Consider the following 54,392-nt stretch of genomic DNA (forward strand, 5'->3'; position numbering starts at 1 on the left):
GCATTCCGGCCCGGCCGCTGCATCTCGTGGGCTATGAGGATGAGGGGGATTGATGGTGAGCCGTCTGCATCGAAACACCCCCCTCTGGCCTGCCGGCCATCTCCCCCACAAGGGGGGAGATCAGCTGGGCGCCCCGGCTTGCCTCGATAAAGCTCAGCAAAGGGAGAAGTGGCGGTTAAAGAAACTCGGTCATGTGCGACAAGTTTGTGCAAGGAGCCAGCCACTTGTGATCTCCCTCCTTGTGGGGGAGATGGCCGGCAGGCCAGAGGGGGGCTGGCACGGCAAAGCGCCCGCTATCTGCGGAGCCATTCCATGAAACCCTTCGCAACCCTGCTCGACCGCCTCGTCCTCACCCCATCTCGCAACGGCAAGCTCACCCTGCTCGTCGATTATTTCCGCACGACCCCCGATCCCGATCGCGGTTATGGCCTTGCAGCCCTTGCCGGTGCTCTGGATTTGAAAAGCGTCAAGCCTGCCATGCTGCGTGAACTGGTCATGGAACGCATGGACGAGGTCCTGTTTCGTTATTCCTACGACTATGTCGGCGATCTTGCCGAAACCATCTCGCTCGTCTGGGATGGCGGCGCCAAGGACGTTGCCGATCATGCCCCGCAACCCCGCCTGTCGGAGATCGTCAAGCGGATGAATTCGCTCGGTCGCACCGAAGTCCGCGGTGCCGTGCGCGAGCTTCTCGACCAGCTCGACACATCCGGCCGCTTCGCCTTCCTCAAGCTTGCCACAGGGTCGCTGCGCATCGGTGTCTCCGCGCGTCTCGCCAAACAGGCGCTGGCCGATATGAGTGGTAAAGACATCATCGAGATCGAAACTCTCTGGCATGGCCTCACACCACCTTACGAAAGCCTGTTCGCCTGGCTGGAGGGCAGGGCGGACAAGCCGGCTCTTGCCACCCCGGCGATCTTCCATTCCGTCATGCTCGCCAATCCGGTGGACGACGGCGACCTCGAAAAGCTCGATCCGGCCGATTATGCCGCCGAATGGAAATGGGACGGCATTCGTGTCCAGATGTCGAGCCATGGCGGCACGAAGAAACTCTATTCCCGCTCAGGCGATGATATTACCGGCGCTTTCCCCGATGTCGTCGAGGCAATTAATTTCGACGGTGTCATCGATGGCGAGCTGCTCGTCGGCGGCACGAAGCGGACCAACGCTCCGACCCGCACTTTCTCCGATCTGCAGCAGCGGCTCAATCGCAAGACGGTGACGGGAAAGATGATGGATGAATATCCCGCCTTCGTCCGGGCCTATGATCTTCTGTTTCAGGGCGAGGCGGACATTCGTGATCAGGGTTTTCTTGCCCGCCGCAATCGCCTGGCTGACGTGATCGACAAGGCCCCTCACGACCGTTTCGACCTCTCCGATCTTGTTCCCTTCACTGACTGGAGTGAGCTTAACCGGTTGAGAGTCGACCCGCCTGATCCGGTCATTGAAGGCGTGATGATCAAGCGCAAGGACAGTCCCTATCAGGCAGGCCGCCTCAAGGGGCCGTGGTTCAAGTGGAAGCGCGATCCCTATAATATCGATGCCGTCATGCTTTACGCCCAGCGCGGCCACGGCAAGCGCTCGAGCTATTATTCCGACTTCACCTTCGGCGTCTGGACCACGACCGATGAGGGGGAACAGCTCGTGCCCGTCGGCAAGGCCTATTTCGGCTTCACCGATGCGGAACTGGAAGTGCTAGACAAGTTCGTCCGCGACAACACGATCGATCGTTTCGGCCCGGTGAGGGCGGTCAAGGCGACGCCCGATTTCGGTTTCGTGCTGGAAGTTGCCTTCGAGGGCATCGCCCGCTCCACTCGCCACAAATCCGGCGTCGCCATGCGTTTTCCCCGTATCGCAAGGCTCAGACAGGACAAGCTGCCGCGTGATGCCGACCGGCTGGAAACGCTTGTCGCAATGATCGAGACACGCGAGGCGAAAACCTGAAATGTTCGATCATGCTTAAATTGTGAATGACGTCAGTTAGCGGATGCCTCTCACGCCAAGGTGATTATTTTGGACGCAGCGGTTGCGCCTTCTGCGACGCACCAATCCGCTTGTCCCGCCCGGCGGCCTTCCCGTGTCGCCTTGCATTTTCAAAGCCCCGTGGGCGAGATCGCCAACGCGCATATTTGAGAAATACGATGTCCATTCCTGAAATTGCATTGCCTCGCCGCCCGCTATCTCTCAAGTCCAGCGCGGTTTCCCTGCCGCGCGGCTTCTTCTGGTTCGTGCCGGTCATCATGGTGCTTGCCGGTTTCATCATCTGGTGGCAGGGGCCGGGCCTTTGGCGTGACTATCAGATCAGCCGCAACCCGGTCGTGCTGCAGGACGGAGACATCCGCAACGGCAAGTGCACCACGCGAAAGGGCGTGATGACCGAATGCGAGGCAAAGCTTGCCTATACCTATCAGGGCCGAGCTTACGAGACGGAGACGCATTTCTTCTTCGTCGATATCCATTCCGGCGACTACATGACCGAACTCGTCATCGCCGCCGATCGTCCCGAACTCGCCACGCTGACACTCGGCCTGGAAAAGCTCTGGAACCGGGCCATCTCCTTCGCCGTCCTTGGAGGCTTGATGGTGCTTCTCAGCGGCGCAATGGTGTTTCTGGCGATCCGTGTCTGGCGCGTGCGCGGCCAGATATGCAGGCCGGCGGAACTGACGCTGATCCCGGTCGCGGTCACGGCCGCGAAGAAGAGCGGCAAGCGTCTGTTCGTCACCTATGTGGACAAGCTCGCACCCGGGATGACCAAGCGCACGGCCTACACGCTGTTCGGGCGCGATGAGGAACCTCTGTTTCTAACCGATCCGCGGGGTAACCTAGTCGGTGCCGCCGTCCGCCATGGAAAGACGGCCCTGCCGGTGATGATCGATGCCGGACTTCAGCGCATTGACCTGACGGCAGAAGAGCGCGAGGCGGCACTCGCTTCGATCCGTGCCGCCGAGGCGGATGCCGATGAAATCGAGCCGCAAGCCGCACCGAAGAGGAAGCTTCAATGGATACAGGGCTTCAAGACGCTTCTCGTCGGAATCGTTCTCGCCGTGGTCGCTGCGCTCGGTTACTGGGCCTGGTACGTCACCACGTCGCCGACGCAATTCGACCAGATCGGCATGGAGATCAATAACGTCATGCCCGGGCCGCTCAACGAGTGGGGCTGCGGCCAGTTGCAGAAGCGTTTTGGCGATGACCGCGCACCGCGCGGCTGCTCGGCTGCCGATCATCTGAGCTGGAAGTAGGGTGGCAGTCCGGTTTTCGTTCTCTTGAACGCCTCCGGCCCCATTGACGAACATGTGACACGCAGCATTTTATCGTCTGCTAAGAGTGCCATGTGTTCGTTCCGCTTCCGGATGTTTCGCCCATGATCGTGACCCGCCGCCTCGTGCTTGCCGGCATCGCTGCCGGTGCCCTTTCCAGAAATGCTCTCGCTGCTACTCCCTTCCCGACGCCGGATATCCCGCCGCTTGAAAACCGGGACTATGCGCAGGCGCGCAAACATTTTCGCACCTCTCTCCTGCGCAAGGGGCCGTCGCCGGAAGTCTCGCCGCCGCTCGGCACACCGCCGGGTGCAACACGCGTTACCTATCCGGGCGGCCCGGATGGTTCGATCCAGCTGATCGCCTGGCTTTCCCATTACGAGCCGTCGAAGACACTGAAACCCGCAGTGCTTTTCCTTCACGGCGGAAATGCCACCGGCGACGGCCATTGGGAACTGATGAAGCCCTATTGGGAAGCAGGCTTTGTTGTTCTTCTGCCGTCCTTCCGTGGGGAGAACGGACAGGCCGGTTATTACTCCGGCTTCTACGATGAAACCGCCGATGCGCTGGCGGCTGCGACCTATCTGGAAAATCTGCCCGGAATAGACCGCAATCGCTTCTTCATCGCCGGTCATTCGAATGGCGGCACGCTGGCGCTGCTGGCCTCGATGACGCGCAAATTCCGCGCCGCCGCGCCGATCTCGGCCGGTGTCAGCGCCTGGCGCTATTTTGGTCGATATTCGAACGAAATGCCGTTTGATCCTGAGGATCCGACGGAATTCGTCATGCGCTCCTCCGCCTGTTTCGGCGCCAGCCTCAAATGCCCGACATATCTGCTGCGCGGCTCCGAGGAACGTCCGTTTGACAAGGACCATGAGTTGCTGATGGAGCGGGCCAGATCGGCAAGCGTCTCGATCGAAAAGAAACTGCTACCGGGCACGCATAACGGTGTCGTCCCCGGTGCCGTTGTCGAAAGCATCCATTTTTTCAACCAGTTTGCCTGATCGCGGGTGCTGCCGGGGCCGTTTGTCGAGCCAATAAAAAAGGCGGGATCTTGATCCCGCCTCTTCTTTTCATGTCGCTGATCTGATGATCAGAACTCTTCCCAGTTGTCCGCTGCCGGTGCCGCCGCAGCGCCGCTGCGACCGCCGCCGAAGGCCTGGGCAAGCTTGCCGACCATGCCGCGTGCTGGCGAGGCGACCGGTGCCGTGCCGCGCGAGGCGGCTTTCACCGGCGCTGCCATCATCGAGGCCGTCTGGCGCAGTGCACCTGTCTGTTGCGAGAAGCCTGCGCTCGAGCCCTGGCCGAGCTGGAACTGCGATACAAGTTCGCGCAGGCGACCCGATTCCGTGGCCAGCGTGGCGCCTGCGGCATTGGCTTCCTCAACCATCGCTGCATTCTGCTGGGTCACCTGGTCCATCTGGTTGACCGCGGTGTTGACTTCCGCGAGGCCGACCGACTGTTCGCGCGAGGAGGTGGCGATCGAATCCATGTGCTGGTTGATCGTGACGATATAGGTCTCGATCGTCTTCAGCGCCGTGCCGGTTTCGCTGACCAGCTTGACGCCGGTCTCGACCTCGACCGACGACTTGCCGATGAGATCCTTGATCTCCTTGGCTGCCTGGGCGGAACGCTGTGCCAGTTCGCGCACTTCCTGTGCGACAACAGCAAAGCCCTTGCCCGCTTCACCCGCACGCGCGGCCTCGACGCCGGCGTTGAGTGCCAGAAGATTGGTCTGGAAGGCAATGTCATCGATCACGCCGATGATGTTGGAAATCTGGCCGGACGATTCCTCGATCCGTTCCATGGCGTTGACCGCGTTGGCAACGACGACGCCGGACTGGCGGGCGCTTTCATTTGCCTGGATAGCAACGGTGCGGGCTTCTTCCGCACGCTTCGACGAGTTCGACACGTTGGTCGTGATCTGGTCGAGGGCGGCGGCGGTTTCTTCCAGTGAAGCGGCCTGCTGTTCGGTCCGCTTGGAAAGATCGTCGGCGCTCTGGCTGACCTCGCGCGAGCCCGAATCGATCGAGCTTGTCGCCTGGGCGACCGAACCGAGCGTTCCGCGCAGCTGTGAAACTGTGGCGTTGAAATCTGCGCGCAGGCTTTCGAATTCCTGGGCGAAGGCCCGGTTGAGCTGGAATGTCAGATCGCCGGAGGAGAGGTGCTTGAGACCTGTGGCAAGGCCATTCGTGGCTTCAGCCATCGCTTCGGCACGGATGCGGGCATCCTCGGCATTGCGTTGGCGCTGCTCTTCTGTGAGGCTGCGCTGTGCTTCCGCTTCGCTTTCAAGCGCCTGCGTCTTCAAGGCGTTGTCCTTGAACACCTGAACCGCCTGGGCCATCGTGCCGATCTCGTCGCGGCGGTCGAGACCAGGGATCTCGCGATTGGTTTCTCCCGAAGCAAGTTCCGCCATGCGGTCGCTCAGTCGAGCGATCGGGCCGGTAATCCCGCGCGAGGCGACGTAGAGGCCAAGCAGGATAAGCACGGCAAGCGAAATGCCCAATGCAATCACGCCGGTGATGATCGTGTCGTTGGTATCGGCCTGAAGTTCGGCGGTGCCGGCATCGACCGTCTTCATCAACTCGTCATTACCGGAGGCGAAAAGCGGCAGGACCTGCATGACTTTGGCGCCGGCATCGCGCATGGCAGCGCGTGCCTGGATCGCCTGGCCGTTCTTGGCGAGCGTGATGACCTGCTGACCCAGCTGGTCGAATTCATCGACTGCCTTCAATATGGCGTCGGCGGCAGCGCGGCGTGTGGGTACGAGATCCACGGTCATGCCGACGCGCTGCTTCATCAGGTCGCGGTCGCCCTCGTATTTTTTCACGGCAGCTGCAAATTCCGGCGAGGCCGGATCATTGACCTGCATCAGGCCGAGCTGCAGGCCCATCTGCAGCAATCCGGCCGTTGCGCGCGCATTCAGCGTTGCAGCCGTGCTCTCGTGCGAAATGAAATAGGAGTATCGTTCGTCGGCATTCTTGAACTGCATGCTGACATAGAAAAGCCCGATGAGTGCGATCGCACCCATCAGTGCGATGACCGCGACGATCTTCGTGCGGATTTTTGCATTTTCGAGGAACTGCATTTCGCTTCCTATTGGGAAAGGGCGATCCCGTGCGAAAATGCTGTCATACGCAGGGATGCTGTCTGAACCGATTACATGACGATCACCACCGCTCCCATCGCGGCTGAACCTCCTGCACCGTCGTGTGAGATCTAGCCTGGGCGCATTTAAATTTGATTAAACATGTTTCGAACCGTTCCTGATCGCGGGAATGCGCGCTGCGCCAGACACACCAGCTTCGCGCCAGCGCCACCTGCCAGAGTGTACATAGACGTCATCTGCTCGAGCGGGTCTTTATGCCGAACACATTTTCATCGTTTCGCCGCGCCACCGGTCTTGCGGCCGCACTGATTGCAACGACGGCGCTCGCCGGTTGCCAGGTTCCGTTCGTCACCGATACCAGCCGCGTGAACCCGAATGTTTTCGTTCAGGAAACGGCTCCGGTTTTCCACGTCCCGCCCTATCAGGATCCTCCGTCTAACCAGCCGCCGCCAATGCCGGGCGCCATCCCGCAGAAGCGTCAGCTCTACCCGTCGGATTTCCACCAGAAATACGATCTCGGCGCGACCTACGGCCTGCCTGTTTCCAACCCCGTCTATCGAACCATGTACGACGTCACGCGCGACGCCGACCACACGCTTCCGGCGATCCCCTATTCGCGCGTCGATCAGCGTTTCCTGAGGTCGCAAGTCGACTATCGCACCAACGAGGCGCCGGGCACGATCATCGTAGATACCCGTGCACATTACCTCTATCTGGTTCAGCCGGGCGGCAAGGCGATGCGATATGGCGTCGGGCTCGGCAAGGCCGGCTTCGCATGGTCCGGTCGCGGCGTGATCCAGCGCAAGGCGAAATGGCCACGCTGGACGCCGCCCGATGAGATGGTGACCCGTGATCCAGGCCTGCGCCAGTTTGCTGCCGCCGAGGGCGGCGCGACCCCAGGGCTCAACAATCCACTCGGTGCCCGCGCGCTCTATATCTTCAAGGATGGCAAGGACACGCTCTATCGCGTCCATGGAACGCCGGACTGGCAGTCTGTCGGCAAGGCCACGTCTTCGGGCTGTGTGCGCATGTTCAATCAGGATGTCATCGATCTTTTTGATCGTGTTCCGAACGGCACTCCGATCGTCGTTACCTGACCGATTATCCGTTGATTATAAGCCTGGAGCCGCCCGCAAGGCGGCTTCTTGCGTTCCTTCGGTCAATGTAAACGTTGCCGATTTGCCGCAGACCCGTCTCTTAGAGGTGGAGCATATGCTGCTGGAACCTTTCGCCTTCGAGATCGTTCGATTAAGCTTTGCGTTATCGCGTTCCTCTGGATGGTTCTCCCTGACATGACATTCGACACTTCTTTCTCTCGCCGGAGCTTCCTTACTCTTCTCGGCGCGGGCGCAGCCTCGACGCTTGCCGGCTGTGCCTCGACCACGCCATATGGCGGGCAGGTCATCACCTATCGAGACGGCATCAGCACCCAGCCGCCGGAGCCGGCCGGATACGATGCCGATGCGGCCCAGATGTATGGCAGCGTGCAAGATGGCGGTTTCGTCATCCCGGCCATCCCCTATCAGAAGATCAATCCGCGTTATTATCGCCAGCGCGTCGTCGATCCGACCGGCGAGCGCCCCGGCACGATCGTCGTCGATACGCCCTCGCGCTTCCTCTATCTGGTCGAGCCGGGTGGCTCTGCCATGCGTTACGGCGTCGGCATCGGCCGCGAAGGCTTTTCCTGGTCAGGCGAGGGCGTCATCCAGTGGAAGCAGAAATGGCCGAAATGGACCCCGCCGGATGAGATGGTCGCCCGCCAGCCGGAACTGGTCAAATATTCCGCCAAAAACGGCGGCATGGCTCCCGGCCTCAACAATCCGCTCGGCGCCCGCGCGCTCTACATCTTCCAGAACGGCCAGGACACGCTCTACCGCCTGCACGGCTCGCCCGAATGGAACTCCATCGGCAAGGCCGTCTCCTCCGGCTGCGTGCGCCTGATGAACCAGGACATCGTAGACCTTTATGAACGCGTTCCCGCCAAGACACGCATCGTGGTCTGGCAATAACGGAACTCTTCTCAGGATATTATCCTCGGCCTCGTGCCGGGGATTTTCTTTCCGGCACGTCAGTCGACGCGAACATTTCTAGGATCGCACCGAAACATGTGTTAAGCGCCAGCCGAATAAAAGCAGGAGCGCAACATGACCGAACTGACCGTAGAAGACGCAACCGACCGCATCTATGAATCGCTCCACGCGGACAATGCCGATATCGACACCCATATCGCATCTCTGAAAGCTGCTCTGGCAAAGGCCGGCCAGAAGGAAGCCGTCTTCGATCCGGCCAAGATCTCGCAGAACAACCGTTCCGGCCGCAAACTCATGCAGGCCTATTTTCGCCAGCGCGGCGTGATGGTAAAATTTTCGGCGTGATGACTTGGTCGAGCCGTGATGCAGGCTTTGCATCACGGCTGGCTTGCGGGTGAAGCGGATTGCCGGAGGGTGATCGAGCCGCGCGGGCAGCCAACCGGGCCAACCGCAAATGCTCCTCTTATATGAGGCCGTGCATGTGCTTCATGGGCTGCAGCACGATATCCGCAATGGCCGAAATTCCGACCTTGAATGCCTCCTGATATTCAGGATCGGCGACCATATTCTTGAATGCCGACCGATTTGGATATTGAACCAGCACGGCAGCATCCCACCCTGCTGCCGGCCCTGCGGTGAGCACAGGCAGGCCGTCACCGCCAAACAGGATTTGTGCGCCAAAGCGGGCCAAAATCGGCTTGGCCATCTTATGGTATTGGCGATACCTTTCCCGTCCGCCATCGGGTTTGAAGTTGATCAGGTTCAGCATCACGATGGGCGTGTCGTCGGCTTCACTCAGGAAGACCTCGACTGCAGCTGGGGACAATTCAGCCATTCGCTTATCTTTCTTAAACACTTTGCTCGGAGGGCGTGCACCCGGCAAACGAATAGCGTGTTCATTTGTCAGAAACTGTCAGGAGTGAACGCCAGTCGCGATCCTGTTCGTGCCACTGTTTCACGATTGATTGTCGTCGGCCGGGATAACGCTCCTGCAAAACGGTTGTCAGTTGCAACCGATCTATGCGGAAGTGACGGAAGGCCGATCTCTGTTCGCACCATGCGGCGAGTACCCGCACACCGTCGAAATAGACGATGGCTATCGGCCAGATGGTGCGATCCGACAATGAACCATGAGCGTCTTCATAGCTGATCTCGACTTTGCGCTGCCGACGAATGGCCTCTCGCAATGATGCGGCGTGTGGTGGGTCGACAAGCTCCGACGATGGCGCCGCCGTTATAAGGCCAGACGCTTCATCGCTCGTCGCGGAAGCTGCCTTTCCAACGGAAAGGATCTTTGCCAATGCGCTTTCACTGCCATGTGCCAGCGCCGGATCGGCGCGTTGCTGCACCCAACTCAAGCCGAGCTTGATCGCGTCCAGTTCGTCCGGTGAAAAGGCGAATTCTGGAAGGAAGTAGCCATCTCTCAGACAAAAGCCAATGCCCGCTTGTGCATCGATCGGCGCTCCCAAAGCGCGCAACGTATCAATATCCCGGTATATGCTCCGCTCCGACACGCCCAGCCGATCCGCGAGATCGAGGGCCGTGACGGGTATCCTGCGTGCTCGCAGTATGCTGAGTAGTTCAAATAATCGACCCGTTCGCGACATATGCAGATATCCCTCGGCAAGTTCGGTGCCCGCTTCCTACTTCTCCTCGGCCCCCTCAAGCCGATCCTTCAGCCCCACCAGCGCGGCCCTCAGCGTTCCCACCTCTTCGAGGCTGCATCCTGTCGCCTTGCCGATGGCTTGCATCACGCCGGCTGACCGATCCTTCAGCTCCAGCCCCTGCGGCGTCAGCGTGATCTTCACCTGCCGTTCGTCTTCCGCATCGCGCTTGCGCTTGACGAGGCCGGATTGCTCCAGTCGCTTGAGGAGCGGCGAGAGCGTGCCGGAGTCGAGCCCCAACCTGTCGCCGAGCGCCTTCACCTTCTGACCATCTTCCGCCCAGAGTGCCATCATCACAAGATATTGCGGATAGGTCAGTCCGAGCGGTTCGAGCAGGGGCTTGTATGCGCGCGTAAACGCATGCGCCGCGCCATAGATGGCGAAACACAGCATCGCATCCAGCCCGCCGGCTGCTGCCTCGCGGCTTTCGACCTCATCGTTTTTATTCGGCTCTGCCCCTGTCATCACGAAACCGTGCTCTATCTCTTTCATAATCTATTCTCGCAGGCTTGACGTCAGAATGCAATGCGCATAAATCTATTGCACGCAATTGAATTGCGAACGATTTAACCGAAGGGAGTACGAACATGCCCATTCTCTACACCACCAAGGGTTCTGCCACCGGCGGCCGTGCAGGCCACGGCGCCTCTGAAAACGGCGTTCTCGATGTCACGCTGACAGTCCCGAAGGAACTCGGCGGCGACGGCGCAACCGGCACCAACCCCGAACAGCTTTTCGCAGTCGGTTATTCCGCCTGCTTCCTCGGCGCGCTGAAGGCCGTTGCCGGCAAGGAAAAGGTGAAGATCCCGGAAGACGCCAAGGTGACGGCAACGGTCGGCATCGGCCCGCGTGAAGACGGCACCGGCTTCGGTATCGAAGTCTCGCTCTCCGTTTCGATCCCCGGAATGGACAAGGCACAGGCCGAAGATCTGGTCGCCAAGGCGCATATCGTTTGCCCCTACAGCCATGCCATGCGCACCGCCACGGAAGTTCCGGTCACGGTCGCCTGAACATCGTAGGCATATGAGGTGCCGTCTTCGGGCGGCATCCGGACCATGTTTTTAAAACGGCTGGAAGCCTCGGGGCTTCCGGCCGTTTTGCCATATCAGTTCCGTTGCAGGGCGAGATGAGCGCCAAGCCCGATCAGAACCGCCCCGCCGGTCCGCTGCATCATCCTTTGTGCCGCAGCCGATTTCTTCAGGCCCTTGACGACGACACATGCGAGAAACACGCAGACGAGATCGGCCGAAGAAAACGTCATGTTCACCACTGCGCCGAGGATCAGGAACTGCAGCCAGACGGGAAAGGCGGCCGACGCATCGACGAATTGCGGCAGGAAGGCCATGAAGAAGATTGCCGTCTTCGGGTTCAGAACCTCGACCGTGATGCTTTCCACAAAGGCACGGCGGGCAGATTTCTGGCCGATCGCGGGCAGTGAAGGATCACCACTCGTCTTCGCTCGGAAAAGCGAGATGCCGAGCCAGATCAGATAACCCGCTCCGATCATCTTCACCGCAAGATAAAGCGTCGGCACCGCGTGAAACAGAACGGAAAGCCCGGCCGCGGCAGCCACCACATGCACATAACAGCCGAGATGAATGCCGAGCGTTGCCATCAGCCCACCTTTACGCCCGCGCGCCATCGTCTGGGCCGCGGCATAGAGCATTGCCGGCCCCGGAATATAGGCAAACACCGCGGTCGTGATGAAGAACGTGATCAGCAATTCGACGGATGGCATCGGTTGATCCTTGGCTAGAATAATAGGCGAAACACTATTCTCTGCTCCGGCCAAAAGCCATCGGGTCATCTCATGCGAAAATCTGCAAATCCATTGTCTTTGGAAAGATATCGTTTATATTATTTCTTGAGAAAGGAACAAGGCCATGGCTTACGCATCTAAAACGCCGGATCTCGTCATCTCTGAAGCGCAGGTGGTGACTAAGGCCACTGTTGCGGCTGCCGACCGGCTTGGCCTCAGCGCCCGCACGCTCGCCGGCATTGTCGGGGTGTCGGAAGCATCCGTGTCGCGCATGAAGCGACTGGACCATCTCTTGGAAAAGGGGACGAAACCCTTCGAGCTGGCATTGTTGCTGATCCGCCTTTTCCGCTCGCTCGATGCCATCACCGGCGGTGACGAGCAGGTGGCGCGCGCCTGGCTGAAGAACCACAATACGGCTCTCTCCGGTATTCCCGCCGACAAGATCCTCTCCATTTCCGGTCTGACTGATGTCCTTGCCTATCTGGATGCCCGCCGCGCTCTCGTCTGAGTTCAGACGGCTGAGCACGACTGTCTGGCGGCTCGTCGAGGCGCAGCATCGTGTCTCGACGATGAAGCTGGTCGATCATGTCGATGAGCAAGCGCTGCTTGAAAACCTTCTGGAAGAAACCAAGCCCGCCTATCCGCCGGAATGCGAAGGGCTGGATTATCTTTTGAAGACGCCTTTCCGTTACGGCGCGGCCTATCCGCATGGCTCTCGCTTTCGCCGCGCCGGCAAAACACCGGGCGTTTTCTACGCGGCCTTCGAGATTTCCACCGCGATTGCCGAAATGGCGTTTTACCGTTTGTTGTTCTTCGCAGAATCTCCGGCCACGCCGCTGCCGTCCAATCCCGCCGAATACACGGCCTTTGCCGTCTCGATCGACAGCGCAAAGATCCTGGACCTCACCACAGCCCCATTCGATCGGGATCGTGCGGCCTGGGAAGATCGACAGGACTACGCTGCCTGCCAGGCTTTTGCTGAAACCGCCCGCAGCGCCGATGCCGAAGCGATCGTCTACCGTTCTGTTCGCGATCCTGAGGGCGGGTTGAATATCGCGCTGCTGATGGCCTCCGCCTTTGCTGCGCCTGAACCATCAGAACGGCAGACATGGCGAATTCGCCTGTCACGGGCAGGCGTACAGGCGATCCGCAATCATCCGCTACTGAGAATGGGATTTTCAATTGCCGATTTTGCTGAAGATCCACGCATAGCGGCGGTGATCAAGCCTTGATCGGCCTCAGAACGTCGGGTGTAAAAACGAAAAAAGGCCGGGGCAATATTGCTCCGACCTCTCTCATCGCCGCTTTATCCACCAGTGCCAGTACATCCGTGGTCAAAAGCTGAAAGCAGCGGCGGCAATTGCGAGCAGCACATGGGTTAAGCGCTCATCAGCAATGCCGATGAAGCTTATGTAATCCATGATTGTGTTTAAATCAAGAATAACTGCTATCTGCGGCAATTATGCGCGTTTGCCGCGTATCATGCAGATTGCGCGTTTCTGTCCGCCCTGACGAAATCGACGAAGGCGCGCAAGGCCGCCGGCATCTGCCGCCGGCTCGGGTAATAGAGATAGAAGCCGGAATAATAGGGGCACCAGTCTTCGAGCACGCGCGTGAGCCGGCCATCCGCCACCAGGTTCTTCACCTGATCCTCGAAGGTGAAGGCAATGCCAGCACCTGCAAGTGCTGCATCCACCATCATGTCCTGATCGTCGAGCACAAGCGCGCCATCCACCTCCACCGACAATTCCACGCCGCCGCGTTCGAATTCCCAGGCGTAAAGCCGACCGGTGCCGAACCGAAAGCCGATGCAGGGCAGGGATTTCAACTGTTCCGGCGTAACCGGCTTCGGATGTTTTTCGAAAAAGTCGGGCGTCGCCACGATCGCCGTCCGCTGCCTTGGGCCGATCGGCACGGCGATCATGTCCTGCGCGATGAGCTCGCCGAAACGAACACCGGCATCGAACCCTTCCGACACCATGTCGACCAGCTCGTTATTGATGACGATCTCGATCCCGACCCTCGGATGCGCCTCCAGAAACCGCGCGACGAGCGGCAGAAGCACCATCCGCGCCGAAGGCCGCGAGGCATTGATCCGTAACCGCCCGACCGGCGTGCCGCGAAAATTGTTGAGATCGTCCAGCGCATCCTCGATATCGCGGAAGGCGGGGGCAACGCGCGATAGCAGCCGCTCGCCGGCCTCCGTCAAAGCCACGCTGCGCGTCGTGCGGTTGAACAGCCGCACATCCAGCCGCTCCTCCAGCGCCTTCAACGAATGGCTGAGCGCGGATGGCGTGCAGCCCAGTTCGTCGGCCGCGCGCCGAAAGCTCTTGTGTCGCGCCAACGCCAGAAACGGCGACAGATCGGTGGGGGAGAGGATTGCCATTACTGAATTCTACTCATCAACTCGAAGAGAATCCAGTCGATTATCTCACCAGCCATGCTGGCGTAAAAATCTCCTCAGCCGCCGATCAACGGAAGGGCATCAACCAACAGGAGATTTCAAAATGCGTACATGGTTCATCACTGGTGCATCCCGCGGTTTTGGCGCCCTGATCACCGAAAAGGCTTTGGCAAAGGGCGATAACGTCGTCGCCACCGCCCGCAATCCGAAATCGGTGACGGAACGTTTCGGCGATCATCCGAACCTTCTAGCCGTCGCACTCGATGTCAACGACGAGAGCCAGGCCCATGATGCCGCCAAGGCCGCGATTGCCCGCTTCGGCCGCATCGATGTTCTGGTCAACAATGCCGGTTTCGGCCTGCTTGGCGCCATCGAGGAAGCGAGTGCTGAGGAGGTCGAGGCGATCTACCGCACCAATGTCTTCGGGCTTCTGTCCGTTACCCGCGCCGTGCTGCCGCATATGCGCCGCCAGCGCTCCGGCCATATCCTCAATTTCTCGTCGATCGGCGGGTATCGCAGTGCAGCCGGCTTCGGCGTCTACTGCTCGGCCAAATTCGCCGTCGAAGGCCTGACGGAAGCCCTGGCCGACGAACTTGCTCCCCTCGGCATCTTCGCCACCGCCATCGAACCCGGCTATTTCCGCACGGATTTCCTCGAAGGCAATTCGCTGAGCGTAAGCCCAATCGAAATCGCCGATTATGCGCAAACTGCCGGCGTGGTGCGCGAAAAGGCAAAACACATCAGCCGCAACCAGCCCGGCAATCCGCAGAAACTCGCCGACGTGCTGATCGATTTCGTCGATATGGAAAACCCGCCGGTCCGCCTACCGCTCGGCAGCGACACGGTCGCGGCCATCGAAGCCAAGATCGCCTCCGATACTGCGCTGCTGGAGCGGGTAAGGGCGATCTCTGTGTCGACGGATTTCGACAAGACTGAAGCCGCCTGAGCGGCCGCGCTACCAATATCAAAAGCGCCCGGTGATGAGCCGGGCGTTTGGTTGCTCTGTATTTGCCAGATCCATCAGCCTATCGTCATGCGCCGCAGCACATTGGTTTTCCAATAGAAATGATGCGCCAGTGCGCCACCGACATGCATTGCCAGTATCAGCCAGAGAATGACTTTGAGAATATCCGCGTGGAGGTCTCCGGCACTGCCCCAGCCCAGATAATAGGCGCCGATACCCGTCAAGGGCATCATAAGCAGCAATACGTAAAGCAGAACATGCGCGATTTTTGCCCCAAGCCTGAATATCGCAGGCTCACTCACGGGCGCAGCCGGAACGCCCTGAATATTGCGCAATAAAAGCCGAAGCAACACCATGAGCAATACCGCAAGGCCGGCATAGGCATGGATATTGGCCGAGGCAATCTGATCCACGGTGGCGGCTCCGGTCCGCCGCATGGCGTGTTGCCACGCATTCATGCCGTCCGGCAAAAGCAGGTTGAACAACACGAGTATAGCAGTCAGCCAGTGGAGAATACGCTGCGGCAGAGAATAGGTAATCGGCGATGTCATCTGAATTCGCTCTCGATTTGGAAGAACTGGTCGTTCGGCGACTGATTTATTTGGTGACGGTCAGGGTCCCATGCATGCCCGCTTCATAGTGGCCCATGATGTTGCAGAAGAGCATGTAATGACCGGGTGAAAGTCTGGCTTTCAACGAACCGTTCGCGCCTGGTTTGAGATCCGCGACCTCGCCAAGACTTTTAAGCTGCTTTTCATCAATGCGATGCTTGCCCTTGATGACGGTGATCTTCTGGTCGGCAGACTTCAGCTTCACCAGCACCATTTCGTGTTCCTCGGTCATCGCCGCATTGTGCACCGAAAAGACGACTTCACCGGCCTTGATGATGGACTGGTCCATCTTGAGGCTCATGGGGCCACCGCCTTCGCCGTCTTCGATGACATTGATAGCCGTGGCCGCGAAGGCCTGTGGTGCCAGCGACATAAATGCGATTGTGCCTAGTGCCAGGAAATGTCTGCGCATCATGGATCTCCTCAGGTTTATCCCGCCGGAGACTTAGAACCGTTTTCTGACGGCACTCTGAACGCGAAACGTGTCTAGGAGGCTTGTTTCAATCCTGCCAGCAATTGCCGCACCCCATCCGATCCGCCAGCACCCAGTTCAGCATCGATTTCCGCGTGAACCCGTGTCCAGATCGGCAAGGCTGCAGAAAGCATCGCCATCCCCGCTTCGGTCAGCGTCAAAAGTCGCCCGCGGCGATCTTTCGGGTCGGTCTCGGTTCTGACCAGCCCGCGCCGTTCCAGAACCTTGAGCGCCGCCGTCAAAGTCGTGCGGTCCATGGCGAGTAGATCGCAGACGGATTTCATCGTCGCCGGCACCGGTCGGTTGAGTGACATCATCAGCGAAAACTGCCCGTTATTCAGCCCGATAGGTTTCATCGCCACATCGAAACGCCGGGCAAGCGCCCGTGCCGCCCGCTGCACATGCAGGCACAGGCAGGTGTCCCGTACATGCAGGGTCGTGGAGAATGGAATTGATTCAGAATTTGACAGCATGGAATAATCATGTTGATATCAACGTAATCTGTCAAGGAAGAGGAGGTTCCGGGCATGGATATCACCGCATCCGCAAAGAATAACCCCGACAATCCGGTCGTCGACAAGGATGAATGGCGCAATGCGCGCCTTAAACTTCTGGTGCTTGAGAAGGAAGAAACCCACCTGCGCGACAGAGTGCGGGCGGTGCGCCAGGCGCTCCCGTGGGTTAAGGTCGACAAGGACTATGCCTTCGAGACGCTTGCCGGCCGAAAGACATTTGCCGAGCTTTTCGATGGCCGCAGCCAGTTGCTTGTCTATCATTTCATGCTCGGCCCGGATTGGGACGAGGGCTGTATCGGCTGCTCCTTCTTCTGCGATCATGTCGAAGGCGCATTGCCGCATCTCAACAATCACGACGTCACTTGGGTGGCGGTCTCTCGCGCACCGCTCGCAAAGATCGAGGCCTATCGCAAGCGCATGGGCTGGAATTTCCCCTGGGTCTCGTCCTTTGGTGATGATTTCAACTACGATTACAACGTCTCCTTCTCGGATGAGGAGCGGGCATCCGGTGCCGTCGAATACAATTATCGCAAGGTGCCGACGAGCGAGATCGCCGACGAGGAACACGGTATGTCCTCCTTCTACCGCAACGAGGCGGGCGAGATTTTTCACACTTATTCGACCTACGCCCGCGGCGGCGAAGAGGTCTGCGGCACGCTGATGTTGCTCGACCGTGCGCCGCTCGGTCGTAACGAAACCTCGACCATGAGTTTCCTGAAGCGCCACGATGAATATGAAACGGCGCCGAAGGAGAAGGATTCATCCTGCTGCCATTGAGGCGGTGCAGATTTCATATTCAGGGAGGAAAAGACAATGACGATGGTCATGGCAAAACCGCGCCCCGAGCACGGGTTTCTGGAGAAGATGGTCGGCACCTGGGATGTCACCTCGGATATGAGCGGCGAAATGCCATGGGTCGAAAACGTCCGTTCGCTTCAGGGAATCTGGATTATCGCCGAAGGCACCGGCATGATGCCGAAAGGAGACGGCGGCGAAGGAGGAGAACCCGCAACCACCATGCTCACGCTCGGACATGACGCCGCCAAGGGCAAATATGTAGGCACCTGGTTTGGTTCGATGATGGATTATCTCTGGGTCTACGAAGGCGAGGTCGAGCCGGATGGCAAGACGCTCAGTCTCTATACGACAGGGCCAACGATGAGCGGTGAGGGCATGGCCGATTACCGCGAGCAGGTCACCTTCCTGTCCGATGACCACCGCACTTTCACCTCCAGCGCCAGGCAACCGGATGGCAGCTGGAAACAGTTCATGGAAGCGCATTATCGCCGCAAAGGCTGAGAGCCTTCCTTTCCCTAACCGATCACGAGGATAGTGCCATGCTGCAGACTTCTTCCAACACGCGTTCCGCCACTCATGGAAAATTCATCTGGTGCGAGCTGATGACCTCCGACACTAGGGCCGCCGGCGATTTCTATTCCGCCGTTGTCGGCTGGAAGGTTAATTCCATACAGATGCCGGATTTGCCGTCCTATTATCTGTTCGAAATGGGCGAGGGAGAAAACTGCCCCGGCATCGGCGGCATGATGAATTTCCCGCCCGAACTGGAAGGCAAGCTGCCGCCGAACTGGACGGGTTACGTCGCGGTCGATGACGTGGATGAGACGGCGAAGGAATATGTTTCACTCGGTGGCCGGGTTCAGCGCGAGCCGGACGATATTCCAGGCATCGGCCGGTTTGCCGTTGTCGCCGATCCGCATGGCGCAGTGCTTTGCATCATGACGCCGATCCCACCGGAAAATCCGCCACGCGAACTGGGACCGGAAGACCCGGGCAATGTCGGCTGGCGCGAGCTTTACGCCGGTGAGGTAAACGAGGCTTTCGACTTCTACGCCAAGGTTTTCGGCTGGACCAAGGACCATGATTTCGACATGGGCGCGATGGGGCCGTACCGCATCTTCGCCCATGGAGGCAAAGCTATCGGTGGCATGATGACGAGGCCCGAAACCGTGCCGATGGCCTGCTGGAGTTATTATTTCAATGTCGAGGCGATCGACGCAGCGATCGACCGGATCAAGGCAAATGGCGGCGCGGTGGTGTTTGGCCCGCAGGACGTGCCCGGCGGCAGCTGGATCGTCCAGGCGACGGACCCGCAGGGTGCGTTCTTCTGCCTGGTGGCACCGGGAAGTTAGATAATTAAAGACCTCTCCCAACCCTCCCCACAAGGGGGAGGGCCTAACCCGGCCGAGACGTTGAAGCCAAATCAGGGCAGAAGTTTGCCGCGGATTTTCTCCCCCCTTGTGGGGGAAATTGTCGGCAGGCCAGAGGGGGAATTGTCCCGCGCCATAACGTCTGACGTTGTAATGAGCGCCTCCATTCCTACCGCTTCAAGCTCCCCAAAATCCCGCGCACGATAGCCCGGCCGAGTTGCGTGGCAACCGTGCGCGTCACGCTCTTCATCGCCGCTTCCACGATCGTCTCGCGCTGGTAGCCCGAGCGGCCGACGGTCTTGCGCCCACGCTGCTGGTCCTGATCGTCGTCACCGCCGCCGAAGCCCGGCAAAGTCCAGCCGGTCGTCTCGCCGGAACCGGCAGGCGGCGCGGGGTCGAGTTCGTCCTGTGCGTTTCTGGCGGCAGCCGCATCGGCGGCTTGCTTGGCGCGAGAGGCAAGGATTTCGAAGGCGCTTTCGCGATCGATATCCTCGTCATAAAGCCCAAGAACCGGGCTGCGGTCCATGATCCCCTGACGCTCGGCATCGGTGAGCGGCCCGATACGGCCCGACGGCGGGCGGATCAGCGTGCGTTCCACCATCGAAGGTGCGCCCTTTGCTTCCAGCGTCGAGACCAGCGCCTCGCCGGTGCCAAGCTGGGTGATTGCGGTTGCGCAGTCGAAATTCGGGTTGGGGCGGAACGTATCGGCCGCCGTCTTCACCGCTTTCTGCTCGCGCGGCGTATAGGCGCGCAGCGCGTGCTGCACCCGGTTGCCGAGCTGTGCCAGCACCGTTTCCGGTACATCGAGCGGGTTCTGCGTGACGAAATAGACGCCGACGCCCTTGGAGCGGATAAGGCGTACCACCTGCTCCACCCGGTCGATCAGGATCTTTGGCGCCTCATCGAACAGAAGATGCGCCTCGTCGAAGAAGAAGACGAGCTTCGGCTTGTCCGGATCGCCCACTTCCGGCAGTTCCTCGAACAGTTCGGAAAGCAGCCACAGAAGGAAGGTCGCGTAAAGCCGCGGGTTCATCATCAGCTTGTCGGCGGCCAGAATGGAGATCTGGCCGTAACCGCTATTCGGGTTCACCCGCATGATGTCGGTGATCTTCAGGGCTGGTTCACCGAAGAAATGTTCCGCACCCTGCTGTTCCAGCACCAGAAGCGCCCGCTGGATGGAGCCGACCGAAGCCTTGGAGATCAGGCCGAATTCCTTGGAAAGCTCGGTCGCATTCTCCGCCATGTAGTTGAGAAGCGAGGTGAGGTCTTTGAGGTCCAGAAGCGGCAGGCCGGCCTTGTCGGCCAGCTTGAAGGCGATGTTGAGCACACCTTCCTGCGGCTCGGACGCGTTCATCAGCCGGGCGAGCAAGAGCGGTCCCATTTCGGCGATCGTGGTGCGCACCCGATGGCCTTTTTCGCCATAGATGTCCCAGAAGATCACCGGAAACTGTTCGAAGTCATAATCCTGAAAACCGATCTGTTCGGCGCGCTTCAGCAGGAAATCCTTGGATTCTCCCTTGGCGGCGACACCGGAAAGGTCACCCTTGATGTCCGCTGCGAAAACCGGAACGCCTGCCTTGGAAAAACCTTCCGCCAGAACCTGCAGCGTCACCGTCTTGCCGGTGCCGGTGGCCCCGGTCACCAGACCGTGGCGGTTGCCGAATTTCAGGTCCAGATATTCCGCCTTGTTCAGCGTGTCGTCCGGCTTGCGGCTGCCGCCGATGAAGAGCTTACCCGTCTCGTCCGTCATGCAACTCTGCGCTCCCTCGCGGCGTTTGTTCTCAAATGCTTATACGGCGGGCTTTGGCGGGCGGCAACGATTTCCCGAGGCCCCGAGCGATCAGATCACGCGAAGGCGAGGGCCATATGACGACGAGCGGCAACCTGCTGGAGAACGGCACCGGACATATCGACAAGGACAATATTTCTGGTGCGCATCACGGACGAGGGCGCGACGCCGATAAGCCCGCCGAAATTCCGGCTCGTGGTTTGAAGGATGTCTTCTGGCGGATTGTCTCCGGGGTGATGGAAGACAGGGTCACGCTGATTGCGGCCGGCGTCACCTATTATCTTCTTCTGGCTCTCTTTCCAGCCGCCAGCGTGCTCGTCTCTCTGTATGGGCTTATGGCCGATCCCGCGGCGATCGCCGACCGTATCGCTTCGCTCGGCTCCGTCATGCCAGCGGACGCGCTCGACATCTTTCTCAATCAGGTGAGGGCGCTGTCGGCAGAGCGCGGCGCCACCCTGTCGGCAGGTTTGGTCGGCGGTCTGGCGCTGGCCCTGTGGAGCGCCAATAACGGCATCAAGGCGCTGTTCGATGCGATGAATGTTGCCTATCGCGAAAAGGAAAAACGCAGCATCGTCCGCCTCAATCTCGTCTCGCTCGCCTTCACCTTTGGCGCCTTCCTGATCGCCATCGTCATCCTGTTTTCGATGGGCGTCGTGCCGGCGGTGCTGAACTATTTCTGGCTGGATCGCTGGGCCGAACTCATCATTCGCGTCGCCCGCTGGCCGATCATGATGGTATTCGTCGGTTTTGGCATCATGGCTCTCTATCGGTTCGGCCCCAGCCGCGAGCCCGCCAAGGTCCGCTGGCTCACATGGGGCGCTGTCTTCTCCACGCTCCTCTGGTTCGCCGCCTCCCTCGGCGTCTCCTTCTATCTCTCCAATATCGCCAACTACAACGCGACCTACGGCACATTGGGCGCGCTGATCGGCTTCATGGTCTGGACATGGATATCGGCCATCATCGTCATCGTCGGGGCCGAGATCAACGCCGAACTGGAACACCAGACGACACGCGATTCGACCACCGGCACGCCGCGGCCCATGGGAGAACGCGGTGCCTGCATGGCCGATACACTGGGAGAAACGCGGGATTGATCGGTGGCGGCGATTAAGCACTTGCGCTGCCATCCCCAGATCGCGAATAACAATGTTCCAATCTCCCGTCATGGCTGGTCTTGCCGTGGCTGAATGTGTATTACTTTGACGTCAACGTCAGAATTTTGAGGAGACATCCTGATGAACGAACTGGTTTCCCGCGTCGCCGACAGCGTCGGCATCACGCCAGATGTAGCCGCAAAGGCGATCGGCATGATGCTCGGCTTCCTGCAGCGCGAGGCCGATGATGGCGCGGTAGCAAAGATGATCGAAGCAATCCCGGGCGCTCCGGAATTAGTAGCCCAGTTCAACGGCGAAGGCGCTGGCGGCGGCGGCCTGCTTGGAGGCCTGATGGCAAGCTTCGGCGGCGGCGTCATGGCGCTCGGCCAGCAGCTCATGTCCCAGGGTCTCGGCATGGGCGAAATCACGGCACTTGCCAAGGAAACCATGGCAGTTGCCCGCGAACATGCCGGCGATGAAGTGGTCGACACGGTTATCGCCTCGGTGCCGGGCCTGTCTCAGTTCGTTTGAGCCAGCCGGATCATCTCGATAGACGGATCGCATAAACAAAAAGGCCGCCGGTTCCTGTTCCGGCGGCTTTTTTGTCGGGTGGCCAATCGGGGGAATGCCAAGCCGAATAGGGCAGGGGTGTGCCCGGCCGAAGATTGTGCTTCGGACCATCGCCGGTTGATCTGGGAAATGGCGACAAGGTGAATTTATATTAGATTAGCCTAATTTACAAGTGATGATTGCTGGCAGCGAGGTCGCATCCTTGCCATTTTCGACCGCCATCATTCCCATTGACTTTCCGGTGCGACAGGCCCATGTGAGCCTCAAAGCGGCTGCCCGTCCGGGCGTCGCTCTTTCAAAGGACAAACCGAGATGAACCCCGACAGTCGAAGTTCGACGTCAACAGATAGACCTGCCGCTTCGGGGCTCTGATCCGTTCTCTCGGTGATTCGCTCCGGGGACCAGATGGTCCGAAAAGGAGCCGTCATGCTGCGCATCCACGCCTATGACCTTGACCGCCTTGTACCTGCAGCCTTCGACCAATCGTTCGAAGGCAAAAAAGCTGTTGCGCAGACCGAAATCCAATCCGCTGAGCGTAGCGCCTCCGTCGTCTGGTATGATCTGATCAGCCCGACCGCAGAAGAAGAACGCCAGGTCGGAGAATGTCTCGGCCTCGTCATACCGACCATGGACGAGATGGAGGATATCGAGCTTTCCGCCCGTCTCTATCAGGAGGACGGCGCCGAGTTCATGACCATGACCGTGCTGATACGCCCGGATGCCGGCACGCCGATCAAGGTGCCGGTCACCTTCATCATCAAGGGGCAGATCCTCGTCACCGTCCGTCATGCAGAACCGCGTCCGTTCGATGCCTTCATGGCGCGTGCCCGCAAGGCAAACGGCCTCGGCACGCATACGGCCACGGGCGAGCTGATCATGAGCGGTCTGGTCGAGGCGATCATCGACCGCATGGCCGATACGCTGGAAAGGCTCGGCGCCGATATCGACCAGATTTCCCGCGACGTCTTCGAAGCCAAAGCCTCGAAGGCCAACAAGAAGCAACGTGACCTGCAGGAACTGATCCGCGCCATCGGCCAGAAGGGCGAGTTCATCACCGTCGTGCGCGAAAGCCTTGTCAGCGTTTCCCGCGTCGTCGCCTATTACGCAGCGCTTGATGGCGTTGACCGCAAGCTTTCAAAGGAAGTCCGCCAGCGGCTGAAGCTGCTGCAGCGGGATGCCACCTCGCTTGGCGATCACTCGGCCTTCATGTCGAACAAGATCAATTTCCTGCTTGATGCGACGCTCGGCCTGATCAATCTGGAGCAGAACCAGATCATCAAGATCTTCTCGGTCGCCTCGGTCATGTTCCTGCCGCCGACGCTGGTCGCTTCCGTCTACGGCATGAACTTCGCCTATCAGCCGGAACTGCAATGGCATTACGGATATCACTCGGCGATCATCATGATGATCTTCTCGATGGCCGTGCCCTATCTCTATTTCAAGCGAAAAGGCTGGCTGTAACGCCGGCCTTGAAATGAAAGAAGGCGGGGCATCGCTGTCCCGCCTTCCTGTCGTCTGGATTGTGCTGAACCGTGAGGCTTAGAATTCTTCCCAGTTCTGCGCCACGGCTGCATTGCCGGAAAACGCGCCTGCGACCTTGCGGGCGAGTGACCGGGCCGGCGAAGCGGCCGGTGCATCGTTTCTTGCCGCCGGGCGAACGGTTGCCGGAGCATGGCCATCGGCCAGCTTGAATTGCGCCAGCAGCGAATTTAGAGACGCGACTTCGCGGGCTAGGCTATGGCTGGCGGCAGTGGATTCCTCGACCATCGCAGCATTCTTCTGCGTGTCCTGGTCCATCTGGTTGACGGCGGTGTTGATCTGCTGGAGACCGGATGACTGTTCCTGCGAGGATTCGACGATCGCCGCGACGTTGCGGTTGATCTCCTGAACTTCAGAAACGATGTTCTTCAGTGCTTTCCCGGTCTCTCCGACCAGTTCCACGCCATTGCGAACCTGCTCGTTCGACGTTGTGATCAGCGCCTTGATTTCCTTGGCTGCGTTGGCCGAGCGCTGCGCAAGTTCGCGAACTTCCTGTGCGACGACGGCAAAGCCCTTGCCGGCTTCACCCGCGCGTGCTGCTTCCACACCGGCGTTGAGTGCCAGCAGGTTGGTCTGGAAGGCAATATCATCGATGACGCCGATGATGTTGCCGATCTCGCCGGACGACTTTTCGATCTCCTCCATCGCCTTCACGGCAGTCTGGACGACTTCTCCGGACTTCTCAGCACCTTGACGGGTACGGGCGACAAGCGCACCGGCTTCGGAAGCACGCTTCGCGGCATCCTTTACAGTGGTCGTAATCTGTTCGAGTGCCGCGGCCGTTTCTTCCAGCGCTGCGGCCTGCTGTTCTGTGCGCTTGGCCAGGTCGTCGGCGGCCGACTTGATCTCGTTGGCGCCGGCATCGATGCCGCGGGCATTCTGGGCAACGCCGCGCATGGCTGCCTGCAGCTTGTCGGCAGAGGCGTTGAAATTGTGGCGTACGCCATCCAGCGTTTCGGTGAACGGCTTGCCGATCCGGTATGCGAGGTCTCCGTCTGCCAGATGCGAAAGGCCATTTGCGAGGTTGTCGACCGCAAACTTCACGTCGGCAGCTTCCTTCGCCTTCTGCTCTTCGCGGGCGGCGCGTTCCTGTTCGGAAAGGCTGCGGTTGGCGCGGGCCTCTTCCTCGAGCTTGGCGCGCTCGATCGCATTGGTGCGGAACACGGCGACTGCTTCGGCCATATGGCCCACTTCGTCCTTGCGGCCGAGCCCCGGAACCTCCTGGTTCGTCTGACCGCCGGCAAGTGACGCCATGCGCTGGCGCAGCATGTCGATTGGACCGGAAATGCCGCGCGAGGCAACGAACAGCGAGGCGGCGATCGCAGCGGCAAACAGCACGCCGAGCGTCGTGATCAGGGTGATGAGTGTTGAATTGATTTGCGCAGTGATCCCGGCGCTATTGTCCAGAACCCTCTTCGTATTCGCGACATTCCAGTCCTTGAAGTCGTCACGGATCTTGGCGATATCCGGGTCGACCTGAGCAAGAACGGATTGCGCATCTTGCATCTGGCCTTGTTCGGTCAAGGCAACCGCCCTGTCCGTCATCGCGGTGATTGCAGCCGCGCGGGTTTCGAACGCCGACAGGTCATTCGCCTGCCCGGGAATAAGCTGCTTGGCAGATGCGAGTAGCGTGCCGATGACTTTCTTGCCGCTTTCGTAATTCTTCTGCGCCACGGCGCGGAAGGTGGAGCCCTGCGGATAGACCGTCAGCTGATAGGCGCTGTAGGCGACCGAATTCATCGAGGTCGAGGCGCGCGATACCTGGGTCGCAGCAACGCTGTCTTCTGCGATGAAGGCCGTATATTGCTTGTCTGCCTGCTTGAAGCTGTAGGCTGCGGCACCGATACCTGCCACACCGATCAGACAGACCGGCACGATCAGGGACAGTATCTTGGTTCTAATTGTCGCGTTTGAAAGAAAACTCATAGCATGCACCGTGAGAATGGACCGCGTGGACGCAGGTCGCCTGGGACGATCGGACAGGGGAGGGAAGGCACGAGTGGAAGCTATCGAGGCCGGGGAGGCGCGGGCTGGGCTTTCATGCAGGCCTGTCATGGGCTTGGCCGCACGCTATGGCAAGGTTGCTTAATCGCAATTTAATCAAATGCGCATGAAGCGAAAAAAATGTTGCGAAACTGAATATTTGTCAGGAAACAAAGTTGAAATTCTGCAGCGATGCAAATTGAGATTGATATGCGCAGCTTCGCTTCGGATTGACGGCACTCATTGTCTTGTAGATCCGCTGTAAGTGCGAATTTTTGCAGTTGACGTTCTCGGCTTGAGCCTCAAATTCAGTCAGTTAATATTCTATGTCTTTCGGGGGTAATCAGAATGCGCATTTTCACGTCGAGGGCGTTTGCCGTCGCCGCGGTTTCGCTTTTGCTGCAGGTGCCGACGATGGCGCCGGTTCTCTCCGGCACGCCTGCTTTTGCCCAATCCTCCACAGCGCCTGAAGCGGAGGTTGACGTTTCCGACGCGGCGATCGTCAAGATGAATGCCTATGTCGAATTCTTGAACCGCTCCATTCGCGCCTCGGAATCGCTCGAGCGTTACGGTAGCTGGGTCGATATGAAGAAGGGGCCGACCGGCAAGGAAAGGGTCATTTATGGCCTCTACTCGCTTTATGACGTGCGCGACGAGATCGCAGCCGTCGAGCAGGCAGCCAAGGCCGATCCGAAAATGCCGGAACTCGATGCAGCCATGCTCGCCTATGTCGAGACCTACCAGAAGCTCGCGCCGGTGATCGAAAAAGCCAACAAATATTACGAGCGGCTGGACTACAAGTCCGACAAGATGGAAGGCGCCAAGGCCTACCATAAGGATATCGCAGCACTTGCTCCGACCTATGGGGAGCGCCGCGACGCTGCCGACCTGACGCTGCGGGCGGAAAAGGTGAAGCTCGATCTGGCGTCGCTCAAGGCTCTCGAACAGGCAGAGGGGCGCAAATCCCGCTGGCATGTCCGCAACGTCATGATCCGCGCCGAAGCGATGATGGACCTGATGCCGGACAACGAAAAACCGGTGGTCGACATGGCCGTTTTCAAGGGTGAGCTCGACGCCTATGCAAGCGCGGTGCGCGAATTCGACGACTATGCCATCGATCACCCGGACAGTTTCCACGTCTTCGAAAGCCGCCCGGCTTCGCTTCTTTCCAAACTGCGTGATCTCGACGAACAACTCCGAAAATTCAAGGGCGACGCCCGCAAGGCCGGGAGCAATGACATCGAGTGGATCGTCTCGGAATATAACACCATGGTAACGACCTCGCAGACGGCGACGACTTTTGCCAAGGACTGACTAGATCATTCGGCGCAAGTGCAAGCCAGGCCCCTCTGGCCGACAGGGCAGAGGGGTATCGGCAGGCTCCGGTTTGCTTATTCCACCGCGGGCTCAAATTCCGGCAGCAGCTTGCATGCCTCGTCATAAGTCTTGCGCTTCTCTTCGCAGAGCGCCGCGACGGACTGCTTGGTCGGCTTTTCGTTTCTGTCGATCCAGCTCAGCATGGCGGAAAACAGTGCCGCATATTGTGGCGTAGACAGTTTCGAATGCTCCGCCTCGTCGGAAAAATTCTGCTGCAGCAGGTCGCCATTGCCGGCCTTTTCCACCGTCTGGCGATAGATAGCCTCATGATTGACGAATACAGTCGGGTCGTCCTTCGCATGCAGCGTGATCGTCGGCAGGACGATCTGGCCGGTGAGATCGGCGTCGTAGACCATCGCCCGGTGCGCTTGCGGATCGGCCTTGAACCTCTCGACCCCCTTGTTCAGCGCCGCATCGTCATCCGATCCCTTGTACTGAACCTGCGAATTGTCGAACGGATTTTTCCCGTCCAGCCGTCTCCAGATGATATCCTGAAACATCCCCGTCGCCCAGGCGAGATGCGCCACCAGGGTCTTTTCCGGCACATGGGTGACGGCAAGAATATTGGCGAGGTTTCTTGCCTGCTCCGGTGATCGCTTATCCTTGGCAAGCGACAGGCCCGTGCATTCGTCGACGCGTTTTTCCAGCTCCTCGCGCTTCATCGAGGCGCCCTTTGGAAGTCCCTGCCAGACCGGATATTGTACCTCGTCGGCACGCGGATGGTTCTTGCAGTAATACTGGTAGACGGCGCGCAGATCGGCGCGGAAGTCATAGCCGCGGCTTCCGCCTGCAAGCAGCCCGCTGGTCAGCACCACGCCGTCGTAATTCTTGTGTCCACGCCAGTCGAGCGCATAAAGTTCGGCGGTCTTGGCGGCCACATTGCCGCCCCATGACTGGCCATGAAGCAGCACGGTCTTCGGTTCCCCAAGCAGCCGCTCGGCGATGCGACGTACATTGTCGGTGTCCGCGGCGGCCATCCGCACGCCATAACCCTGTCGGCGATAGTTGGACCCTGCCCAGGCATAACCCTCCTGAACCGTCACGGCGAAACGCTCCAGATCCTCCACCGGATCGTCGGGTTTCGGCTTGGCCGTCCGCGGCCCGCCATGGGCATGGACGACAAGCACGCCGTTCCAGTTCTTCGGCTTGGCGATCCAGTAATAGGCGCCGCGCATATCCCGGCCTGCAAAACACTCGGTGCCGGCGGGCAGGCTTTCGGGGCAATCCTTCGGTGTCGGTTCATCGCCTCGCCGTTGTGCCGCAGCAGGCAGGCTTGTTGTGGCGATCACCGCCGCAGAGAGCAATAAGGTTCTGAAAAGCATGGAAAATTCCTCCTTCTCCAGCCCGCTTGGAAAACTATGGCGATGGCCGGGGGAGGCAATGGTTGACCGAAACAGTCCGGCACAATGATGGCCTCTACTCGCCCGGATGGGTGATTTCTTTCCCAAATGCGAAACGAAACGGGTGCTTCCCCACCCATCCTGTCCTCAGTCGGTTCGGCTCCTGTCCCATGTCGGCTCTCCGGCGCGGAGAACGATCTCCACTGGCTCGCCGCATATCTCCACCTTCGGACCACCGCTTTCATTCCAGTAAAACAGGTTGAGATGCCATCCGCCCGGCATCTTGCGGGATGGATCGATAATCCCTCCCGCACCTGCGGCGCGGGCGATATCGGCATTGTGCCAGGAAGCAGGCTCGCGACCTTCCGCAATCGCTGCCTGCCACGGTTCGTTGGAAAGATCGCGCTCTATGCCGAATGCCCGGCATGCCTCTTCGTCATGTTGGTCGAGCACGAAGGCCTCGCCGATCCGGAGCGGCACCATCATGCGCGGCAGACCATCCTTTCGCATATAGCCGGAGACAGCCGCGACAGCGGATTCGAATGTCGCGCTCGTATAGAGAATCCTCTCGCCCGGACGATGATAACGGCCGGCACTTTTGGGATCGGGCGGATCGAGAATTCTGTCCAGCCGTTCTGTCGGCATCGAACGGAAGAAGCGGCCTTCCACCCGACGCAGGAGCGGATGCGCGGCGGCCGGATTTTTCTCTTCATTCATACGCCTGATACTCACAATCACCCGGACAAAAAAAGCTCCGGAGATGTTCTCTCCGGAGCGTCGATCATTCAACCCGAAACTGGGATCTGGATTTACTTATCCCATTCCGGCGCGAGGTGCCCCGGATTGACGATGCGTCCGTCCGCGCGGGCAAGCTTGTGAACTGCTGCCATCTCGTCTTGCGAAAGCGCGAAGTCGAAAATGTCGAAATTCTCCGGCAGACGGCTTTCCGTGGCCGTCTTCGACAGCGCGATCACGCCCTTCTGCTGCACGGCCCAGCGCAGCACCACCTGTGCGGCGGTCTTGCCATGCTTGGCGCCGATATCCTTCAGCACCTCGTCCTTCGGCACGGCACCATCGGCCATCAGGTAATAGGCGGTCACCGACATGCCGGTCTTTGCGGCCTCGCTCAGCACCTTCGTCTGGTCGAGATAGGGGTGGTATTCGACCTGGTTGTTGACGATCGGCGCATCGGACAGTTTTACCGCTTCCGCCATCAGCGCGGTGGAGAAGTTGGAGACGCCGATATTCTTGACCTTGCCCGCTTTGCGAAGCTCGTTGAGCGCGCCGATCCGGTCGGCAAGCGGCATCTCGCTCTGCGGCCAATGCAGCAGAAGAAGATCGACATGATCGGTCTTCAGCTTGGTCAGGCTTTCATCCACCGAAGCGATGAACGCATCGTGGCCGACACGATCGACCCAGACCTTGGTGGTGAGAAAGATGTCCTGCCGGGCAATGCCCGAAGACTTCAGAACATCGCCGACGGCGGCTTCGTTCTTGTAGATCTGAGCGGTATCGACATGGCGGAAGCCGAGCTTCAGGGCTTCCGGCAGGACGCGATGCACATCGGCATCGGGCATGCGGAAAGTACCGAAACCGAGGGCGGGGATATTTGCGCCGTTTGCGCTGACGTCGAACATGAAAACTCCTTTGAAAAGCGAAGCCCGGCCGAGACTAGACGAAAAGTGGCCGAGCCAGAAATGAAGCCCACTTTACATGGGCTGTTTGACGGACGGATCAACTGCGAGATTTTGTCGGATACAGATCCGTCCGGTGGTAATCACCCGGCAAGTGGTGGATTGAGCTTCGCAAACCCGTCCTGCCGGTAATAGGGGAAATGCGGATAGGGCGCCGTCACCGCGCTTGCCGTGTCCAGCTTTGCGATCTGCTCTTTCGTCAGCGACCAGCCCACTGCGCCGAGGTTTTGCCTCAGTTGTTCCTCGTTGCGGGCGCCGATGATGACCGAAGAAACGGTCGGACGGGATATCAGCCAGTTGATAGCCACCTGCGGCACGGTTTTTTCCGTTTCGGCCGCAACGTCCTCCAGGGCGTCGACTACCCGGTAGAAATGTTCGTCCTCCACCGGCGGGCCGAAACTTGCTGTCTCATGCAGCCGGCTTCCTGCCGGGATAGGTTTTGAACGGCTGATCTTGCCGGTCAACCTGCCCCAGCCGAGCGGGCTCCACACCAGTGCGCCAAGGCCCTGGTCTTCGCCGAGTGGCATCAGGTCCCATTCGTAATCGCGGCCGATCAGCGAATAATAGACCTGATTGGCGACATAACGCGTCCAGCCGTTCTTTTCCGCCGCTGCCAGCGATTTCATGATCTGCCAGCCGGAGAAGTTTGACACGCCGATGTAACGCAGCTTGCCGTCTTGAACGAGCCGGTCGAGCGTCGACACCACTTCTTCCACCGGGGTCGAAGCATCGAAGGCATGCAGCTGGAAAATGTCGATATGGTCGGTGCCCAGCCGTTTGAGCGCTTTTTCGACAGCTCCGATCAGCCGGGACCGCGACGAGCCCCAGTCATTTGGCCCATCGCCGGACGGGAGGCTAGCCTTGGTGGAGATCAGCAGTTCGTCACGACGGCCCTTGATCGCCTGTCCCAGCACCTCTTCCGATGCGCCGTTCGAATAGACGTCCGCCGTATCGAACAGGTTGACGCCGGCTTCGAGGCAGATGTCGACGAGGCGTCGGGCCTCTTCGACATCCGTATTCCCCCATGCGCTGAACAGCGGGCCGGCCCCGCCGAATGTTCCGGCGCCGAAGGAGAGGACCGGCACTTTCAAACCGGATTTTCCAAGTGTGCGATAATCCATGACCGTCATCCTTGCTAACTGTTATTCTGCCGGTGAAAGCTGGGCGGCATTGCCGCTGCGGCTCTTGTCCATGCGGATCGCGATAACGGCGACTGCAAGGGCTGCGATCGGAACGAGGCCGGCAACCAGGGTAACCGATCCGAGACCGGGGCCATGGTCGATGACGGCGCCGCCGAGCCATGCGCCGATCGCATTGCCGAGGTTGAAGGCGGCAATGTTGAAGGACGAAGCGAGGCCCTGGCCAGCGCCTTCGGCCTTGGCAAGCACCCACATCTGCAGCGGTGCCACGGTGGCAAAGGCAGCAGCACCGAACAGGGCAATCGCGATCACCATAAGCACCGGCTGGTGGATGACGGCAGTCATGGCGAGAAGCACGACGGCAAGCGCGATCAGGCTGCCGACAATGGTCGGCATGAGGTGACGGTCCGCCAGCCAGCCGCCGGCGAGATTGCCGATCACGAGGCCGCCACCGAAGACGAGCAGGATCGGAGAGACTGCGGCTTCAGAGAAACCGGTAATCTGTGTGAGGATAGGCGCGATATAGGTGAAGCCGGCAAAAACACCCACCCAGGAGAGCACGGTGGTCAGAAGGCCGAGCAGAACGGCGCGGCGGCCGAGCACGGCAAGCACGCCCTGCGAGGCCTCTTCCTGCGTGTCGGATGGCTTGTCCTTCGGTACGAGGAGCGCGATCACCGCAAATGCTGCAACGCCGATAAGGGTCACCGCCCAGAAGGTCGAACGCCAGCCATAAGCCTGTCCGAGCCAGGTACCGAACGGCACGCCGAGGATGTTGGCGACGGTCAGGCCGGTGAACATGATGGCGATGGCGGACGCCTTCTTGTTCGGCGCGACGAGGCTGGTCGCAACCACCGAACCGACGCCGAAGAACGAGGCATGCGCAAACGCGGTCAGTACGCGGGCGGCCATCAGTGTCCAGTAGTCGGGCGCGATGGCGCAGGCGAGATTGCCGATGGTGAACACCACCATCAGCGCCATCAGCAGGGTCTTCTTCGACCATTTTCCGGAAATGGCACCGAGGATCGGCGCGCCGATGACGACGCCGAATGCATAACCGGAGATCAGCAGACCGGCAGCAGAGATCGAGACACCGAGATCCTTGCTGACATCGATCAGCAGACCCATGATGACGAATTCCGTGACGCCGATGCCAAACGCACCGGCCGTCAACGCATAAAGAGCGAGAGGCATTGGGGTATCCTTGTCCTGATCCCTTGGGAGGAGGGGGCCAAGGGAAGATCATTCGATGCGTCGCAATATCGTTGCTGGACACTTGCCTGTGTAGCGACATAAATTGATAATCATCTGTGAAATGAAATCACAGGTGATGTCTTGGATAATTATCCTTTGGTTCAATCAAATTCCACGCTGAGTGCTTGACCCGAGGATCCAGACACAAGCCTGCCAACCTCGCGAGGGCAACAGAGGGTGGCCAAGGCAAGCGGAGGCATGCTGATGGACAACCGCGCCGGAGAAATGGAAGTCTTCGTCCTCGCCGCCGAGCTGAAGAGCTTTTCGGCGGCAGGCCGACGGTTGAAGCTGTCACCCTCGGCAGTCAGCAAGCTCGTCACCCGTCTGGAAGACCGGTTGGGTACGCGGCTCGTCGTGCGTTCCACCCGCTTGCTGCAACTGACGCCGGAAGGCGAAACCTATCTGGCGCGCGCCTCGCGCATCCTCGCCGAGATCGCCGATACGGAAGAGATCGTTTCCGGCGGCGGGCGGGCATTGCCGCGCGGTCCGCTGTCTGTCAATGCCTCTGTCGGTTTTGGTGAACTCTACATCCTGCCGATGACCCGCGAATTTCTGCAGCTCTTTCCGGATGTCCAGCTGGATGTCACGCTGACAGACGATACGGTCGATCTCATCCGCGAGCGGGTGGATATCGCCATCCGCCACGGACCGCTGCGCGACTCCTCGCTGATGGCGCGAAAACTCGGTCAGACCCGCCAGGTGGTGATTGCCTCGCCCGCCTATATTGCCGAACACGGCTTGCCGCAATCGCCTGTCGACCTTGAAGGACACAACTGCATCAACTTCAATTTCCGCCGATCGGTCGAAGGCTGGCCGTTCCGCGATCCGCTGACCGGCAAGGTCGATCTGCGCCCCGTATCAGGAAGCCTTAAAGCGTCAAGCGGTTCGATCATCCGTCAGTTCTGCGTTGATGGTCTCGGTATCGGTCGCGTCGGTCGCTTCCATGTGGAGCCGGACATCCAGGCCGGCCGCCTCGTTCCCATACTGGAGGATTTCAACCCGGAAGATATCGAAGACATCCACGCTGTTTACGCCGGGCATGAACATCTGGCGGTGCGCATCCGCGCTTTCATCGATTTTCTCGCGGAACGGTTCTGAACGCATCCTGCACGATGGCGTTCAGAGCGCTTTTTTCACCTTGTGCCCGAACTTCCGCTTGAGGAAGCTGGAAGTCCGATAACGCACGCCGGCAGGCCGCTCTGGATCGGCAATGTCGGATTCGGCAATCAGCTCCTCGTCCGCCGTCAAGTCGCGCATCGGCACGGATACAAGCCCGCGTCCACTGTCCCGGTTCAGCGCTTCGATCGCAGCGATAATCGACCCGCCATGCGCCGCAATCGCTGCCGAAACCTCCGATGCATCGCGCCCCAGATGTTCGGCAATCAGGTCGTCCCGCGTGGCGATGATCTTGTCCGTGAGATCCGTCTGCCCTTCAGAAGCCTCCAGAATGAGGTCGCATTCTGTGTCATAGCCCATTGACCGGTTGTTCAGATTGGCGGAGCCGATCTTCACGATCCGGTCGTCGGCAAACATCATCTTGGCATGGACATAGATCGGCGTGCGCGCCGCATTGACCGGATAATAGAGGCGGAACCGATTGTGGACGTCCGCCTCTCTGACCAGCTTCATCAGCCGGATACGTGCGCCGTCCATTGCCTTCGCTTCCAGAAACCCTTCGCAGCCTTCCGGATTGATCAGCACGATCTCCGGGCTGTCCGGTTCTTTCAGGCGCTCGGCCATGGCTTCCGCGATCCGCCGGGAAGCGAAATACTGGCTTTCCACATAAAGCGTCTTTTTCACCGCGGCGATGATCGCAAGCTTGGCGGTTTCGATCTCGACGACCTGTTCGCGACTGTCATATTCCGGTGCGGTGCGCGCAATACCGATGGCGATGTCGCGGAAACCGACATCGAGCCCCTCCGGCCAGGGCGTATCTTTCTGCGCCAGATCACGCGGCTCAGGCAGCTCCTCATCCGTTGCGCGTTTCCATCGCAGCCGCGCGATTTCGCCGAGCGCCCGTGCCGCCTCGCCGGAAAGACACGTTGTTGCATCATGCCAGGGGCCTTGCGCGAAACCCATGGGAGACTTGCGCAACGGTTCTTTATCCGCATGGTCGCGCGTATCCCAGCGCCCGACCGTCATGTCGATCCCGCCGCAGAACGCCACTTCGTCGTCGATCACCAGCAGCTTCATATGATGCGATGAAATCGATGGATGCGCGCCGTCCAGTTTCAGGTTGATGCGTTTGTCGAACATCCATTTGAGAATGTAGAACGGCGTCTCGCCGCGTGTGATCGAATTGATCAGCCCGATATCCCATTTCAGGATGCGGATATCGAGATTTTCATTGCGCGCGGCGATCGCGTTGAGAAACTTGCCGAGCTGGTCGGGCAGTTCGTCGGAGGCTTTCCGGTTCCGTTGCCTGTCGTCGCCATTGCCAGGTATCAGCTCGATCCGCGTGTCGAAATCCCAGCCGATCAGGTAGATAGAGCGTTGTGCCTTTGCCATGGCGCTCTTGGCGTAACGAAAGAAGTCGGCGGCATCGATGATGATCGAAAGCCTGTCTGCCTGTGCGATCCGCCAGCAGGTCTCGCCTTCCTTCAATATGCTCTGCATCTGCCCTGTTGCCCGCCGTCAATTGATATCGACGGGCGCATATAGGGCGATGGCACAGGTCTTCTATGGGCAGCTGGCGGTGTTTCGAGGATCGGGGTCTTGCGCTGTCTTCCTGCCGCTCCGGCGGCTGGCAATGGCGACTGCGATTATGAGAAAGGGCCATGCGGTGGTCAGCAACAGCCCCGAAAACCGAGCCGCCGTCCACGGAAGGTTGCGCAACGCGCCCTCGATCAGGGTGATGACGAAGAAGATTTTCGCAATCAGCAAATAGAGGATAAGCGCCGTCGTCACAGATTCTGCCATTCTTTCTTCATGTATACGTATGGCTGGCCCTCTCGTGGAGTGCCCCGAACAGGTTTGTCGAGGGAGCCAGCCATTTCAGTCAAGGGCTGACAAGGCCCCTCAAGCGTTCAATCACGATCGAAGCGTGAGGTCTTCACCCATTTGAGGGATAGTACGCCGGGATGCACCGTGCGATGAGCCTCGATGCGAAGAGCGGAACCTCTGCCGTCAGGTAAGGCGCGCAGATGTGTAAGGCGACAGAGTGCCGGCCGCATTGGTGGGGGCCTGGGAGGCCGAAGCCCCGTGTACTGCTTCCACTTCCTTCGCCACCAGTTCCTGCAGCCGCCAGAGATTGCGGTCGCGAATGCCGAATTCCGCCAGATGGACCACGGTATTATAGAGATATTCGGCGCAGGAACCGCGATGCCCGCAGGCACGCGCCAGAATGGGGGCCACCTCTTCCAGCGGCAGCAGCGGCTTGACGATCCGCGGACTGTCTCCTCCCGCCCAGAATGTCAGGGCCGGGATCGTGCCGCCATCCTCCGTCCTGACCGGAAGAAAACGAAACGTCGACAAGCTGTCCTTGTTGCTGAGTTCGCGCCTAAGCGCGCTTTCGATCTGCTCGCGCTTGTCGTGGTCGGCCACCCTGTAGATCAACCCGTCGCAACGTCCACCGCGCGATAACATCATCATCAGCCCAGGCTGAGCGGGAGAACCGCGTCCGCGCTCGATACGCAGCGAAAACGATCGGTGCCAGCCATAGGCGGTTGCACGCTGGCACGCGATGGACGCGAAACCCGGTTTCCAGATCAGCGAGCCATAAGCGAAGATCCACAACGGCTCGTCACCGATTTCCTCGACCAGGCGCTGGGTCAGCGCCGTATAGTCGGCGTCGGTCAGCGGGGTCCAGGCCGCGGGCAGCCCCGGATCTTCCTCCTCGCGAAAGCAAAGGTCGACCATCTGCTGGGTCAGTGACATTGGAGATGATTTGGGCATGGCGTTTATATGGCGTTTATAGTGTCTAGACTTGCGGGATAGCAGCGAAGCTCGAAATTGCGCCGCCTTTACAGGCCTGTCAACGCAGTGCCGCCCCATGTTTATTCGTGTTGCCGCATAGACGCCCGATTGTTCTGGTGAAAGATCACGGATCATGTCGGTCGATATAGATCCGTGAACGAAATGAAGAGGTGTCCCGTTGCGTTGGCTGTTTATCCTTGTTCTTGGCCTTTTGGTTGCATGCGTGCTGAGCATTATCTGGATGAATGATGCCAATCGATTTCCTGCTGGCGGCCATCTGCAAGGCGCAGACCCGACACAGCAGAACCCTTTGACCGGGCAGCCTCCCACGCCCAGCCAGCCCGGCGCCAATCCCTGATCGGTAATTGACGATGAAACATCAATTTTTGTGATGTTTCATCTCAGATTATCGCTTGACCTTCCGTCGTCTGAAGCCTTCATTCGCGCCATTTTTCGTGCCTGCTTTGAAGGAGACTGATCATGGCCGTCGATACATCCCCCCGCTCGATCACCTGGACCTATGTGGACGGGGAATGGATTGATGGCAATCCGAAGCTCATTGGCCCGACCTCACACGCCATGTGGCTGGCCTCGACAGTCTTCGATGGCGCCCGCTGGTTCGATGGCATCTCGCCGGACCTTGACCTGCATTGCCAGCGCGTCAACCGCTCCGCCACCAATATGGGCATGAAGCCGACGATGACCCCGGAACAAATCGAGGCGCTCGCACTCGAAGGCGTCAAGAAATTCGACGGCAAGACGGCGATCTACATCAAGCCGATGTATTGGGCCGAACATGGCACATCCTACAGCGTCGTCGCGCCTGATGCGGAATCGACCCGCTTTGCGCTCTGCCTGTTCGAGGCGCCGATGGGAACCGCAAAGCCCTCTTCACTGACGCTGTCGCCCTTCCGTCGCCCCAGCCCGGAAGTCGCCATGACCATTGCCAAGGCCGGTAGCCTTTATCCCAACAGCGGCCGCATGATCATCGAGGCCCATTCGCGCGGCTTCGACAATGCGCTCGCGCTCGACATGAACGGCAATGTCGCGGAAACAGCGTCCTCGAACATCTTCATGGTCAAGGACGGCGTAGTCATGACGCCGATCGCCAACGGCACCTTCCTTGCCGGCATCACCCGCTCGCGTGTCATTGGCCTGCTGCGTGAGTCCGGTTTCGACGTTCGCGAAGTAACGCTGACGGTAAAGGATTTCGAAACTGCCGACGAGATCTTCACCTCGGGCAACTATTCCAAGATCGCACCTGTCACGAAATTCGAGGAACGCTCACTGCAGGAAGGGCCGGTCGCCCGCAAGGCTTTGGAGCTTTACATGGACTGGGCTCGATCAGGCGGTCGCAACGACGCCTGATCGTTCGGAAAACCAATGAAAGCTGAGATCGTTATAGGTATAGGCTTTCATGGAAACAAAGACTTAGAGGTTTAGAGTAAATTGTGCCTGCAGTTGAAATAATCCAAGTCGGATATCGCCAATGCTCGGGTAGAATAGTGCCCGGGCATTGATCTTGTTTGCCGTATTATTTATCGAATAAGGTAGAGTATTATATAGTCATTTCTGTCAATTGTATTGCGGCGTAGAAAGTATATGCTGAATTGACCTCATATTTTTGCCGCATTGCAGCAAAAATATGCCAAATGAGTTCAGGTAGTATCTGCATCCTCTCTCCCCCTTGGGAATACAGGCCCCTTAGGAGTGGCAATGTCAGTAGACGTATCATCATCGAGTGCATCGCAGCCCACCGACCTTGAGACAATCGCCCGAAATGGCAGCCGGTTTCGCCGGATGGCGGTTAGAATTCCAACCTATCTTGCGGACGTGAAGGAAAATCCGGCCTGGTTGCCGATGTTCATGCTTGCCCGCACGATGCCCGGCCGTCGTGCCCATTGGGCCCTGTCGGCAAAATACAAGCCCTCGGGTAAGCCGCAGCCATCCCTGTTCGGTAGGCTGGATGCAGCCGCGATTGCTGATGCCCTGCGCGGCGACGGTATTTTCACCGGCCTGCAGATGCCTGCCGAGATCCAGCAGGAGATCGGCCGCTTTGCGTTGATGATGCCGTGTTTCGGCAATTTCGACCGGTCTCTCGAATTTGTCGCGCCCCGGCATAACGAGGCCGAGCAGAGTTTCGGTCGCTCGCTGCTGAGCGGCCATTTCTTCGAGCGATCGCTGAAAAGCCAGGGTGTACGCGCCATCCAGGCCGACCCTTTGCTGATGGATGTCGCAAAACATTATCTCGGCGCCAGCGCCCGGCTTATAACCACTCGCATCTGGTGGAGTTTCCCGACCCAGGCCTCTTCTGAAGCCGACCGCAGCCTTGCGTCGCTCGACAAGTTCCATTTCGATCTCGACGACTGGCGAATGCTGAAATTCTTCTTCAACCTCGTCGATGTCGATGAAGGCACCGGCCCGCATGTCTTCGTCAAGGGTAGTCACAACCGGCGCAAGGCAAAGCACCAGTACACGCTGCTCGTCGGTCATCCGGCGGATGAAGTGCTGGATTATTACGGTGCCGATCAGGCCGTCACGTTGACTGGCCCGGCCGGCTCCGGTTTCGTCGAGGATCCGTTCGGCTTCCACATGGGCACGGTACCGGTAACGAAGCCGCGGCTGATGATGGAAGTCGGCTTCGGCGTATCCAAACCGTCCCGCCGCCGTTTCCACGGCGAGCCGATTATCAGGAAATAAGCCGCCCGGCGCTCAATTCCGGGCGATTCCTTCCAGGAAATCCGCAGCGCGATCGACACCGCCGATCGAGATCGTATGGCCGAGGCCCGGCTCGATGACCGTCTCGACGGCCACACCTGCCGCTTTGAGTTCGGTTTCCGCCTTCTCCGTTTCCCAGGATGGGATGACCGGGTCGGACGTGCCGTGAACGAGTAGAATCCTGGTTGCCGTCGATGGCGCCAGCGGCTTTTCGGTCGCCATTCTTCCGGAAAAACCGACAACGGCTGCAACCGGCCAGCGGCCGCTCGCGACAGCATCAAGCGACATGATCGTGCCTTGTGAAAAACCGACGAGCACCACCCGGTCAAGACGCCCGTTGAAACCGTTTTCCTCGATGAGGTCGGAAATCACCGTATCGAACGCCGGGCGGGCCGCGGTAATGCGGGCAGGGCGGTTTTCCTCGGTCACGCCTGCAACGCTGAACCACTGGTAACCTGTTCCGAAGCTCGACCGTTCCGGTGCATTCGGTGAAACGAAGACGGCATCCGGCAGGCGCGCTTTCCAGTTTTCGCCGAGTGGGGCGAGATCGGCGCCGTTGGATCCGACACCGTGAAGCAGGATGACAAGAAGGGAATTCTGCAAGGCGGTCATGACAATACCTTATGCGCAAGGGACACGGATCGTCCGTATCAAAGGATGATCTGTCTACGACAGGAACCGGAAAGGAGCTAGGCCGCAGCCTGTGACCGCTCCGTTCACCGATAGCATATCTGGATGACGATCGGTTCGCGTGGCTTGGATGATCCGACTTATGTCATGCCATGAGGCATAGTGATCCCGCAGCGTTTTAGCGCCGCCGTGATGTCTGCTTTACGTGAAATCCATCCGTGTCGATCTGCGGAAGAGACGGGTTGTCCTCCGCCCCGGTCAGGCCGGCATATTGCGCGATCGGGCCTGCCCGGCCGATCAGGTGGCCCTGCAGGTTCTGGCACTGCGCGTCTTCCAGAAACGCGCGTTGTTCTTCCGTCTCCACACCTTCCGCCACGATCGGAATGTTCAATCCGCGCCCGAGCCCGATCACCGCGCGCACGATCTCGTCGGCGCTCGAGTCGGCCACCAGCTTGGAGGTGAATGACCTGTCGATCTTGATCGTATCGAAGGGGAAGGATTGCAGATAGGAGAGGGACGAATACCCTGTACCGAAGTCGTCCATGGCAATCCGCACACCAAGTGCCTTGAGGCCTCGCAGGATTTGCAGCGCCCGGGCGAAATCTTGTACCAGCACGCCCTCGGTGACTTCAAGTTCCAGCCGGTCGGCGGAAAGCCCCGTTTCCAGAAGCATCGTATGAACGTCGCTAACGAGGCTGTCCTGGCGAAACTGGATCGGTGAGATGTTTATGGCGATCTTGAGCCGGTTCGGCCAGCTTGCAGCTTCACGCCCGGCTTCGTTAAGCACCCAGCGGCCGATTTCGACGATCTGGCCGCTTTCCTCAGCCAAGGGCACGAATTCGTCGGGCGTGATCAGGCCGCGGGTTGGATGATGCCAGCGTAAGAGTGCCTCGAAGCCAAAGATCTCGCCGGTAACAGCGGCCTGTGGCTGATAATGCAGCATCAGCTCGCCACGTTTGATCGCATGGCGCAGGTCCTGCTGCAGCACGCGCCGGTCATGCATTCGGCGGTCCATGCGGGAGTTGAAAGCACAGAAGCGACCGCGCCCTTCTGCCTTGGCGCGATAGAGCGCCGCATCCGAATTGGCAAGCAATGTCGCGGCATCGGCGCCATCCTGTGGAAACATCGCGATTCCGATGCTGAGGCTCACCCGAAGCGAGCGCCCGTCCACTTCAACTTCCTCTTCCATCACCCGCGTCAGCCGCTCGGCAAGCCGTGTCATCGTTTCCGGCTGGTCGTCACCAACGCTGATCACGGTAAACTCGTCACCGCCAAGGCGCGCAGCCACGTCGTCTTCATCGATCACGCTCTTCACTCGCCTGGCCAGTTCCGCTAGCACGGTATCGCCGGCTGCATGGCCGAACACGTCGTTGATATCCTTGAAACGGTCGACGTCGAAACTCATCACGCCAAACTGGCGGCGCAGCACCCGGCTTTCCGCAATCAGCTTGGCAAGCTCTGCCGCAAACCGCATGCGGTTGGGTAGGTCGGTGAGCGGGTCGTGATGGGCGAGATAGGAAACCCGCTGTTCCGCCTTCACCCGCGCGGTAATATCCTGCTGTGTGCTCAGCAGATATTTCCCGTCAAGCAGCACATCCTGGACGTCGATGATCTTGTCGCCGATCTCCACCTGCGTCACGGAAGAGCCTTCTTCGAGCAGCTTGCGGATAAGACGCTCGAAATAGGCGATTGGGTCCTCTTTCCAGTCGGCCATCCGGCCATCGGCAACGACATCGGCGAAAGTCTCGTCCTCGTTGTGCCATCGGCTGTCGAGGTCATGCAATTCCTGGAAGCGACGATTGGCGTAGAGCGGCCGGCCTTCCAGCTCGAAAATGCCGACGGCGACCGGCAGGTTGTCCATTGCCGCCATCACCGCCTGCAGCATTGCCCTGTCGTTTGCAAACCCGCGCGTCTTTGCCGTGGTCATGCCTTGCTCCCGTGGTCCGGAAAACTGTAGGCCTCACGGCTTAAATATTAGATAATCAAAATATATCAAATCCGACAATATCGGTGGAGATGGTTCACGAGGCGCCAAATGTATGTGCGCTGTTCTCTTCCTTCACCCTCATGATTGCCGTTTCCAATCGTTCGAATGCGATCAGTCCCCGGGACCCGATGGAGCTTGCTGCACGCCGGATCGCCGACAGCGTCAGGGCAAGATCCTCGATCGCCAGATTTCGTTGAGCCGAGCCGTCCAGACGCCGCTGCCTGTCGGCAAAACGAAAGGCTTCTTCAGCCAATGTAGTGAAAAGCCGATCGGCCGTTGAGACGCGGTTCCCGTTATCGTCCACAGCCCGCCATATCGGTGTCTGCGTATCCAGGCGATAGCCGGTAAGCGTACGGAAGAGGATTAGTTCGCTTGTAGAATACCCGCTTGCAGATGCGGCAGCGGTCGCATTGAGCGCAATCGGGGGCGAACCCGCCTTGTCTGTCGTGTCGGAAACCTCAGTGGTATCCGGCACGAACAGATCGACCGAAGAGAGGTCGAGCGCGGGCAAGGGTGTAGCCGTATCATTTGCATCGTCCAGACAGGCGATATCGGAAGCTCGCCTGTCCAATTCATCGGTCACCATGGCCTGAAGAATATGATGATCGGTTTCGCGCATCAAAAATTGCGGAACTGCTGGAATATCGTTGGTGATCACATTGCTCTCATCGGTCAAATGTCAAAATCGCAAACGGAAACGCAAACAATGACCAACCATAGAAATGCAATCCTGCGCGAAACTGATTGTTGATCGCATTTTGGCTTATGGTTTCACCGCCAGCTTTTCTGCACTGATCTCACCGCCGATTTCGGCCGTTTTTTTCTGCTTGTCGTAAACGCAGATGGTGCTGATCCTGGTTTTCGCACCGACAGCCTTTCCGGTCACGACGGCCATCCCGTAATGTTGGCTGCCATAGGGATCAACGACTGTATTGCCTTTTTCGATCAGTCCCTTGGAAGCCTTTACGCAGGCTCTGGAAACATCCGTCTGGAACTTTGCCCAGGCATCATCCGAGGATGCATGAGCAACACTGCCGGTGATGAGAAAGATGCTCAGCGCGGCAAACGGCGCGGTCGTGATTGTCATCGAATCAAATCCTCCTTTTGGAATGTTCCGATTGCCACCGATTGGCGGCAGTCCTGTGACGCGCCGCTAAATTCAGGTATTGGCGGAGCAATTTCCGGATCGCTGGAACGATGTTCCACGACATGGCGTTACCAAGCAAAGCTGCTGCGCTGCATCTTTGATTTTTGCCATAATTTTGGCATCGGGGGCGTTGCCTCTTCTCCGGTCCGCTCCTATGTTCCCGCACGACGATTACCCAAGGTTTTGCCTAAAAGGAGTAGACCAATGGCCTTCGAACTTCCCGCACTTCCCTATGATTACGAAGCGCTCGTTCCCTTCATGTCGAAGGAGACGCTCGAGTATCACCACGACAAGCACCACAAGGCCTATGTCGACAACGGCAACAAGCTCGCAGCGGAAGCTGGCCTTGCCGACCTTTCGGTCGAGGAAGTCGTCAAGAAGTCCTTCGGCACCAATCAGGGTCTCTTCAACAACGCTGCCCAGCACTACAACCACATCCATTTCTGGAAGTGGATGAAGAAGGACGGCGGCGGTAACAAGCTGCCCGGCAAGCTGCAGGCTGCAATCGACAGCGATCTCGGCGGCTACGACAAGTTCAAGGCTGATTTCATCGCAGCCGGCACCACGCAGTTCGGCTCCGGCTGGGCTTGGCTTTCGGTCAAGGACGGCAAGCTCGCCATTTCCAAGACCCCGAATGGCGAAAACCCGCTGGTTCACGGCGCATCCCCGATCCTCGGCGTCGACGTATGGGAACACTCCTATTACATCGACTACCGCAACGCCCGTCCGAAGTATCTCGAAGCCTTCGTCGACAGCCTGATCAACTGGGATTACGTGCTGGAAATGTACGAAGCCGCTTCCAAGTAAGCTTCAGCCGTTTCAGTCATCGGAAACACCCGGCGTCTCGCGGCGCCGGGTGTTTTCTTTTGTGTTTGGAAGGTTTCCCCTCACTGCCGTTTCTAGACGGCTTCGGGCATGAAGCCTTCTCGTGGACCATCCTGCAGAACGACGACGCGGGTGCCATCTGGAACGCGGCGATAAAGGTCGACGATGTCCTGGTTGAGCAGGCGAATACAACCGCTCGAAACTGCCTTGCCGATCGTCCAGTCCTCCGTCGTGCCGTGAATGCGGTAGAGCGTGTCGCGACCGTCTTTGAAAAGATAGAGCGCGCGCGGCCCAAGCGGATTGAGCACGCCCGGCTCCATGCCGGCGGCAAGCGGACCGTAACGTTCCGGCTCTCGGGCAATCATGTCCTGTGTCGGCGTCCAGCGCGGCCACTGGCGCTTGTATTGAACCCTGCCGACGCCTTCGAATTCCAGTCCGGTCTTGCCGACGCCAATGCCATAACGCAGCGCCTGGCCGTTTTCCTGAACGAGGTAGAGGTACCGGTTTCTAGTGTCGACGACGATCGTTCCGGGTCGTTCGCGCGTCGGATAGGCCACCTCGCGGCGATAATATTGCGGGTCGACGCGTTTCAGGTCCGCGGCCTTGATCGGAAACTGCTCCCCCTCGATCGCGGCATACATGGCCGTATAGCGAGGGTCGACGGACGGCTTGAGGGCGATGGGCTGCACCGCTGATGTTGCGCATCCTGTCACGAACAGGGGAGTTGCGATGAGAAGGGTTCGGCGGGTGATTGCTGGCAAATCGTTCTTCCGGAATAATCAGGCAAAAGAGCGTATCTTCGCGATGACGCGCATGCAGTTCCTCTTACCCGCAATGACCGCGAGACCGGATCACAATGCCGACGATTATGTTCACGTCGTCTTTATCGCGGGTGAGCAGCCAATCTACATGCCGTCCGTCACACCCCTGTCACAGATCGAGCCTAACTGCGCGCCATGTCTTCTGAAAAACCTCTCCTCCGCTTCGGCGTCATCGCCGATCCCCAGTATGCAGATGTCGAACCAAGGCTGGAATACAATCGGTATTACCGCAACAGCCTGAAGAAGCTGGCGGACGCGATTGATACGCTGAACGGCGAGGATCTCGCTTTCGTCGTGACGCTCGGGGATCTGATTGATCGAGACTGGGAAAGCTTTGACCCTATTCTTTCCGTCTATGAAGGGCTGCGCCACGAGAGCATCCTGCTTCCCGGCAACCACGATTTTTCCATTGCGCCGCAGCGGCTGACAGAGGTTCATGCGCGTCTCGGCATGCCTGCCCCCTGGCATCATTTCTTGCGCGGCGGCATCCGCTTCGTAGTCATCGACGGCAACGAGGTGAGCCTGTTCGCCACTCCGGAAGGGCATGCGCGTCACGCCGAGGCACGCAGTCGTCTGGCCGCACTGGAAGCTGCAGGCGCCATCAATGCCATGCCGTGGAATGGCGGCATCGGCGATGGGCAGTTCGCCTGGCTGGACCAGATGCTTGCCGACGCGCGAGAACGCGGCGAGGCGGTCATCGTCATGGGGCACTATCCGCTCTATCCCGAGAACCCGCATAATCTCTGGAATGGCGAGCGGGTTACCGAATTGTTCGAGCGCTCGGGCAACGTCATCGCCTATCTGAATGGCCATAACCATGTCGGCAATCTCGGACGCACTGGCTCCACCTGGTATGTCAATTTCAAGGGCATGGTCGATACCGAGACGGAAAACACCTTTGCCGTCGTCGAGGTCTACAAGGACCGTATCGAGGTGATCGGCTACGGCCGCGAGGAAAACCGCAGCTTGGCTCTCTGAGTAATTCCGGCTGAGGCGGAAACGCCTCTCGGTGAATTGCCGGCTCAACCCTGGGTGAGGCAAAGCGCCGCGATTGAAGATGGCGCCACAGACGCAGTCAAAATAGAAAGCCTTTCATTGGAAACGGTTTAAGCCGGTTTTCCCTGCCTCTCGTTGAGGTAACGAGGGATATCTTCGCGCGTTCTGCGACACTCTGTGTACTTGGATAAACTGACTTCGATCTGTTTCCTCACAATCGCAAGTAACGGCCCGAATGACTTATGTTATTTGTCAATTTTTGAACTGATTTGAAGAACCATCCAAAACCTATTTATTGATTTTCCGCAGGAAATGTTCGGGCCGTCTTCGCGAGTGTATTCAACTGGGAACGAGCGAAACGACATGGCCAGCACAACAGACACGGGAACCCTGACGCGACCCGGATCGCGGAATTTCAATGCAACCTCAAAATTTCTTCACTGGCTTATGGCGGCCATCATCGTGGTCGCCTGGGGCGTGGGATATTACGGCGGCGCCATGCTGCATTACGGTGTCAGCGACGGCGAGACGGCACAGAAGATCTGGGCCATTACCCTGCACAAATCGATCGCCACCACGACGCTTTTCCTCATCGTCGGGCGTATCATCTGGCGCGCCTATAACCGCCCGCCTGAACTGACGGACATGCCGGCAATCATGAAGACGGCCACCCATCTCGGCCACTTCGCCCTCTACTTCCTGATGGTCGCAGTGCCTGTTTCCGGCTGGTGGAACAGTTCTTCTGCCGGTTATGCAATCCCGGTTGCCGGTCTCTTCACCATTCCCGGCCTCGGCGGAAAGAACCCGGAACTGACGCCCTATCTCGTCTCTGCCCATTTCTACCTCTCCTGGGCGCTGGGCCTCGTCGTCGCCGGCCATGCCGCCTTCGCGCTGAAGCACCACTTCATCGACAAGGACGAAACGCTGACGGCCATGCTGCCGAAAAAAGACTGAGCCTTAATGCGGCACCGGATGCATGAGAGGTGCCAAAACGCCCCATGCATTCGGGTATCAGGCGATCGGTTGCTGCCATCCGTCGATCCAGACCTGGCGTAACCGGTCGCCTTGCCCCGGAAAGAAATCGTCCCTCGCTTCGCAATGCGTCACGCGGTCCGCACGAAAATTGCGGATCGCGTTGCGCAATTCGCACCAGGCGACGATGTTGGCAGTTTGCGAATAATAGATGAGTGCAATCGGCCGGATCGCCCGATTCGTCACATTGCCCGGCTCGTCACGATAATCGATCAGCAGCTTCTGCTCGTCACGGATCGCACGGCGCACAAGGGCCAGATCCACTGCGTCCGGCGAAGGGGCAACCGTTCCCCAGGCATACAGTGCATCTGCCGAAAATGTTCGGGCAAGCGGCTCAGGAACGACCGCTGCGATCTTGCGGTTCACCCGCTTGGCGGCGCGTCTCAACTCGGTATCTCCGGTGCGGTCGAGAAGCGCCAGAGCCAGCACGATTGCCTCGGTTTCCTCGATCGACAGCATCAGCGGCGGCAGGGTGAAGCCGGGCCTCAAGATATAGCCGATGCCGCGCTCGCCTTCGATCGGCACACGCATGGCCTGAAGCGCTGCAATATCCCGATAAATCGACCGTATCGTGACTTCCAGTTGCGCGGCGATTGCCGCCGCCGTCACCGGCTTTCTAGCCGGCCTCAGGATCTGGATGATCTCGAACAGCCGCGACGCCTTGCGCATGAGATTTCTCCGTCATCATCGATTCAACTGACAGAACGCTGTCAGTTGCGCTGGCTTATAGCGCCTGCTGCCGGCCTGAAAAACAAGGGTAACCGGCGAATTTTCAAAAACGGGATGGCGCGACAACTGACATGAGTTACGGCGAAAACCTCTGGCTCTTCTTCACCCTTCTCTTCGGTATCATCATCCTGCCGGGCATGGATATGATATTCGTCCTGGCGAATTCGCTTGCCCGTGGCCGGGCGGCAGGGCTGGCCGCCACAGCAGGCATGATGCTGGGCGGCCTGGTCCATTCTGCCTATGGCGCCCTGGGCGTTGGTCTGCTGGCAAAACTCCTGCCCGTCCTGTTTACGCCGCTGATGCTGGTCGGCGCGCTCTATATGGCCTGGATCGGGCTCACCCTGATCAGAAGCGCAATCGTCGTCGATGATGTCGGGCGTGCCGATACGAAAAGCAATTGGGAGGCCTTTCGTCGTGGCGCCATTACCTGTCTCATCAACCCCAAGGCCTATATGTTCATGCTGGCCGTCTATCCGCAGTTTCTCAAGCCCGAATTCGGTCCGCTCGCGCCGCAGGCCCTCGTCATGGCCGCGATGACCGCGGCAACCCAGCTGGCTGTTTATGGCGCAATCGCTGTCGCGGCCGGTCGGGCAAGAAACATGCTCGTCGGAAATCGCACAGGCACAGTATGGATCGGCCGCTGCTGTGGCGGGATCTTGTTGCTGATCGCCGCCCTTGCTTTATGGGAAGCACTGCATCGGCAGCTGTAATCTGTCTGTCACTGTGCTGTATTTGTGAACACTGTGTTCAACGCAGGGTCCACAGCATTCCGCAATCCTGACAGGAACGTGATTTCTTTCAAACGGATAAGCCGGTCCAATATCCTCGCGCAATTGCCGGCTGTCTTGCCGCATAACGAGGAGACTTCTTCATGAAGATCAGGATGACCGCCATCACCACTGCTGCACTCTGTCTTGGCTTGGCGGCTGCAGCCGTCGCTCAGGACAATCCTGTCGCCAAGCGCGAGCAGATGATGAAGCAGGTCGGCGCCTCCGTGGGCGCACTTGGCGCTATCGCCAAGGGTGAAAAGCCTTATGACGCGGAGGCGGTCAAGGCCGCTCTGACGACGATTAGCACCGACATGAAGGTCTTCCCGGATAACTTCCCGGCCGGTTCCGAAGTCAATTCTGCAGCTGCCCCGGCAATCTGGGACAACATGGATGACTTCAAGGCAAAGTCCATGAAGCTCGCCAGCGATGCCGATACGCTTCTCGCCTCCATGCCGGCGGATCAGGCCGGCGTGCAGCAGGCGGTGCAGACGCTCGGTGCCAATTGCGGCACCTGCCACCAGACTTACCGCCTGAAGCGATAAGCGAACCGGTTGAGGGATCGGCGCAGTCTCGGCTGCGCTGATCCGCTTCATGAACCTGAAGGACGGATTTCCGGAGACTTGCCATGGCCTCGACCTGGTCGAAGATAGCGGCGGTTGGCGTCGCGGTAATAGGTTTGGGAGCGGTCACCGCATGGGCGCTGACAAAACCTGAGCCGCATCCGGAAAGCTTCTGGGCGAATGCCGGCACGCCGGATCTGGCCCATGGCGAGCAGTTGTTCTGGGCCGGCGGATGCGCCAGCTGCCATGCTGCAACCGGGGCCGAAGGCGATGCGCTGAAGGTCATGTCCGGCGGGAGGGCGCTGCCAAGCCCATTCGGCACCTTCCATATTCCCAATATTTCTCCCGATCCGAATGTCGGTATCGGCGGCTGGACGCTGGCTCAGTTCGGCAATGCCATGACCCGCGGCGTCGGGCCGAATGGCGAGCATCTCTATCCGTCTTTCCCCTATGGCTCCTATGTGCGCATGTCGCCGAAGGATATCGGCGATCTCTTTGCCTATCTGAAGACCCTGCCGGCAAGCTCCAATGTTGCCCGGCCGCATGAGCTGGGCTTCCCGTTCAATATCCGCATGGCGGTCGGCGGCTGGAAGCTCCTCTATTTCAGCGAGGCACCCCGGGTTGAACTCGCGTCAGCCGACGAAAAGATCCGTCGCGGCCAGTATCTCGTCGAAGGCCCGGGACATTGCGGCGAATGCCATACGCCGCGCAACGCCCTTGGCGGCTTCGAGTCAGGCAAATGGCTCGCCGGCGGTCCCAATCCGGAAGGCGAGGGCAAAGTGCCCGGCATCACCCCGTCAGGCCCGATCGGCTCGTGGAGCGAAGCCGATATCGTCAATTACCTCGAAACTGGCTTTACCCCGGAATACGATTCGGCTGGTGGCGCAATGGTCGAAGTCCAGAAGAACATGGCTCATCTGCCGAAAAGCGACCTGGAAGCCATTGCGGCGTATCTGAAAGCCGTGCCAGCGCTTTGATGGTCTCGAATATTACCTATGCTCGGCGGAAAACGGCGATAATTCCTCTTGCGCCGTCGCATCCCACAGTCCGAGACCTTTCAGGATTTCGACCGTGAAGGTGAAGGGTGCGGTTCCTGCAGCTGTCACCACGCCATCGGCAGACACCGCCTTCGGGCCATCCACATAAAGCTTTTCGCCACTATAGCCCGGGTATTCCTGATGCGAGGCAACCCGGTTGCCGGTATGCTTCACATCGTTCAACACGCCGGCGCCGGCCAGCATGCTGGCGGCAGCGCAAATGCCGGCCGCCATCTTGTTCTTGTCGCGGAATGACCGCACAAGATCATGCAGGTCTGCGGGCACGCGCTTGTTTTCCCAGGCGAGCCCGCCGGGCACCACGAGCGCATCGAAATCTTCCGGCCTTACCTGCGCGAAAGAAAGATCGGGTGTCACGTTCAGTCCGCCCATCGAAGTCACGGGACTGCCATCACCTGTCGCAGTCTTCACTATCACTCCGAGATAGCTGCGTGCCACCGCCATCAGCAGCGCGCATTCCCAATCGGCGAATTCCGGTGTTAGCGCTACCACGATCGCTGTCATCTTTCGGTCCTTTCAAGGCCGCCAAGGGTCGGATTGCGCGCTCAGGTGAGCGCCTGTGTATAGCGCATGCCGGTGACCGGCCGCGGCTTGAATTCCAGGTGTTCGTAGAAACGGTGAGCGGCCGAATTGCCCGTCGTGGCGCTGACGGAGAGGTAACCGCAGCCGGCGCCTTTGGCGATGTCGCGGGCGCGCGCCACCAGATGCTGGCCGATGCCGTGCCCACGCTGGCCGTCGCGCACGAAGAGATGATGCAGGTCCATGCCGCGGGTGCCTTCCTGGGCGCGGTAGAGCGGCACGAGAATGGCGTATCCGATCAGTTCCGAACCGGTATCGGCCACAAGCACGGTGATCCATGGCCGATCGCCGAACAGGTCGCGTTCGAGAATATCGGGCGTCATGGCCGAAGCATCATGGTGATGCGCTGCAAGTGCCGCGATCATCTCGTTGAGTTCGGGCAGGTCGTGGCGCTTGGCATGACGGATGGTCAGCACGGCCGGGCGGGGGAGGGATATTTCGCTGTCTTCGAGAAGAACTTGCGGCATTTCGGCATCCTTTGATCTTGTGGTGCCGTCAGGTGCCGTCTGAAACAACAAAGCCGCCTGACGGCGGCTTGTTGACATGATGATCTGTCGAGCCGCCCTTTACAGGTAGGCCCAAAAATACGTTGCGGCGGTGGTTAGGCGCGTATTGATCATGGCAGCTCTCATGCGCCTGTCCGAAAAACTTGTCAAGGGTGTCCTGATCGAGAAGAAGCCTCAATGCTCACTGTCGCAAAGTCCGTGATCTGAAAGCGAGCGGATCACGTAGCAGTCCTCGATTGCGTGATCGCCGTCGCAATGCGAGACGATGCGCGCCAGCTCCTGTTCCAGCTTCTTCAGTTTCTCGATCTTGTCGCGCACGCTTTTCAGGTGATCGGTGGCAATCCGGTCGGCATTGCCGCAGGGCTGGTGCGGATGCTGGCTGAGTGCAATCAACTCGCGGATGGCGGAAATGTCGAGCCCCAGGTCGCGCGCATGGCGGATGAAGGCGAGCCGCTCGAGATCCTGCCGCTCATAACGTCGCTGGTTGCCCTCGGATCGTTCCGCTGCGGCAAGCAGGCCCATCTGCTCGTAATAACGGATAGTCGGAACCTTTACGCCGGTCCGTTTCGAAAGATCGCCAATCGACAGCATGACACACTCCAAACCTATAGTCTCTGGAGATATCTAATCGGCGATCCTTTGCTGTTCAAGGTTTTGTACACCGGATCTGAAACGGTCGGTCGCAGCCTGTGCCGTTACAACTGTGTCTCGTCTTCCGCGTTTGTCGCAACGAAGTCGGTTGCATTCGGGACGTTGATGGTGACCGCTATCGCCTGCTTGTCCTCGTTGACGCCCATCGCCTCGAGAATTGCATTGCGGATATCGTCTTCTACCGCTTTGCGGTCCTCGGGCGACATCGCATTGACATCATCTTCGGTCAGGTCGTTATCCTTCAGGTACTGTTCTCGGATCCGTTCAGCGAGCGTCTTGTCGGCAAGATCCATGAATTCCTGTTCGTATTGGCTGTAGGCGCTCTTTTCGGTTCCCGTTTCGCTCGCATCCTTGGCTGTGTCTGCTTCTGGCCTTTCAGGCACCAGGAACATGGCTGCCAGCTTGGCGCTGAACGATGTGTCGCCGCTGGTCAAGGCATTGCCCTGACTGTTGCTGCCGCTTCCCTGCTGCCGATTCTCATCCAGCACGAACATGTCGGTCCCACTCTTCGCGGACCTGTCGGTATAGCCTGCATAGGCACTGGAACTCGAACTTGATGTAACGATCATGGTTGTCTCCTCAACTTTCTGACTAAGGCTTAGAAAGCGGGGCTTGCTCGGGGCTAGAGCTGACCTGCGGCAAGGTGGCTCAATGGTAGATTGCACCTTTGTGATCTTATGATAGTATACCCCCCTATACTATATTTGAGGCGAGACGTGTCGCACACCGTTCGAGACAAGGCAAAACTCCTGGCGCGCGTGCGCCGTATGAAGGGGCAGATGGAAGCTGTCGAGCGCGCGCTGGAGGCGGAGGCGCCCTGCGGCGACGTCCTGCAGCTTCTGGCTTCTATCCGCGGTGCGCTGGCCGGCCTGACCGGCGAGGTCATAGAGGGCCATTTGCATGAGCACGTGGTGCATGCCGAAAACGATGCCGAGCGGGACAAGGCGGCCGCCGAACTCGCCGATGTCCTGCGTACCTACATCCGGTGAGAACGGCCGCTCACAGTTTGAATGCGGCTTCGGCCGTTGGTGTTTGGAAATGGAGCCTGTCATGGCAAGCAGTATCGATAGTCTGAAGCATGAACACGTGTTTCTCGGCGCGGATCATGAGCGCAACGAGCGTAAGGTCTGGCTGGTCATTGCGCTGACCGCCTCGATGATGGTGGCGGAAATCGTCGCCGGCTCGATCTTCGGGTCTATGGCGTTGACGGCCGATGGCTGGCACATGTCCACCCATGCCGGAGCCATGTTGATCTCGGCGCTGGCCTATATGTATGCAAGGCGCAATGCGAAGAACCCGCGTTACACCTTCGGGACCGGCAAGTTGGGTGATCTCGCCGGTTTCGCCAGTGCTGTGGTGCTGGCGCTGGTGGCGCTGTTCATCGCCTGGGAAAGCTTCGTGCGCCTGGCAAATCCGGTGGCGATCGATTTCGATCAGGCGATCTTCGTGGCCGTCATCGGCCTGGCCGTAAACCTGCTTAGCGCCTGGCTGCTGCGCGATGACCGCGATCATCATCACGGCGGCCACCATGGACATCATGGCAGCCATAGTCACGCCGGTCATCATGGCGATCACGCTCATTCCGGTCATCACGCGCGTGTTGGCACCGAAGATAACAATCTTCGCGCCGCCTATCTCCATGTTCTCGCTGATGCGCTGACCTCGGTACTGGCAATCGCCGCACTTATCCTCGGTCGGCTCTATGGCTGGAATGCGCTTGATCCGATCATGGGCATCGTTGGCGGCATTGTCATAGCGCGCTGGTCCTTCGGGCTTCTCCGCGCCACGTCCCGCGTGCTGCTCGATGCGCAGCCGGATGACGGGGATCTGGCGATCAGGATCAGGAAGGTCATGGAAACGCCCGACGATACGGTCATGGATCTGCATGTCTGGCAGCTTGGTCCTGGGCACAATGCAGCGATCGTTTCAGTCGCGACGACAGTCCCCAAGGCGCCTGCGTCCTATAAGGAAAAGCTGAAATCCATCCCCGGCCTGTCGCATGTGACGGTAGAGGTAACCGCTCTCGGTTGATTGCCTCAACCAGGTTCCGGCAGACCAAAAAAGAAAGGCCCGAAACCGGATCCGGTTCGGGCCTTTTTTGTATCTGGTGTTGCAATGCCGGTCAGGCAAATTCCTGGTAGAGGTTCTGCACCCAGGCTTGCGGTGCTGCGGCCGCGCTAAAGCTTGGGCCGGCGTCTTCCGCGTCCATGGTCCAGAGCGCGCTTGCAAGCGAGCTGGAAAGCTGCGTGCTGCTGCCGGTCAAGGCGTCCGCGAAGCGTGTTGACGAAACGGCGGCAGCTTGAGGCGCTTCCTCAGCCGTGCGCTCCACTTCAACGGTTCGGTTCGGATATTGATAGCCACTCAGGCCGCTATCGATCTTCATCGCTTTGGTCCACGTCCAGTTAGTTAACGAAGGGTTAACGCTGGAACCTTGCGCGAAGCTTGCGTCGGGCTGGCGTGGGGACTGAAGAGGGCTTGACAGGCTGAAACCTGCTTGTTCGAACCGGTAAAACGCCTGTAAAAGCGCAAGCTTGCGCGATTTTCGCTCAGCTTCGCCGCTGCCAGGAAAATATGAACCCATGTCTGGAATTTAACTGTTACGGCGAGCCCTGATTATCCGCGCACCGTTTTTCCGCCTCTCCGTCAGTGTTGGGCGGCATGGTCTGAAGAATCATGCAAGGCGAGGCCCCATTGCAATTCGGGCCAGCAAGATGCTGGCCCGATTGTCAATTATCCGGATAA

The 54,392-nt window shown here is 59.2% G+C and carries 59 protein-coding genes (1 of these 59 running past the window's edge); 29 read left to right on the plus strand and 30 right to left on the minus strand.

Annotated elements, in window-relative coordinates:
- The 4 genes from MRBLMR1_RS17425 to MRBLMR1_RS17440 form a co-directional block, all read left to right on the plus strand.
- Positions 1–53, plus strand: the 3' end of a protein-coding gene (locus tag MRBLMR1_RS17425) for a ligase-associated DNA damage response exonuclease (RefSeq protein WP_183684986.1). Its footprint begins 958 nt before the window's first position; only the last 53 of its 1,011 coding nucleotides appear in the window; its start codon lies beyond the left edge, outside the window; the stop codon is at positions 51–53.
- A 259-nt stretch (positions 54–312) separates the two neighbouring features.
- A complete protein-coding gene (locus tag MRBLMR1_RS17430) occupies positions 313–1,944 on the plus strand; it encodes a cisplatin damage response ATP-dependent DNA ligase (RefSeq protein WP_148144000.1) in 1,632 nt (543 codons plus the stop codon).
- 197 nt (positions 1,945–2,141) lie between these two features.
- Positions 2,142–3,239, plus strand: coding sequence for a hypothetical protein (locus MRBLMR1_RS17435; RefSeq protein ID WP_210297762.1), 1,098 nt, complete (start codon positions 2,142–2,144; stop codon positions 3,237–3,239).
- A 122-nt stretch (positions 3,240–3,361) separates the two neighbouring features.
- Positions 3,362–4,261 (plus strand): alpha/beta fold hydrolase, encoded by a 900-nt coding sequence (locus MRBLMR1_RS17440; RefSeq protein ID WP_148143999.1) that lies wholly within the window; start codon positions 3,362–3,364, stop codon positions 4,259–4,261.
- Between the two features lie 89 nt (positions 4,262–4,350).
- Here MRBLMR1_RS17440 and MRBLMR1_RS17445 read toward each other — a convergent pair whose 3' ends face one another.
- Positions 4,351–6,345: a methyl-accepting chemotaxis protein gene (locus MRBLMR1_RS17445; protein ID WP_148143998.1), complete on the minus strand. Its 1,995-nt coding sequence runs from the start codon at positions 6,343–6,345 to the stop codon at positions 4,351–4,353.
- Between the two features lie 275 nt (positions 6,346–6,620).
- On the opposite strand from MRBLMR1_RS17445, the gene MRBLMR1_RS17450 reads away from it, so the two are divergent.
- From MRBLMR1_RS17450 to MRBLMR1_RS17460, 3 genes are all read left to right on the plus strand, one after another.
- Positions 6,621–7,463 (plus strand): L,D-transpeptidase, encoded by an 843-nt coding sequence (locus MRBLMR1_RS17450; RefSeq protein WP_148143997.1) that lies wholly within the window; start codon positions 6,621–6,623, stop codon positions 7,461–7,463.
- A 195-nt stretch (positions 7,464–7,658) separates the two neighbouring features.
- Positions 7,659–8,375 carry a L,D-transpeptidase family protein gene (locus tag MRBLMR1_RS17455; protein WP_148143996.1) on the plus strand — a complete coding sequence of 239 codons (717 nt, stop codon included), beginning with the start codon at positions 7,659–7,661 and terminating at the stop codon, positions 8,373–8,375.
- A 135-nt stretch (positions 8,376–8,510) separates the two neighbouring features.
- Positions 8,511–8,741 carry a hypothetical protein gene (locus tag MRBLMR1_RS17460; protein WP_148143995.1) on the plus strand — a complete coding sequence of 77 codons (231 nt, stop codon included), beginning with the start codon at positions 8,511–8,513 and terminating at the stop codon, positions 8,739–8,741.
- 118 nt (positions 8,742–8,859) lie between these two features.
- On the opposite strand, the gene MRBLMR1_RS17465 is transcribed toward MRBLMR1_RS17460, so the two are convergent.
- The 3 genes from MRBLMR1_RS17465 to MRBLMR1_RS17475 form a co-directional block, all read right to left on the minus strand.
- Positions 8,860–9,231 (minus strand): DUF1330 domain-containing protein, encoded by a 372-nt coding sequence (locus MRBLMR1_RS17465; protein WP_148143994.1) that lies wholly within the window; start codon positions 9,229–9,231, stop codon positions 8,860–8,862.
- A gap of 61 nt (positions 9,232–9,292) precedes the next feature.
- A complete protein-coding gene (locus tag MRBLMR1_RS17470) occupies positions 9,293–10,003 on the minus strand; it encodes a helix-turn-helix transcriptional regulator (protein WP_148143993.1) in 711 nt (236 codons plus the stop codon).
- Between the two features lie 36 nt (positions 10,004–10,039).
- Positions 10,040–10,453, minus strand: a complete 414-nt coding sequence (locus MRBLMR1_RS17475) for a MarR family winged helix-turn-helix transcriptional regulator (RefSeq protein WP_246436014.1) — start codon at positions 10,451–10,453, stop codon at positions 10,040–10,042.
- 194 nt (positions 10,454–10,647) lie between these two features.
- Here MRBLMR1_RS17475 and MRBLMR1_RS17480 point away from each other — a divergent pair, with 194 nt between their 5' ends.
- The gene (locus tag MRBLMR1_RS17480; RefSeq protein ID WP_148143992.1) at positions 10,648–11,070 is read left to right on the plus strand and encodes an organic hydroperoxide resistance protein; all 423 of its coding nucleotides are present in this window, start codon (positions 10,648–10,650) and stop codon (positions 11,068–11,070) included.
- Positions 11,071–11,165: 95 nt separating this feature from the next.
- Here MRBLMR1_RS17480 and MRBLMR1_RS17485 read toward each other — a convergent pair whose 3' ends face one another.
- Entirely contained in the window at positions 11,166–11,798 is a 633-nt protein-coding gene (locus MRBLMR1_RS17485; protein ID WP_148143991.1) for a LysE family translocator, read from the minus strand.
- 145 nt (positions 11,799–11,943) lie between these two features.
- On the opposite strand from MRBLMR1_RS17485, the gene MRBLMR1_RS17490 reads away from it, so the two are divergent.
- Entirely contained in the window at positions 11,944–12,327 is a 384-nt protein-coding gene (locus MRBLMR1_RS17490) for an MbcA/ParS/Xre antitoxin family protein (RefSeq protein WP_148143990.1), read from the plus strand.
- On the plus strand, positions 12,287–13,051 hold the full coding sequence (locus MRBLMR1_RS17495; RefSeq protein ID WP_148143989.1) for an RES family NAD+ phosphorylase: 765 nt from the start codon (positions 12,287–12,289) through the stop codon (positions 13,049–13,051). The genes MRBLMR1_RS17490 and MRBLMR1_RS17495 overlap by 41 nt, the downstream gene beginning before the upstream one ends.
- A 248-nt stretch (positions 13,052–13,299) precedes the next feature.
- Here MRBLMR1_RS17495 and MRBLMR1_RS17500 read toward each other — a convergent pair whose 3' ends face one another.
- The gene (locus MRBLMR1_RS17500) at positions 13,300–14,205 is read right to left on the minus strand and encodes a LysR family transcriptional regulator (protein WP_500065404.1); all 906 of its coding nucleotides are present in this window, start codon (positions 14,203–14,205) and stop codon (positions 13,300–13,302) included.
- Between the two features lie 121 nt (positions 14,206–14,326).
- On the opposite strand from MRBLMR1_RS17500, the gene MRBLMR1_RS17505 reads away from it, so the two are divergent.
- Positions 14,327–15,169 (plus strand): oxidoreductase, encoded by an 843-nt coding sequence (locus MRBLMR1_RS17505; RefSeq protein WP_500065406.1) that lies wholly within the window; start codon positions 14,327–14,329, stop codon positions 15,167–15,169.
- A 74-nt stretch (positions 15,170–15,243) separates the two neighbouring features.
- Here MRBLMR1_RS17505 and MRBLMR1_RS17510 read toward each other — a convergent pair whose 3' ends face one another.
- The 3 genes from MRBLMR1_RS17510 to MRBLMR1_RS17520 form a co-directional block, all read right to left on the minus strand.
- Complete coding sequence (locus MRBLMR1_RS17510) at positions 15,244–15,738, minus strand: cytochrome b/b6 domain-containing protein (RefSeq protein ID WP_148143986.1); 495 nt, start codon at positions 15,736–15,738, stop codon at positions 15,244–15,246.
- A 46-nt stretch (positions 15,739–15,784) separates the two neighbouring features.
- A complete protein-coding gene (locus MRBLMR1_RS17515) occupies positions 15,785–16,210 on the minus strand; it encodes a plastocyanin/azurin family copper-binding protein (protein WP_246435918.1) in 426 nt (141 codons plus the stop codon).
- A gap of 74 nt (positions 16,211–16,284) precedes the next feature.
- The gene (locus tag MRBLMR1_RS17520; RefSeq protein WP_183685064.1) at positions 16,285–16,740 is read right to left on the minus strand and encodes a MarR family winged helix-turn-helix transcriptional regulator; all 456 of its coding nucleotides are present in this window, start codon (positions 16,738–16,740) and stop codon (positions 16,285–16,287) included.
- A 57-nt stretch (positions 16,741–16,797) separates the two neighbouring features.
- Here MRBLMR1_RS17520 and MRBLMR1_RS17525 point away from each other — a divergent pair, with 57 nt between their 5' ends.
- The 3 genes from MRBLMR1_RS17525 to MRBLMR1_RS17535 are packed head-to-tail and all read left to right on the plus strand — an operon-like array spanning position 16,798 to position 18,935.
- Positions 16,798–17,562 carry a DUF899 domain-containing protein gene (locus MRBLMR1_RS17525; protein ID WP_148143983.1) on the plus strand — a complete coding sequence of 255 codons (765 nt, stop codon included), beginning with the start codon at positions 16,798–16,800 and terminating at the stop codon, positions 17,560–17,562.
- Between the two features lie 42 nt (positions 17,563–17,604).
- Positions 17,605–18,084 carry a DUF1579 domain-containing protein gene (locus MRBLMR1_RS17530; RefSeq protein WP_148144097.1) on the plus strand — a complete coding sequence of 160 codons (480 nt, stop codon included), beginning with the start codon at positions 17,605–17,607 and terminating at the stop codon, positions 18,082–18,084.
- Between the two features lie 38 nt (positions 18,085–18,122).
- Positions 18,123–18,935 (plus strand): VOC family protein, encoded by an 813-nt coding sequence (locus tag MRBLMR1_RS17535; RefSeq protein ID WP_148143982.1) that lies wholly within the window; start codon positions 18,123–18,125, stop codon positions 18,933–18,935.
- Between the two features lie 187 nt (positions 18,936–19,122).
- Here MRBLMR1_RS17535 and MRBLMR1_RS17540 read toward each other — a convergent pair whose 3' ends face one another.
- A complete protein-coding gene (locus MRBLMR1_RS17540; RefSeq protein WP_148143981.1) occupies positions 19,123–20,703 on the minus strand; it encodes a helicase HerA-like C-terminal domain-containing protein in 1,581 nt (526 codons plus the stop codon).
- A gap of 116 nt (positions 20,704–20,819) precedes the next feature.
- Here MRBLMR1_RS17540 and MRBLMR1_RS17545 point away from each other — a divergent pair, with 116 nt between their 5' ends.
- The 3 genes from MRBLMR1_RS17545 (at position 20,820) to corA (ending at position 23,867) form a co-directional block, all read left to right on the plus strand.
- Positions 20,820–21,836, plus strand: coding sequence for a YihY/virulence factor BrkB family protein (locus tag MRBLMR1_RS17545; RefSeq protein ID WP_148143980.1), 1,017 nt, complete (start codon positions 20,820–20,822; stop codon positions 21,834–21,836).
- A gap of 141 nt (positions 21,837–21,977) precedes the next feature.
- Positions 21,978–22,367: a hypothetical protein gene (locus MRBLMR1_RS17550; protein ID WP_148143979.1), complete on the plus strand. Its 390-nt coding sequence runs from the start codon at positions 21,978–21,980 to the stop codon at positions 22,365–22,367.
- Positions 22,368–22,832: 465 nt separating this feature from the next.
- A complete protein-coding gene (gene corA, locus MRBLMR1_RS17555) occupies positions 22,833–23,867 on the plus strand; it encodes a magnesium/cobalt transporter CorA (protein ID WP_148143978.1) in 1,035 nt (344 codons plus the stop codon).
- Between the two features lie 78 nt (positions 23,868–23,945).
- Here corA and MRBLMR1_RS17560 read toward each other — a convergent pair whose 3' ends face one another.
- Positions 23,946–25,871, minus strand: a complete 1,926-nt coding sequence (locus MRBLMR1_RS17560; protein WP_148143977.1) for a methyl-accepting chemotaxis protein — start codon at positions 25,869–25,871, stop codon at positions 23,946–23,948.
- 405 nt (positions 25,872–26,276) lie between these two features.
- Between MRBLMR1_RS17560 and MRBLMR1_RS17565 the strand changes: the two genes are divergently transcribed.
- Positions 26,277–27,242, plus strand: a complete 966-nt coding sequence (locus tag MRBLMR1_RS17565; RefSeq protein ID WP_148143976.1) for a YiiG family protein — start codon at positions 26,277–26,279, stop codon at positions 27,240–27,242.
- A 77-nt stretch (positions 27,243–27,319) separates the two neighbouring features.
- Here the strand turns inward: MRBLMR1_RS17565 and MRBLMR1_RS17570 are convergent, their stop codons facing one another.
- The 5 genes from MRBLMR1_RS17570 to MRBLMR1_RS17590 form a co-directional block, all read right to left on the minus strand.
- Positions 27,320–28,627 carry a hypothetical protein gene (locus tag MRBLMR1_RS17570; RefSeq protein WP_148143975.1) on the minus strand — a complete coding sequence of 436 codons (1,308 nt, stop codon included), beginning with the start codon at positions 28,625–28,627 and terminating at the stop codon, positions 27,320–27,322.
- 165 nt (positions 28,628–28,792) lie between these two features.
- On the minus strand, positions 28,793–29,362 hold the full coding sequence (locus MRBLMR1_RS17575) for an RES family NAD+ phosphorylase (protein WP_148143974.1): 570 nt from the start codon (positions 29,360–29,362) through the stop codon (positions 28,793–28,795).
- Positions 29,363–29,454: 92 nt separating this feature from the next.
- Positions 29,455–30,282 (minus strand): aldo/keto reductase, encoded by an 828-nt coding sequence (locus MRBLMR1_RS17580; protein ID WP_148143973.1) that lies wholly within the window; start codon positions 30,280–30,282, stop codon positions 29,455–29,457.
- Between the two features lie 140 nt (positions 30,283–30,422).
- Positions 30,423–31,460, minus strand: a complete 1,038-nt coding sequence (locus MRBLMR1_RS17585) for an aldo/keto reductase (protein WP_148143972.1) — start codon at positions 31,458–31,460, stop codon at positions 30,423–30,425.
- A gap of 21 nt (positions 31,461–31,481) precedes the next feature.
- On the minus strand, positions 31,482–32,669 hold the full coding sequence (locus MRBLMR1_RS17590) for an MFS transporter (protein WP_148143971.1): 1,188 nt from the start codon (positions 32,667–32,669) through the stop codon (positions 31,482–31,484).
- A 264-nt stretch (positions 32,670–32,933) separates the two neighbouring features.
- Here MRBLMR1_RS17590 and MRBLMR1_RS17595 point away from each other — a divergent pair, with 264 nt between their 5' ends.
- Positions 32,934–33,827 (plus strand): LysR family transcriptional regulator, encoded by an 894-nt coding sequence (locus MRBLMR1_RS17595; protein WP_148143970.1) that lies wholly within the window; start codon positions 32,934–32,936, stop codon positions 33,825–33,827.
- Between the two features lie 21 nt (positions 33,828–33,848).
- On the opposite strand, the gene MRBLMR1_RS17600 is transcribed toward MRBLMR1_RS17595, so the two are convergent.
- From MRBLMR1_RS17600 to MRBLMR1_RS17610, 3 genes are all read right to left on the minus strand, one after another.
- Entirely contained in the window at positions 33,849–35,345 is a 1,497-nt protein-coding gene (locus tag MRBLMR1_RS17600) for a phospholipase D-like domain-containing protein (RefSeq protein WP_500065413.1), read from the minus strand.
- A 63-nt stretch (positions 35,346–35,408) separates the two neighbouring features.
- On the minus strand, positions 35,409–35,648 hold the full coding sequence (locus MRBLMR1_RS17605; RefSeq protein WP_148143968.1) for a hypothetical protein: 240 nt from the start codon (positions 35,646–35,648) through the stop codon (positions 35,409–35,411).
- Between the two features lie 207 nt (positions 35,649–35,855).
- Positions 35,856–36,605 (minus strand): gamma-glutamylcyclotransferase, encoded by a 750-nt coding sequence (locus MRBLMR1_RS17610; RefSeq protein WP_500065415.1) that lies wholly within the window; start codon positions 36,603–36,605, stop codon positions 35,856–35,858.
- Between the two features lie 519 nt (positions 36,606–37,124).
- Here MRBLMR1_RS17610 and MRBLMR1_RS17615 point away from each other — a divergent pair.
- Positions 37,125–38,012, plus strand: coding sequence for a branched-chain amino acid aminotransferase (locus MRBLMR1_RS17615; RefSeq protein ID WP_148143966.1), 888 nt, complete (start codon positions 37,125–37,127; stop codon positions 38,010–38,012).
- Positions 38,013–38,360: 348 nt separating this feature from the next.
- Positions 38,361–39,344 carry a phytanoyl-CoA dioxygenase family protein gene (locus MRBLMR1_RS17620; RefSeq protein ID WP_148143965.1) on the plus strand — a complete coding sequence of 328 codons (984 nt, stop codon included), beginning with the start codon at positions 38,361–38,363 and terminating at the stop codon, positions 39,342–39,344.
- A 12-nt stretch (positions 39,345–39,356) separates the two neighbouring features.
- On the opposite strand, the gene MRBLMR1_RS17625 is transcribed toward MRBLMR1_RS17620, so the two are convergent.
- From MRBLMR1_RS17625 to MRBLMR1_RS17640, 4 genes are all read right to left on the minus strand, one after another.
- Positions 39,357–39,974: a dienelactone hydrolase family protein gene (locus tag MRBLMR1_RS17625; RefSeq protein WP_148143964.1), complete on the minus strand. Its 618-nt coding sequence runs from the start codon at positions 39,972–39,974 to the stop codon at positions 39,357–39,359.
- 196 nt (positions 39,975–40,170) lie between these two features.
- Positions 40,171–41,919 carry an EAL domain-containing protein gene (locus MRBLMR1_RS17630; RefSeq protein ID WP_210297763.1) on the minus strand — a complete coding sequence of 583 codons (1,749 nt, stop codon included), beginning with the start codon at positions 41,917–41,919 and terminating at the stop codon, positions 40,171–40,173.
- Positions 41,920–42,013: 94 nt separating this feature from the next.
- Positions 42,014–42,637: a hypothetical protein gene (locus tag MRBLMR1_RS17635; RefSeq protein WP_148143963.1), complete on the minus strand. Its 624-nt coding sequence runs from the start codon at positions 42,635–42,637 to the stop codon at positions 42,014–42,016.
- A 105-nt stretch (positions 42,638–42,742) separates the two neighbouring features.
- Positions 42,743–43,066, minus strand: coding sequence for a hypothetical protein (locus MRBLMR1_RS17640; RefSeq protein WP_148143962.1), 324 nt, complete (start codon positions 43,064–43,066; stop codon positions 42,743–42,745).
- Between the two features lie 264 nt (positions 43,067–43,330).
- Here MRBLMR1_RS17640 and MRBLMR1_RS17645 point away from each other — a divergent pair, with 264 nt between their 5' ends.
- Positions 43,331–43,933: a superoxide dismutase gene (locus MRBLMR1_RS17645; protein WP_148143961.1), complete on the plus strand. Its 603-nt coding sequence runs from the start codon at positions 43,331–43,333 to the stop codon at positions 43,931–43,933.
- Between the two features lie 92 nt (positions 43,934–44,025).
- Here the strand turns inward: MRBLMR1_RS17645 and MRBLMR1_RS17650 are convergent, their stop codons facing one another.
- Positions 44,026–44,640 (minus strand): L,D-transpeptidase, encoded by a 615-nt coding sequence (locus MRBLMR1_RS17650; RefSeq protein ID WP_500065418.1) that lies wholly within the window; start codon positions 44,638–44,640, stop codon positions 44,026–44,028.
- Positions 44,641–44,907: 267 nt separating this feature from the next.
- Between MRBLMR1_RS17650 and MRBLMR1_RS17655 the strand changes: the two genes are divergently transcribed.
- On the plus strand, positions 44,908–45,750 hold the full coding sequence (locus tag MRBLMR1_RS17655; RefSeq protein WP_148143959.1) for a metallophosphoesterase: 843 nt from the start codon (positions 44,908–44,910) through the stop codon (positions 45,748–45,750).
- A gap of 381 nt (positions 45,751–46,131) precedes the next feature.
- A complete protein-coding gene (locus MRBLMR1_RS17660) occupies positions 46,132–46,722 on the plus strand; it encodes a cytochrome b (protein WP_148143958.1) in 591 nt (196 codons plus the stop codon).
- Between the two features lie 57 nt (positions 46,723–46,779).
- Here MRBLMR1_RS17660 and MRBLMR1_RS17665 read toward each other — a convergent pair whose 3' ends face one another.
- Positions 46,780–47,469 carry a helix-turn-helix transcriptional regulator gene (locus tag MRBLMR1_RS17665; protein ID WP_148143957.1) on the minus strand — a complete coding sequence of 230 codons (690 nt, stop codon included), beginning with the start codon at positions 47,467–47,469 and terminating at the stop codon, positions 46,780–46,782.
- A gap of 131 nt (positions 47,470–47,600) precedes the next feature.
- Between MRBLMR1_RS17665 and MRBLMR1_RS17670 the strand changes: the two genes are divergently transcribed.
- The 3 genes from MRBLMR1_RS17670 to MRBLMR1_RS17680 all read left to right on the plus strand — a co-directional run bounded on the left by MRBLMR1_RS17670 (position 47,601) and on the right by MRBLMR1_RS17680 (position 49,836).
- Positions 47,601–48,239: a LysE family translocator gene (locus tag MRBLMR1_RS17670; RefSeq protein WP_148143956.1), complete on the plus strand. Its 639-nt coding sequence runs from the start codon at positions 47,601–47,603 to the stop codon at positions 48,237–48,239.
- A gap of 167 nt (positions 48,240–48,406) precedes the next feature.
- Positions 48,407–48,841 (plus strand): c-type cytochrome, encoded by a 435-nt coding sequence (locus tag MRBLMR1_RS17675; RefSeq protein WP_500065521.1) that lies wholly within the window; start codon positions 48,407–48,409, stop codon positions 48,839–48,841.
- An 83-nt stretch (positions 48,842–48,924) separates the two neighbouring features.
- Entirely contained in the window at positions 48,925–49,836 is a 912-nt protein-coding gene (locus MRBLMR1_RS17680; protein WP_148143954.1) for a cytochrome c, read from the plus strand.
- Positions 49,837–49,848: 12 nt separating this feature from the next.
- On the opposite strand, the gene MRBLMR1_RS17685 is transcribed toward MRBLMR1_RS17680, so the two are convergent.
- The 4 genes from MRBLMR1_RS17685 to MRBLMR1_RS17700 all read right to left on the minus strand — a co-directional run bounded on the left by MRBLMR1_RS17685 (position 49,849) and on the right by MRBLMR1_RS17700 (position 52,219).
- A complete protein-coding gene (locus MRBLMR1_RS17685) occupies positions 49,849–50,418 on the minus strand; it encodes a DJ-1/PfpI family protein (RefSeq protein WP_148143953.1) in 570 nt (189 codons plus the stop codon).
- A gap of 41 nt (positions 50,419–50,459) precedes the next feature.
- Entirely contained in the window at positions 50,460–51,038 is a 579-nt protein-coding gene (locus MRBLMR1_RS17690; RefSeq protein WP_148143952.1) for a GNAT family N-acetyltransferase, read from the minus strand.
- Between the two features lie 135 nt (positions 51,039–51,173).
- A complete protein-coding gene (locus MRBLMR1_RS17695) occupies positions 51,174–51,590 on the minus strand; it encodes a MerR family transcriptional regulator (RefSeq protein ID WP_148143951.1) in 417 nt (138 codons plus the stop codon).
- A gap of 104 nt (positions 51,591–51,694) precedes the next feature.
- Positions 51,695–52,219, minus strand: coding sequence for a hypothetical protein (locus MRBLMR1_RS17700; protein ID WP_148143950.1), 525 nt, complete (start codon positions 52,217–52,219; stop codon positions 51,695–51,697).
- A gap of 147 nt (positions 52,220–52,366) precedes the next feature.
- Here MRBLMR1_RS17700 and dmeR point away from each other — a divergent pair, with 147 nt between their 5' ends.
- Together dmeR and dmeF are read left to right on the plus strand one after the other, a co-directional pair.
- Positions 52,367–52,639 carry a Ni(II)/Co(II)-sensing transcriptional repressor DmeR gene (gene dmeR / locus MRBLMR1_RS17705; RefSeq protein WP_148143949.1) on the plus strand — a complete coding sequence of 91 codons (273 nt, stop codon included), beginning with the start codon at positions 52,367–52,369 and terminating at the stop codon, positions 52,637–52,639.
- Positions 52,640–52,700: 61 nt separating this feature from the next.
- Complete coding sequence (dmeF, locus tag MRBLMR1_RS17710) at positions 52,701–53,681, plus strand: CDF family Co(II)/Ni(II) efflux transporter DmeF (RefSeq protein WP_148143948.1); 981 nt, start codon at positions 52,701–52,703, stop codon at positions 53,679–53,681.
- Positions 53,682–53,772: 91 nt separating this feature from the next.
- On the opposite strand, the gene MRBLMR1_RS17715 is transcribed toward dmeF, so the two are convergent.
- On the minus strand, positions 53,773–54,231 hold the full coding sequence (locus MRBLMR1_RS17715; protein WP_148143947.1) for a hypothetical protein: 459 nt from the start codon (positions 54,229–54,231) through the stop codon (positions 53,773–53,775).
- Positions 54,232–54,392: the final 161 nt, after the last annotated feature.

Source organism: Neorhizobium sp. LMR1-1-1.1 (genome assembly GCF_040675795.1).
GTDB lineage: Bacteria > Pseudomonadota > Alphaproteobacteria > Rhizobiales > Rhizobiaceae > Neorhizobium > Neorhizobium cellulosilyticum.

Coding starts and splice junctions, on each gene's coding strand:
- MRBLMR1_RS17475 (WP_246436014.1), bottom strand. CDS start 10,453: ATGCTGTGTTTCGCCATCTATGGCGCGGCGCATGCGTTTACGCGCGCA.
- MRBLMR1_RS17585 (WP_148143972.1), bottom strand. CDS start 31,460: ATGGATTATCGCACACTTGGAAAATCCGGTTTGAAAGTGCCGGTCCTC.
- MRBLMR1_RS17480 (WP_148143992.1), top strand. CDS start 10,648: ATGCCCATTCTCTACACCACCAAGGGTTCTGCCACCGGCGGCCGTGCA.
- MRBLMR1_RS17515 (WP_246435918.1), bottom strand. CDS start 16,210: ATGCGCAGACATTTCCTGGCACTAGGCACAATCGCATTTATGTCGCTG.
- MRBLMR1_RS17630 (WP_210297763.1), bottom strand. CDS start 41,919: ATGACCACGGCAAAGACGCGCGGGTTTGCAAACGACAGGGCAATGCTG.
- MRBLMR1_RS17510 (WP_148143986.1), bottom strand. CDS start 15,738: ATGACATCGCCGATTACCTATTCTCTGCCGCAGCGTATTCTCCACTGG.
- MRBLMR1_RS17660 (WP_148143958.1), top strand. CDS start 46,132: ATGGCCAGCACAACAGACACGGGAACCCTGACGCGACCCGGATCGCGG.
- MRBLMR1_RS17680 (WP_148143954.1), top strand. CDS start 48,925: ATGGCCTCGACCTGGTCGAAGATAGCGGCGGTTGGCGTCGCGGTAATA.
- MRBLMR1_RS17565 (WP_148143976.1), top strand. CDS start 26,277: ATGCGCATTTTCACGTCGAGGGCGTTTGCCGTCGCCGCGGTTTCGCTT.
- MRBLMR1_RS17715 (WP_148143947.1), bottom strand. CDS start 54,231: ATGGGTTCATATTTTCCTGGCAGCGGCGAAGCTGAGCGAAAATCGCGC.
- MRBLMR1_RS17450 (WP_148143997.1), top strand. CDS start 6,621: ATGCCGAACACATTTTCATCGTTTCGCCGCGCCACCGGTCTTGCGGCC.
- MRBLMR1_RS17490 (WP_148143990.1), top strand. CDS start 11,944: ATGGCTTACGCATCTAAAACGCCGGATCTCGTCATCTCTGAAGCGCAG.
- MRBLMR1_RS17430 (WP_148144000.1), top strand. CDS start 313: ATGAAACCCTTCGCAACCCTGCTCGACCGCCTCGTCCTCACCCCATCT.
- MRBLMR1_RS17455 (WP_148143996.1), top strand. CDS start 7,659: ATGACATTCGACACTTCTTTCTCTCGCCGGAGCTTCCTTACTCTTCTC.
- MRBLMR1_RS17645 (WP_148143961.1), top strand. CDS start 43,331: ATGGCCTTCGAACTTCCCGCACTTCCCTATGATTACGAAGCGCTCGTT.
- MRBLMR1_RS17655 (WP_148143959.1), top strand. CDS start 44,908: ATGTCTTCTGAAAAACCTCTCCTCCGCTTCGGCGTCATCGCCGATCCC.
- MRBLMR1_RS17550 (WP_148143979.1), top strand. CDS start 21,978: ATGAACGAACTGGTTTCCCGCGTCGCCGACAGCGTCGGCATCACGCCA.
- MRBLMR1_RS17605 (WP_148143968.1), bottom strand. CDS start 35,648: ATGGCAGAATCTGTGACGACGGCGCTTATCCTCTATTTGCTGATTGCG.
- MRBLMR1_RS17460 (WP_148143995.1), top strand. CDS start 8,511: ATGACCGAACTGACCGTAGAAGACGCAACCGACCGCATCTATGAATCG.
- MRBLMR1_RS17435 (WP_210297762.1), top strand. CDS start 2,142: ATGTCCATTCCTGAAATTGCATTGCCTCGCCGCCCGCTATCTCTCAAG.
- MRBLMR1_RS17610 (WP_500065415.1), bottom strand. CDS start 36,605: ATGTCACTGACCCAGCAGATGGTCGACCTTTGCTTTCGCGAGGAGGAA.
- MRBLMR1_RS17530 (WP_148144097.1), top strand. CDS start 17,605: ATGGTCATGGCAAAACCGCGCCCCGAGCACGGGTTTCTGGAGAAGATG.
- MRBLMR1_RS17495 (WP_148143989.1), top strand. CDS start 12,287: ATGTCCTTGCCTATCTGGATGCCCGCCGCGCTCTCGTCTGAGTTCAGA.
- MRBLMR1_RS17570 (WP_148143975.1), bottom strand. CDS start 28,627: ATGCTTTTCAGAACCTTATTGCTCTCTGCGGCGGTGATCGCCACAACA.
- MRBLMR1_RS17695 (WP_148143951.1), bottom strand. CDS start 51,590: ATGCTGTCGATTGGCGATCTTTCGAAACGGACCGGCGTAAAGGTTCCG.
- MRBLMR1_RS17545 (WP_148143980.1), top strand. CDS start 20,820: ATGACGACGAGCGGCAACCTGCTGGAGAACGGCACCGGACATATCGAC.
- MRBLMR1_RS17580 (WP_148143973.1), bottom strand. CDS start 30,282: ATGTTCGACGTCAGCGCAAACGGCGCAAATATCCCCGCCCTCGGTTTC.
- MRBLMR1_RS17590 (WP_148143971.1), bottom strand. CDS start 32,669: ATGCCTCTCGCTCTTTATGCGTTGACGGCCGGTGCGTTTGGCATCGGC.
- MRBLMR1_RS17665 (WP_148143957.1), bottom strand. CDS start 47,469: ATGCGCAAGGCGTCGCGGCTGTTCGAGATCATCCAGATCCTGAGGCCG.
- MRBLMR1_RS17525 (WP_148143983.1), top strand. CDS start 16,798: ATGGATATCACCGCATCCGCAAAGAATAACCCCGACAATCCGGTCGTC.
- MRBLMR1_RS17595 (WP_148143970.1), top strand. CDS start 32,934: ATGGACAACCGCGCCGGAGAAATGGAAGTCTTCGTCCTCGCCGCCGAG.
- MRBLMR1_RS17615 (WP_148143966.1), top strand. CDS start 37,125: ATGGCCGTCGATACATCCCCCCGCTCGATCACCTGGACCTATGTGGAC.
- MRBLMR1_RS17670 (WP_148143956.1), top strand. CDS start 47,601: ATGAGTTACGGCGAAAACCTCTGGCTCTTCTTCACCCTTCTCTTCGGT.
- MRBLMR1_RS17620 (WP_148143965.1), top strand. CDS start 38,361: ATGTCAGTAGACGTATCATCATCGAGTGCATCGCAGCCCACCGACCTT.
- MRBLMR1_RS17700 (WP_148143950.1), bottom strand. CDS start 52,219: ATGATCGTTACATCAAGTTCGAGTTCCAGTGCCTATGCAGGCTATACC.
- MRBLMR1_RS17465 (WP_148143994.1), bottom strand. CDS start 9,231: ATGGCTGAATTGTCCCCAGCTGCAGTCGAGGTCTTCCTGAGTGAAGCC.
- MRBLMR1_RS17505 (WP_500065406.1), top strand. CDS start 14,327: ATGCGTACATGGTTCATCACTGGTGCATCCCGCGGTTTTGGCGCCCTG.
- MRBLMR1_RS17445 (WP_148143998.1), bottom strand. CDS start 6,345: ATGCAGTTCCTCGAAAATGCAAAAATCCGCACGAAGATCGTCGCGGTC.
- MRBLMR1_RS17625 (WP_148143964.1), bottom strand. CDS start 39,974: ATGACCGCCTTGCAGAATTCCCTTCTTGTCATCCTGCTTCACGGTGTC.
- MRBLMR1_RS17600 (WP_500065413.1), bottom strand. CDS start 35,345: ATGCAGAGCATATTGAAGGAAGGCGAGACCTGCTGGCGGATCGCACAG.
- MRBLMR1_RS17485 (WP_148143991.1), bottom strand. CDS start 11,798: ATGCCATCCGTCGAATTGCTGATCACGTTCTTCATCACGACCGCGGTG.
- dmeF (WP_148143948.1), top strand. CDS start 52,701: ATGGCAAGCAGTATCGATAGTCTGAAGCATGAACACGTGTTTCTCGGC.
- MRBLMR1_RS17540 (WP_148143981.1), bottom strand. CDS start 20,703: ATGACGGACGAGACGGGTAAGCTCTTCATCGGCGGCAGCCGCAAGCCG.
- MRBLMR1_RS17690 (WP_148143952.1), bottom strand. CDS start 51,038: ATGTCAACAAGCCGCCGTCAGGCGGCTTTGTTGTTTCAGACGGCACCT.
- MRBLMR1_RS17535 (WP_148143982.1), top strand. CDS start 18,123: ATGCTGCAGACTTCTTCCAACACGCGTTCCGCCACTCATGGAAAATTC.
- MRBLMR1_RS17575 (WP_148143974.1), bottom strand. CDS start 29,362: ATGAATGAAGAGAAAAATCCGGCCGCCGCGCATCCGCTCCTGCGTCGG.
- MRBLMR1_RS17440 (WP_148143999.1), top strand. CDS start 3,362: ATGATCGTGACCCGCCGCCTCGTGCTTGCCGGCATCGCTGCCGGTGCC.
- MRBLMR1_RS17560 (WP_148143977.1), bottom strand. CDS start 25,871: ATGAGTTTTCTTTCAAACGCGACAATTAGAACCAAGATACTGTCCCTG.
- MRBLMR1_RS17640 (WP_148143962.1), bottom strand. CDS start 43,066: ATGACAATCACGACCGCGCCGTTTGCCGCGCTGAGCATCTTTCTCATC.
- MRBLMR1_RS17685 (WP_148143953.1), bottom strand. CDS start 50,418: ATGACAGCGATCGTGGTAGCGCTAACACCGGAATTCGCCGATTGGGAA.
- corA (WP_148143978.1), top strand. CDS start 22,833: ATGCTGCGCATCCACGCCTATGACCTTGACCGCCTTGTACCTGCAGCC.
- MRBLMR1_RS17500 (WP_500065404.1), bottom strand. CDS start 14,205: ATGGCAATCCTCTCCCCCACCGATCTGTCGCCGTTTCTGGCGTTGGCG.
- MRBLMR1_RS17470 (WP_148143993.1), bottom strand. CDS start 10,003: ATGTCGCGAACGGGTCGATTATTTGAACTACTCAGCATACTGCGAGCA.